Source organism: Acidimangrovimonas pyrenivorans (assembly GCF_042643245.1).
GTDB classification, from domain to species: Bacteria; Pseudomonadota; Alphaproteobacteria; order Rhodobacterales; family Rhodobacteraceae; genus Acidimangrovimonas; species Acidimangrovimonas pyrenivorans.
This window is the reverse complement of record NZ_JBHRSK010000018.1, coordinates 1-54,937: the sequence shown is the minus strand read 5'-3', so window position 1 is coordinate 54,937 and position 54,937 is coordinate 1. Positions and strand designations below refer to the sequence as shown.

The 54,937-nt window shown below is 68.8% G+C and carries 52 protein-coding genes, 2 tRNA genes, 1 pseudogene and 1 riboswitch (1 of these 56 cut by a window edge); of the genes and pseudogenes, 25 read left to right on the top strand and 30 right to left on the bottom strand.

Going from position 1 to position 54,937, the window contains the following annotated elements:
* The 9 genes from ACFOES_RS19595 to ACFOES_RS19555 all read right to left on the bottom strand — a co-directional run.
* A protein-coding gene (locus ACFOES_RS19595; RefSeq protein ID WP_377835144.1) for a 3-hydroxyacyl-CoA dehydrogenase NAD-binding domain-containing protein crosses the window boundary here: on the bottom strand, positions 1-692 show its start. The gene continues 1,507 nt to the left of window position 1, outside the view; only the first 692 of its 2,199 coding nucleotides appear in the window; it begins with the start codon at positions 690-692; its stop codon lies off the left edge, out of view.
* The gene (locus ACFOES_RS19590) at positions 689-1,162 is read right to left on the bottom strand and encodes a cupin domain-containing protein (protein ID WP_377835142.1); all 474 of its coding nucleotides are present in this window, start codon (positions 1,160-1,162) and stop codon (positions 689-691) included. Before ACFOES_RS19590 ends, ACFOES_RS19595 begins: the two co-directional genes overlap by 4 nt.
* The gene (locus ACFOES_RS19585; RefSeq protein WP_377835141.1) at positions 1,162-2,373 is read right to left on the bottom strand and encodes an acetyl-CoA C-acetyltransferase; all 1,212 of its coding nucleotides are present in this window, start codon (positions 2,371-2,373) and stop codon (positions 1,162-1,164) included. The genes ACFOES_RS19590 and ACFOES_RS19585 overlap by 1 nt, the downstream gene beginning before the upstream one ends.
* An 11-nt stretch (positions 2,374-2,384) precedes the next feature.
* A complete protein-coding gene (locus ACFOES_RS19580; protein ID WP_377835140.1) occupies positions 2,385-3,011 on the bottom strand; it encodes a glutathione S-transferase family protein in 627 nt (208 codons plus the stop codon).
* Positions 3,012-3,289: 278 nt separating this feature from the next.
* On the bottom strand, positions 3,290-4,429 hold the full coding sequence (locus ACFOES_RS19575; RefSeq protein WP_377835138.1) for an acyl-CoA dehydrogenase family protein: 1,140 nt from the start codon (positions 4,427-4,429) through the stop codon (positions 3,290-3,292).
* 23 nt (positions 4,430-4,452) lie between these two features.
* A complete protein-coding gene (locus ACFOES_RS19570) occupies positions 4,453-4,665 on the bottom strand; it encodes a hypothetical protein (protein WP_377835137.1) in 213 nt (70 codons plus the stop codon).
* A 49-nt stretch (positions 4,666-4,714) separates the two neighbouring features.
* The gene (locus tag ACFOES_RS19565; protein WP_377835135.1) at positions 4,715-6,490 is read right to left on the bottom strand and encodes an acyl-CoA dehydrogenase C-terminal domain-containing protein; all 1,776 of its coding nucleotides are present in this window, start codon (positions 6,488-6,490) and stop codon (positions 4,715-4,717) included.
* Positions 6,491-6,506: 16 nt separating this feature from the next.
* Positions 6,507-6,905, bottom strand: a complete 399-nt coding sequence (locus tag ACFOES_RS19560) for a MerR family transcriptional regulator (RefSeq protein WP_377835133.1) — start codon at positions 6,903-6,905, stop codon at positions 6,507-6,509.
* 472 nt (positions 6,906-7,377) lie between these two features.
* On the bottom strand, positions 7,378-7,749 hold the full coding sequence (locus tag ACFOES_RS19555) for a MerR family transcriptional regulator (RefSeq protein ID WP_377835131.1): 372 nt from the start codon (positions 7,747-7,749) through the stop codon (positions 7,378-7,380).
* A gap of 154 nt (positions 7,750-7,903) precedes the next feature.
* Between ACFOES_RS19555 and ACFOES_RS19550 the strand changes: the two genes are divergently transcribed.
* From ACFOES_RS19550 to ACFOES_RS19540, 3 genes are read left to right on the top strand one after another with little or no spacing between them, the layout of a single operon-like run.
* Positions 7,904-8,341 carry a PaaI family thioesterase gene (locus ACFOES_RS19550; protein WP_377835129.1) on the top strand — a complete coding sequence of 146 codons (438 nt, stop codon included), beginning with the start codon at positions 7,904-7,906 and terminating at the stop codon, positions 8,339-8,341.
* Positions 8,338-8,871 carry a PaaI family thioesterase gene (locus tag ACFOES_RS19545; RefSeq protein WP_377835127.1) on the top strand — a complete coding sequence of 178 codons (534 nt, stop codon included), beginning with the start codon at positions 8,338-8,340 and terminating at the stop codon, positions 8,869-8,871. Before ACFOES_RS19550 ends, ACFOES_RS19545 begins: the two co-directional genes overlap by 4 nt.
* Positions 8,864-10,168, top strand: a complete 1,305-nt coding sequence (locus ACFOES_RS19540) for an MATE family efflux transporter (RefSeq protein WP_377835125.1) — start codon at positions 8,864-8,866, stop codon at positions 10,166-10,168. The genes ACFOES_RS19545 and ACFOES_RS19540 overlap by 8 nt, the downstream gene beginning before the upstream one ends.
* Before the next feature lie 67 nt (positions 10,169-10,235).
* On the opposite strand, the gene arsC is transcribed toward ACFOES_RS19540, so the two are convergent.
* From arsC to ACFOES_RS19525, 3 genes are read right to left on the bottom strand one after another with little or no spacing between them, the layout of a single operon-like run.
* The gene (arsC, locus tag ACFOES_RS19535) at positions 10,236-10,580 is read right to left on the bottom strand and encodes an arsenate reductase (glutaredoxin) (RefSeq protein WP_377835123.1); all 345 of its coding nucleotides are present in this window, start codon (positions 10,578-10,580) and stop codon (positions 10,236-10,238) included.
* Positions 10,577-11,635, bottom strand: a complete 1,059-nt coding sequence (locus ACFOES_RS19530) for a quinone-dependent dihydroorotate dehydrogenase (protein ID WP_377835122.1) — start codon at positions 11,633-11,635, stop codon at positions 10,577-10,579. The genes arsC and ACFOES_RS19530 overlap by 4 nt, the downstream gene beginning before the upstream one ends.
* Positions 11,632-11,970, bottom strand: a complete 339-nt coding sequence (locus tag ACFOES_RS19525) for a DUF952 domain-containing protein (protein ID WP_377835120.1) — start codon at positions 11,968-11,970, stop codon at positions 11,632-11,634. Before ACFOES_RS19525 ends, ACFOES_RS19530 begins: the two co-directional genes overlap by 4 nt.
* 247 nt (positions 11,971-12,217) lie before the next feature.
* Between ACFOES_RS19525 and ACFOES_RS19520 the strand changes: the two genes are divergently transcribed.
* Positions 12,218-13,951, top strand: a complete 1,734-nt coding sequence (locus ACFOES_RS19520) for an AMP-binding protein (protein WP_377835119.1) — start codon at positions 12,218-12,220, stop codon at positions 13,949-13,951.
* A gap of 34 nt (positions 13,952-13,985) precedes the next feature.
* Here the strand turns inward: ACFOES_RS19520 and nusG are convergent, their stop codons facing one another.
* On the bottom strand, positions 13,986-14,507 hold the full coding sequence (gene nusG / locus ACFOES_RS19515; protein ID WP_377835117.1) for a transcription termination/antitermination protein NusG: 522 nt from the start codon (positions 14,505-14,507) through the stop codon (positions 13,986-13,988).
* A gap of 516 nt (positions 14,508-15,023) precedes the next feature.
* Here nusG and ACFOES_RS19510 point away from each other — a divergent pair.
* Both ACFOES_RS19510 and ACFOES_RS19505 read left to right on the top strand, forming a co-directional pair.
* Positions 15,024-16,037, top strand: a complete 1,014-nt coding sequence (locus tag ACFOES_RS19510; RefSeq protein WP_377835115.1) for an NAD-dependent epimerase/dehydratase family protein — start codon at positions 15,024-15,026, stop codon at positions 16,035-16,037.
* A gap of 268 nt (positions 16,038-16,305) precedes the next feature.
* A complete protein-coding gene (locus ACFOES_RS19505) occupies positions 16,306-17,322 on the top strand; it encodes a ribonuclease Z (protein ID WP_377835113.1) in 1,017 nt (338 codons plus the stop codon).
* A gap of 39 nt (positions 17,323-17,361) precedes the next feature.
* Here the strand turns inward: ACFOES_RS19505 and amrS are convergent, their stop codons facing one another.
* Positions 17,362-18,426 carry an AmmeMemoRadiSam system radical SAM enzyme gene (amrS, locus tag ACFOES_RS19500; protein WP_377835112.1) on the bottom strand — a complete coding sequence of 355 codons (1,065 nt, stop codon included), beginning with the start codon at positions 18,424-18,426 and terminating at the stop codon, positions 17,362-17,364.
* A gap of 77 nt (positions 18,427-18,503) precedes the next feature.
* On the opposite strand from amrS, the gene amrB reads away from it, so the two are divergent.
* A complete protein-coding gene (amrB, locus tag ACFOES_RS19495) occupies positions 18,504-19,871 on the top strand; it encodes an AmmeMemoRadiSam system protein B (RefSeq protein ID WP_377835110.1) in 1,368 nt (455 codons plus the stop codon).
* 21 nt (positions 19,872-19,892) lie between these two features.
* Here the strand turns inward: amrB and ACFOES_RS19490 are convergent, their stop codons facing one another.
* Both ACFOES_RS19490 and ACFOES_RS19485 read right to left on the bottom strand, forming a co-directional pair.
* A complete protein-coding gene (locus ACFOES_RS19490) occupies positions 19,893-20,963 on the bottom strand; it encodes a methylglyoxal synthase (RefSeq protein WP_377835108.1) in 1,071 nt (356 codons plus the stop codon).
* A 3-nt stretch (positions 20,964-20,966) separates the two neighbouring features.
* Positions 20,967-21,779, bottom strand: a complete 813-nt coding sequence (locus tag ACFOES_RS19485; RefSeq protein WP_377835298.1) for a PfkB family carbohydrate kinase — start codon at positions 21,777-21,779, stop codon at positions 20,967-20,969.
* Between the two features lie 614 nt (positions 21,780-22,393).
* Between ACFOES_RS19485 and ACFOES_RS19480 the strand changes: the two genes are divergently transcribed.
* Both ACFOES_RS19480 and ACFOES_RS19475 read left to right on the top strand, forming a co-directional pair.
* Positions 22,394-23,059: a TetR/AcrR family transcriptional regulator gene (locus ACFOES_RS19480; protein ID WP_377835107.1), complete on the top strand. Its 666-nt coding sequence runs from the start codon at positions 22,394-22,396 to the stop codon at positions 23,057-23,059.
* Between the two features lie 220 nt (positions 23,060-23,279).
* A tRNA-Gly gene (locus ACFOES_RS19475) sits at positions 23,280-23,353 on the top strand.
* Between the two features lie 352 nt (positions 23,354-23,705).
* Here the strand turns inward: ACFOES_RS19475 and ACFOES_RS19470 are convergent.
* Positions 23,706-24,776: a YeeE/YedE family protein gene (locus ACFOES_RS19470; RefSeq protein ID WP_377835105.1), complete on the bottom strand. Its 1,071-nt coding sequence runs from the start codon at positions 24,774-24,776 to the stop codon at positions 23,706-23,708.
* Positions 24,777-24,900: 124 nt separating this feature from the next.
* Here ACFOES_RS19470 and ACFOES_RS19465 point away from each other — a divergent pair, with 124 nt between their 5' ends.
* The 4 genes from ACFOES_RS19465 (at position 24,901) to ACFOES_RS19450 (ending at position 28,039) form a co-directional block, all read left to right on the top strand.
* Positions 24,901-26,145 (top strand): MFS transporter, encoded by a 1,245-nt coding sequence (locus ACFOES_RS19465; RefSeq protein ID WP_377835104.1) that lies wholly within the window; start codon positions 24,901-24,903, stop codon positions 26,143-26,145.
* A 2-nt stretch (positions 26,146-26,147) separates the two neighbouring features.
* Positions 26,148-26,702, top strand: coding sequence for an adenylate kinase (locus ACFOES_RS19460; RefSeq protein ID WP_377835102.1), 555 nt, complete (start codon positions 26,148-26,150; stop codon positions 26,700-26,702).
* A gap of 31 nt (positions 26,703-26,733) precedes the next feature.
* The gene (locus ACFOES_RS19455) at positions 26,734-27,609 is read left to right on the top strand and encodes a 50S ribosomal protein L11 methyltransferase (protein WP_377835100.1); all 876 of its coding nucleotides are present in this window, start codon (positions 26,734-26,736) and stop codon (positions 27,607-27,609) included.
* An 88-nt stretch (positions 27,610-27,697) separates the two neighbouring features.
* Positions 27,698-28,039, top strand: a complete 342-nt coding sequence (locus ACFOES_RS19450; RefSeq protein ID WP_377835099.1) for a hypothetical protein — start codon at positions 27,698-27,700, stop codon at positions 28,037-28,039.
* An 82-nt stretch (positions 28,040-28,121) separates the two neighbouring features.
* Here the strand turns inward: ACFOES_RS19450 and ACFOES_RS19445 are convergent, their stop codons facing one another.
* Positions 28,122-28,331 (bottom strand): DUF1127 domain-containing protein, encoded by a 210-nt coding sequence (locus ACFOES_RS19445; RefSeq protein ID WP_377835097.1) that lies wholly within the window; start codon positions 28,329-28,331, stop codon positions 28,122-28,124.
* Positions 28,332-28,650: 319 nt separating this feature from the next.
* Between ACFOES_RS19445 and ruvC the strand changes: the two genes are divergently transcribed.
* Positions 28,651-29,166: a crossover junction endodeoxyribonuclease RuvC gene (ruvC, locus tag ACFOES_RS19440; RefSeq protein ID WP_377835095.1), complete on the top strand. Its 516-nt coding sequence runs from the start codon at positions 28,651-28,653 to the stop codon at positions 29,164-29,166.
* 13 nt (positions 29,167-29,179) lie between these two features.
* Positions 29,180-29,869 (top strand): Holliday junction branch migration protein RuvA, encoded by a 690-nt coding sequence (ruvA, locus tag ACFOES_RS19435; RefSeq protein ID WP_377835093.1) that lies wholly within the window; start codon positions 29,180-29,182, stop codon positions 29,867-29,869.
* 218 nt (positions 29,870-30,087) lie between these two features.
* Here the strand turns inward: ruvA and eno are convergent, their stop codons facing one another.
* Entirely contained in the window at positions 30,088-31,365 is a 1,278-nt protein-coding gene (eno, locus tag ACFOES_RS19430; RefSeq protein ID WP_377835091.1) for a phosphopyruvate hydratase, read from the bottom strand.
* Positions 31,366-31,627: 262 nt separating this feature from the next.
* Between eno and ACFOES_RS19425 the strand changes: the two genes are divergently transcribed.
* Positions 31,628-32,524: a DMT family transporter gene (locus ACFOES_RS19425; RefSeq protein ID WP_377835089.1), complete on the top strand. Its 897-nt coding sequence runs from the start codon at positions 31,628-31,630 to the stop codon at positions 32,522-32,524.
* A 368-nt stretch (positions 32,525-32,892) separates the two neighbouring features.
* On the opposite strand, the gene ACFOES_RS19420 is transcribed toward ACFOES_RS19425, so the two are convergent.
* The 6 genes from ACFOES_RS19420 to ACFOES_RS19395 form a co-directional block, all read right to left on the bottom strand.
* Positions 32,893-33,627, bottom strand: coding sequence for an endonuclease/exonuclease/phosphatase family protein (locus ACFOES_RS19420; RefSeq protein ID WP_377835087.1), 735 nt, complete (start codon positions 33,625-33,627; stop codon positions 32,893-32,895).
* Positions 33,628-33,629: 2 nt separating this feature from the next.
* A complete protein-coding gene (locus ACFOES_RS19415) occupies positions 33,630-35,063 on the bottom strand; it encodes a protein adenylyltransferase SelO (RefSeq protein ID WP_377835086.1) in 1,434 nt (477 codons plus the stop codon).
* Positions 35,064-35,269: 206 nt separating this feature from the next.
* The gene (locus ACFOES_RS19410; RefSeq protein ID WP_377835084.1) at positions 35,270-36,211 is read right to left on the bottom strand and encodes a nucleoside hydrolase; all 942 of its coding nucleotides are present in this window, start codon (positions 36,209-36,211) and stop codon (positions 35,270-35,272) included.
* A gap of 58 nt (positions 36,212-36,269) precedes the next feature.
* A complete protein-coding gene (locus ACFOES_RS19405) occupies positions 36,270-36,896 on the bottom strand; it encodes a class I SAM-dependent methyltransferase (RefSeq protein WP_377835082.1) in 627 nt (208 codons plus the stop codon).
* A gap of 114 nt (positions 36,897-37,010) precedes the next feature.
* Positions 37,011-38,027, bottom strand: a complete 1,017-nt coding sequence (locus ACFOES_RS19400; RefSeq protein WP_377835080.1) for a Fe(3+) ABC transporter substrate-binding protein — start codon at positions 38,025-38,027, stop codon at positions 37,011-37,013.
* 230 nt (positions 38,028-38,257) lie between these two features.
* On the bottom strand, positions 38,258-39,703 hold the full coding sequence (locus tag ACFOES_RS19395) for a 2-isopropylmalate synthase (RefSeq protein ID WP_377835296.1): 1,446 nt from the start codon (positions 39,701-39,703) through the stop codon (positions 38,258-38,260).
* 292 nt (positions 39,704-39,995) lie between these two features.
* Here ACFOES_RS19395 and ACFOES_RS19390 point away from each other — a divergent pair, with 292 nt between their 5' ends.
* Both ACFOES_RS19390 and wrbA read left to right on the top strand, forming a co-directional pair.
* Positions 39,996-41,654 carry an NAD+ synthase gene (locus ACFOES_RS19390; RefSeq protein ID WP_377835078.1) on the top strand — a complete coding sequence of 553 codons (1,659 nt, stop codon included), beginning with the start codon at positions 39,996-39,998 and terminating at the stop codon, positions 41,652-41,654.
* Positions 41,655-41,792: 138 nt separating this feature from the next.
* Positions 41,793-42,413, top strand: a complete 621-nt coding sequence (gene wrbA, locus ACFOES_RS19385; RefSeq protein WP_377835076.1) for an NAD(P)H:quinone oxidoreductase — start codon at positions 41,793-41,795, stop codon at positions 42,411-42,413.
* A 144-nt stretch (positions 42,414-42,557) separates the two neighbouring features.
* Here wrbA and ACFOES_RS19380 read toward each other — a convergent pair whose 3' ends face one another.
* Complete coding sequence (locus tag ACFOES_RS19380; protein ID WP_377835074.1) at positions 42,558-43,502, bottom strand: MBL fold metallo-hydrolase; 945 nt, start codon at positions 43,500-43,502, stop codon at positions 42,558-42,560.
* Between the two features lie 258 nt (positions 43,503-43,760).
* Complete coding sequence (locus ACFOES_RS19375) at positions 43,761-44,228, bottom strand: metallopeptidase family protein (protein WP_377835073.1); 468 nt, start codon at positions 44,226-44,228, stop codon at positions 43,761-43,763.
* A gap of 75 nt (positions 44,229-44,303) precedes the next feature.
* Here ACFOES_RS19375 and gltX point away from each other — a divergent pair, with 75 nt between their 5' ends.
* Together gltX and ACFOES_RS19365 are read left to right on the top strand one after the other, a co-directional pair.
* Positions 44,304-45,626 (top strand): glutamate--tRNA ligase, encoded by a 1,323-nt coding sequence (gene gltX / locus ACFOES_RS19370; protein WP_377835071.1) that lies wholly within the window; start codon positions 44,304-44,306, stop codon positions 45,624-45,626.
* 96 nt (positions 45,627-45,722) lie between these two features.
* Entirely contained in the window at positions 45,723-47,063 is a 1,341-nt protein-coding gene (locus tag ACFOES_RS19365; protein ID WP_377835069.1) for an MATE family efflux transporter, read from the top strand.
* A 58-nt stretch (positions 47,064-47,121) separates the two neighbouring features.
* Here the strand turns inward: ACFOES_RS19365 and ACFOES_RS19360 are convergent, their stop codons facing one another.
* Entirely contained in the window at positions 47,122-47,691 is a 570-nt protein-coding gene (locus tag ACFOES_RS19360; protein WP_377835068.1) for a gamma-glutamylcyclotransferase family protein, read from the bottom strand.
* Positions 47,692-47,767: 76 nt separating this feature from the next.
* Positions 47,768-47,867, top strand: a riboswitch (glycine riboswitch).
* Between the two features lie 155 nt (positions 47,868-48,022).
* On the opposite strand from ACFOES_RS19360, the gene gcvT reads away from it, so the two are divergent.
* The 3 genes from gcvT to gcvP all read left to right on the top strand — a co-directional run bounded on the left by gcvT (position 48,023) and on the right by gcvP (position 52,472).
* Positions 48,023-49,153, top strand: a complete 1,131-nt coding sequence (gcvT, locus tag ACFOES_RS19355; protein WP_377835066.1) for a glycine cleavage system aminomethyltransferase GcvT — start codon at positions 48,023-48,025, stop codon at positions 49,151-49,153.
* A gap of 8 nt (positions 49,154-49,161) precedes the next feature.
* Positions 49,162-49,521 carry a glycine cleavage system protein GcvH gene (gene gcvH, locus ACFOES_RS19350; RefSeq protein ID WP_377835064.1) on the top strand — a complete coding sequence of 120 codons (360 nt, stop codon included), beginning with the start codon at positions 49,162-49,164 and terminating at the stop codon, positions 49,519-49,521.
* A gap of 110 nt (positions 49,522-49,631) precedes the next feature.
* Positions 49,632-52,472 carry an aminomethyl-transferring glycine dehydrogenase gene (gene gcvP / locus ACFOES_RS19345; protein ID WP_377835062.1) on the top strand — a complete coding sequence of 947 codons (2,841 nt, stop codon included), beginning with the start codon at positions 49,632-49,634 and terminating at the stop codon, positions 52,470-52,472.
* 67 nt (positions 52,473-52,539) lie between these two features.
* On the opposite strand, the gene ACFOES_RS19340 is transcribed toward gcvP, so the two are convergent.
* The gene (locus ACFOES_RS19340) at positions 52,540-52,722 is read right to left on the bottom strand and encodes a hypothetical protein (RefSeq protein ID WP_377835060.1); all 183 of its coding nucleotides are present in this window, start codon (positions 52,720-52,722) and stop codon (positions 52,540-52,542) included.
* A 108-nt stretch (positions 52,723-52,830) separates the two neighbouring features.
* Between ACFOES_RS19340 and trxC the strand changes: the two genes are divergently transcribed.
* Positions 52,831-53,277 (top strand): thioredoxin TrxC, encoded by a 447-nt coding sequence (trxC, locus tag ACFOES_RS19335; RefSeq protein ID WP_377835059.1) that lies wholly within the window; start codon positions 52,831-52,833, stop codon positions 53,275-53,277.
* A gap of 222 nt (positions 53,278-53,499) precedes the next feature.
* Positions 53,500-53,575, top strand: a tRNA-Ala gene (locus tag ACFOES_RS19330).
* Between the two features lie 559 nt (positions 53,576-54,134).
* Here ACFOES_RS19330 and ACFOES_RS19325 read toward each other — a convergent pair.
* Positions 54,135-54,857 (bottom strand): annotated as a pseudogene (locus tag ACFOES_RS19325) (recombinase family protein); the annotation flags it as partial.
* Positions 54,858-54,937: the final 80 nt, after the last annotated feature.

The following is a 54,937-nucleotide window of genomic DNA, read 5'->3' as shown; positions in this document are numbered from 1 at the left end:
GGCATCTTGTAGCCCTTCTGGTCCCACGGCTTGACCAGGTCGGCGTCCTTGGCGTTCAGCACCCAGTCCTTCGCGGCGGCGACCGGATCGTCGGCGACCTCGTCGATCAGGCCGGCGGCCTTGGCCTTGGCCGGCTCGACCAGCTTGCCTTCCAGCAGGTAGGGCGAGGCGCCCATCGCGCCCAGCTTGCGGACCAGGCGGGTGGTGCCGCCGCCGCCGGGGAAGATGCCGACCTTGATCTCGGGCAGGCCGATCCGGGCCTTGGGATTGTTGGCGGCGAAGATGCGGTGGCAGGCCAGCGGCAGCTCGAGCCCGATGCCGACGGCGGTGCCGGGCAGGGCGGCGGCGATCGGCTTGCCGCCCTTGAGCGTCTTCGGGTCCATGCCGGCGCGCTCGATCTTGCGCAGCACGCCGTGCATCATCATCACGCCGTCGAACAGGCCCCTGGCGGGCTCGTCGCCGGCATCGGCCTTCATCTTGGCCAGGACGTTGAGGTCCATGCCGCCGGCGAAATCCTTCTTGGCAGAGGTGATGATCACGCCCTTGACGGCGTCATCGGCCAAAGCGGTGTCGATATGGGTGTCGAGCTCGCGAAAGCCTTCCAGGCTCATCACGTTCATCGACTTGCCGGGCACGTCCCAGGTGATGATGGCGACGCCGTCGGCGTCCACGGCATAGGTAAAATCGGTCATTCGGTCTCTCCCGTGTAGGGGGTGCCGTCCTTGCGGGTGAAGGTGGCGTTCCCGTCCTTCACTTCCAGCTTCAGGTCGACATCGGAATAGGTGGCAATTTCATGTGGCGCGCGGCTGCCGACGACGAGGAAACGGGCCTCGCTGTCGGAGCGGTTGATGAACTGGTGGCCGTCGGGATCGCCGGCCGGGAAGGCGGCGCAGTCGCCCGGCTGCATCAGCGTCTCGCCGGCGTCCTGCACCAGCGTGCATTCGCCTTCCAGCACCATGACGAACTCGTCCTCCTTCAGGTGCCAGTGGCGCAGGCTGGACAGGGCGCCGGGTTCGAGGATGACGATGTTGACGCCGAACTGGGTCAGCCCGCCGGCCTGGCCCAGCCGCAGCGAGGACCGGCCCGCCATCATCCCGGCATAGGGCTCGGGATAGATCGAGCCGGTCTTCAGCGGCACATCGTTCAGGTCGATGACGCCCATCACAGCCTCTCGATGATGGTCGCCGCGCCCATGCCGGAGGCGATGCACAGCGTCGCCAGGCCGGTGCCCTTGCCGGTGCGCTCGAGCTCGTCGAGCAGGGTGCCGATGATGATCGCCCCGGTCGCGCCCAGCGGGTGACCCATGGCGATGGCGCCGCCGTTGACGTTGACCTTGTCGGCATCGACGTCGAAGGCCTGCATGAAGCGCAGCACCACCGCGGCGAAGGCCTCGTTGACCTCGAACAGGTCGATGTCGGAGATCGACATGCCCGCTTCCTTGAGGATCTTCTCGGTCACCGGCACCGGGCCGGTCAGCATGATCGTCGGATCGGTGCCGATCTTCGCGGTGGCGCGGATCCGGGCGCGCGGCTTGAGGCCGTATTGCTCGCCGAATTCCTTGTTGCCGATCAGCACCGCGGCCGAGCCGTCGACGATGCCCGAGGAGTTGCCGGCATGGTGGATATGCTCGATCCGCTCCAGCTCCGGGTAGCGCATCATCGCCACCTTGTCGAAGCCGGGCATCACCTCGCCCATCTCCTTGAAGGACGGCTTGAGCGCACCCAGCGCCTGCATGTCGGTGCCCGGGCGCATGTATTCGTCACGGTCGAGGATCGGCAGCCCGTTCTGGTCGCGCACGGTGATCACCGACTTGGCGAAGCGGTTCTCCTGCCACGCCTTGGCGGCGCGGTTCTGGCTTTCCACCGCCAGCGCGTCGGCATCGTCGCGGGAAAAGCCGTACTTGGTGGCGATGATGTCGGCCGAGATCCCCTGCGGCACGAAATAGGTCTTCATCGCCAGGCTGGGATCGACGGCGATCGCCGCCCCGTCCGAGCCCATGGCGACGCGGCCCATCATCTCGACCCCGCCGGCGATATAGGCCTGGCCGGCGCCGCCCTTGACCTGGTTGGCGGCCAGGTTCACCGCCTCCATGCCGGAAGCGCAGAAGCGGTTGATGGCGAGGCCGGGGATGCTCTCGTCGAGATCGGACAGCAGCACCGCCGAGCGGGCAAGGCAGCCGCCCTGCTCGCCGACCTGGGTGACGTTGCCCCAGATCACGTCCTCGACCGCGTGGCCATCGAGCCCGTTGCGCTCCTTGACCGCGTTGAGCACCTTGGCCGAGAGGCTCAGCGAGGTGACCTCGTGCAGGCTGCCGTCCTTGCGCCCCTTGCCGCGGGGGCTGCGCACGGCGTCGTAGATATAGGCTTCGGTCATCATCGTCCTCCTTATGCCCGGTCGGAGGGATTGCCGGGCATCAATTCATAGGGGTGTTTCCAGCCGGGCAGGGCCGCGATGCGGTCGAGCCAGGCGTCGATATGGGGCCAGGCCTTGCGGTCGAAACCGAAGGGCTCGGGATAGTAGAGGTAGCCGCAGCAGGCGGTGTCGGCGATGGTCGGGGCGTCGCCGGCCACCCAGTCGCGGCCCTCGAGGTGGGTGTCGAGCATCTTGATCGAGGACAGCACCCGGGCGCCGAGCCAGCCGATCGCCTGCTCGGGCCGCCTGTCCTCGGGCACGAAGTTCATCAGGAAGCGCAGCGCGCCCTGCTGGCCCGAGCCCTTCTGCGCGTCCCAGAACAGCCAGCGCAGGATCTCGTTGCGGTCGCCGTCGATCAGCTTGCCGGTCTTCTCGGCGATGTGGAGCTGGATCACGCAGGACTGGGTCAGCGTCAGGTCACCCTCGACGAAGACCGGCGCCTCGCCCATCTCGTTGAGGGCGCGGAACTCGGGGCTGCGGCTCTCGCCGTGGAAGAAATCGACATAGACCGGTTCCCAGTCGTAGCCGGTCAGGGCCATGGTCAGCGCCGCCTTGTAGGCATTGCCGCTTTCGCCGAAGCAGTAGAGTTTGGCTGTCATCAGTCTCTCCCTCCGATGTCGTGCCCGCGACCACGGGCGGATGTGAGTATTTGTTCAAAGAAGAAGCTGCAGGGTAGGGGCGGTAACCCTTCGTTAGCCTCCGGGCGGCAGACTGGGCGGCGCGGTACAGGCTGGAGAGCCGATGACCGCCAAAGGAGAAGTCGCCCCGTTCGGCCCACAGGCAGGGCATTCGTGCCGGGCGGGGCGCATCTGCATTTCTTCTTTGCCCAAATACTCCCGCCGGAGGCGTCCCGCGCTCTCGGCCCGTGCAGCGCCCGTCACAGCGCCCGCGCGATCAACTCCTTCATGATTTCGTTCGTCCCGCCATAGATGCGCTGCACCCTGGCATCCGTCCACATTTCCGCCACGGCATATTCCTGCATGAAGCCGTAGCCGCCATGCATCTGCAGGCACGCGTCCAGCACCTCGCCCTGGGTGTCGGTCAGCCAGTATTTCGCCATCGCCGCCTTGGGCACGGTCAGCTCGCCCTTCAGGTGCTCGGCGATGCAGTCGTCGAGGAAGGCGCGGGCGACCACGGTCTTGGTCTGGCACTCGGCCAGGGTGAAGCGGGTGTTCTGGAACTGCAGCAGGTTGCCGCCGAAGGCCTCGCGTTCCTTGGCATAGGCGATGGTGCGCTCGACCGCCCCCTCCATCGCGCCGACCGCGCCGCAGCCGATGATCAGCCGCTCCTGCGCCAGCTGGCTCATCATCTGGTAGAAGCCCTGGCCCTCTTCGCCGCCGAGCAGGTTCTCGGGCGGGATCTCGACATTGTCGAAGAACAGCTCGGAGGTGTCGGCGGCCTTGAGCCCGATCTTGTCGAGGTTGCGGCCGCGGGTGAAGCCCTGCGCGCCGTCGGTCTCGACCACCATCAGCGAGATGCCCTTGGCCTTCTCGCCCGGGTCGGTCTTGGCGGCGACGACGATTAGGTTGGCGTGCTGGCCGTTGGTGATGAAGGTCTTCTGGCCCGACAGCCGGTAGGCATTGCCGTCGCGGATCGCCCGGGTCTTGATCGCCTGCACGTCCGAGCCGCCCGAGGGTTCGGTCATCGCCAGCGCGCCGACCAGTTCGCCGCTAACCATCTTCGGCAGCCAGCGTTGCTTCTGCTCCTCGGTGCCGTAGGCGAGGATGTAATGGGCGACGATGCCGGAATGGATGCCCTGACCCCAGCTGGCGAGGTTGGCGCGCGAGCCTTCCATCAGGATCACCGCCTCGTGGCCGAAATCGCCGCCGGCGCCGCCATATTCCTCGGGGATCGAGGGGCAGAGCAGGCCCAGTTCGCCGGCCTGGGTCCAGGTCTCGCGATCCATCTCGCCCTGCTTGCGCCAACGTTCGAAATGGGGCGCCCATTCCTCGGTGATGAATTTGCGCGTCATCTCGGCGAGCATCTCGTGCTCGTCCGTCATCCAGCTGGAAGCCATCCTCTCCTCCCTTGTCTCCTGCCTCAACGCTTGCGGGCGTCCAGTTCCGAATTGAAGACCCGCAGGCGGTGGGCGAGGTTGTCCTCGTCCGTCACGCTGTCGAAATGTTCGAACAGGAACGACAGCGCCTCGCCCTCGTCGAGCCCGGCCTCGCGCGCGAACCGCCTGAGGCGGCGATAGCCGTCCTCGGTCATCGCGACCGGGAAGCGGCGGGTCAGGCGAAAGCGTTTGGGCATCGTCCCCTCCTTGGTGGCTGGCCCCGGAAACGCCCAGGGCCGGGCCAGCCTAGAACGCCTCGGCGTCCAGCGCCATCACCGGGTCGGCGCCGGATTCGATCCGGGCCAGGTGCATCGCGCAGGCCGGCAGCTGCCGTGCCATGTAGTAGCGCCCGGTGGCGATCTTGGTCTCGTAGAACGCTGCGTCACCGGTGCCGGCATCGAGCGCGGCATAGGCCGCCTTGGCCATCCGCGCCCACATCAGCCCGAGGCAGACATGGCCCATCAGGTGCATGAAGTCGTAGGAGCCCGACAGCGCCGCGTTGGGGTTCTTCATGCCGTTCTGCATGAAGAACATGCCCGCCGCCTGAAGCTGCTTCGAGGCCGCCTTGAGAGGTTCCACGAAGCCCTTCATCCGTTCGTCGCCGTCATGCGCCTTGCACTCGGCCTTGACCATCTCGAAGAAGGCCATGACGTGCTTGCCGCCGTCCTGGGCCAGCTTGCGGCCGACGAGGTCGAGCGCCTGGATGCCGTTGGCGCCCTCGTAGATCATCGCGATCCGGGCGTCGCGGGCGAATTGCGACATGCCCTGTTCCTCGATGTAACCGTGGCCGCCATAGACCTGCTGGGCCTGCACCGCCATCTCGAAACCCTTGTCGGTCTGGAAGCCCTTGATCACCGGGGTCAGCAGCGAGATCAGGCCCTCGGCATCCTTGTCGTCCGAGCGGTGGGCCTTGTCGATCAGGTGGGCGCCCCAGAAGGTGAAGGCGCGGGCGCCCTCGACGAAGGCCTTCTGGTCCATCAGCATGCGGCGGACATCGGGGTGGACGATGATCGGATCGGCGGCGCCGTCGGGGTTCTTGGTGCCGGTGACGTCGCGGCCCTGCAGCCGGTCGCGGGCATAGGCGACGGCGTTCTGGTAGGCGGCTTCGGCCTGGGCATAGCCCTGCAGACCGACGCCGAGACGGGCCTCGTTCATCATCGTGAACATCGCCCGCATGCCCTTGTGCAGCTCGCCGATCAGGTAGCCGGTGGCACCGTCGTAGTTCATCACGCAGGTGGCGTTGCCGTGGATGCCCATCTTCTCTTCGATCTTGCCGACCGAGACGCCGTTGCGCTCGCCCAGCGAGCCGTCCTCGTTGACGAGGAACTTGGGCACGATGAACAGGCTGATGCCCTTGGTGCCTTCGCCGCCGCCCGGTGCCTTGGCCAGCACCAGGTGGATGACGTTCTCGCTCATGTCGTGGTCGCCGGCCGAGATGAAGATCTTCTGGCCGGTGATCTTGTAGCTGCCGTCATCCTGCGGCTCGGCCTTGCTGCGCAGCAGGCCGAGGTCGGTGCCGCAATGCGGCTCGGTCAGGTTCATGGTGCCGGTCCAGTCCATCGACACCATCTTGGGCAGGTATTTCGCCTTCTGCGCCTCCGAGCCATGGGCGAGGATCGCCGAGATCGCGCCGTGGGTCAGGCCCTGGTACATGTTGAAGGCCATGTTGGCCGAGACGAACATCTCGCCGACCGCGGTGCCCATGACGTAGGGCAGGCCCTGGCCGCCGAATTCCTCGGGCAGGTCGAGCCCGTTCCAGCCGCCTTCCTTGACCGCCTCGAAGGCGTCCTTGAAGCCCGTCGGCGTGTAGACGACGCCGTTCTCCAGCCGGCAGCCCTCCTGGTCGCCGACCGCGTTGAGCGGGGCGAGCACTTCGCCGGCCAGCTTGCCGGCCTCGTCGAGCACGGCGGCGGTGAAGTCGCGCTCGAGCTCGTCATAGCCGGGGATGCCGGTCTCGCCGACCTTGAGCATCTCGTGCAGGACGAATTGCATGTCCTTGGTGGGGGCCGTGTAGACGGGCATTCGGGTCTCCCTTAGGTTACTTGGTTCCGTTGGCCTTGCGGCGGTCGGCGATGGTGTCGCCCAGCCAGGCCATCTGTTCCTTCAGATCGGCGATCGCCTCGTTCAGCTCGTCGCGCTGCTGCTCCATCTGGGCAAGCCGCTGCTGCGCCGCGTCGTAGGTGCGGCTCATCTGTTCGAGATGGGCCTCGTCGCGGTTGTAGAGATCGAGCAGCTGGCGGATTTCCTCGAGGCTGAAGCCGAAGCGCTTGCCGCGCAGGATCAGCTTGAGCCGCGCCCGGTCGCGCTTGGTGAACAGCCGTTTCTGGCCGTCGCGGATCGGGAAGATGAGCTCCTTCGCTTCGTAGAACCGCAGGGTGCGCGGCGTCACGTCGAAGGCGTCGCACATCTCGCGGATGGTCATGGTTCTTTCAGTCATCGCATCGTCAGTTCTGGTGGCGCCATGGCAATGAGATGCATTCTTGCGGAGCATCCTACAAGGTGAGTTGACGTTTGCGTAAACGTAACGTGACGTCATTTTTCCGATGACGTGGTGTCAGCCGGCGGGAGGGGGAATGCGGGGTTGGTTTCTGTGCCGGCAAGCTCTCCGCGCAGCCATTGCTGCAGACGCGCCGGTCAGGAGACCGCACCGTTGTGCGGCTGAATTGTTCTCCGGGGCTTCGGCCCCGGATCGCGCCCGCCCCACCCCCAGGGCAGGCGCGATCCGATGCAACCGTGGCAATCAATCCGACACTCGGCGCTTTGGCGTCAGGACACTACGAACGGTGCCGCGCCCACCCACGGGGGCGGGCGCGATCCTACGCGCTTTGTGCCGGCGGTCCCACGGGCGGGGACGACAGGAAAGGAAGTGGGAAAGGGCAGGCGCCGAGTCTCTCCGTCGCGCCGCCCCGCTACCCGTCCAGCGAGTCGGCGACCTCGTCGCGCAGGGCGCGCAGGTCGGTGATGGCGGCGTCGAGTTCCGCGCGCTGGCGGGCCAGTTCGCCAAGCTGGCGGTCGGCCATCTCGATCCAGGCCTCCATCTGCGAGCGCGTCCCCTCCCGCCCGTAAAGCTCGAGCCATTGCCGGATCTCCTCGAGCGAGAAGCCGAAGCGGCGGCCGCGCAGGATCAGGGTCATCCGCGCCACCTCGCGCGGGCCGTAGAAGCGGCTGCGGCCCTGCTTCTGCGGCTGCAGCAGCTCGATATACTCGTAGTAGCGCAGCGTCCGCGGGGTGACCTCGAACTGGGCGCACATCTCCTTGAAGCTGATCAGGTCGTCGCTCATCGCTCTCTCGGCCGGGGTGTCGGGCGGTCCGCTCAAGGTAAGCGGTTCGGCCGGGGGGTGCAATCGCGGCCGTGCGCCCCGGCCGGGGATTTGGCCTTGCAGGGCCGGGCACGAGCACGAATAACTGAAGGCAGGTAGCGACAGGGGACGAGGGATGACCGACAGCAAGGCGAAATTGGCCCGCCAGTTCATCGAGGCGATCCCCCATGCCAAGGCGCTGGGGATGCATCTGGACGAGCTCGGCGACGGCGTCGCCGCGATCTCGATGGCCTATGATTCCCGCTTCGTCGGCGATCCGGCGACCGGCGTCATCCATGGCGGCGCGGTCTCGGCGCTGATGGACACGGCCAGCGGCGCGGCGGTGATGAGCCATCCGGGCGCCCCCGCCGGCACCGCCACCATCGACCTGCGCATCGACTATATGCGGGCGGCGACGCCGGGCCAGCGCATCACCGCCCGGGCCGAGTGCTACCACATCACCCGCTCCGTCGCCTTCGTCCGCGCCACCGCGACGGACGAGGACGAGAGCCGCCCGGTCGCCACCGCCTCGGGCGCCTTCACCGTCGAACGTCCGAAGGGAGGCAAGGCATGAGCCGGTCGCGTCCCGAACCCGTCCAGGTGATCAAGCAGCGCCGCGACGCCGCCCTCAAGGCACTGGCCGGCGGCGTGCCCTACATCCAGTTCCTCGGCATCGAGTTCGACCGCCGCGGCGACGAGGTGACGGCGATCCTGCCCTTCGACGACAGCCTGATCGGCAACCCCTTCCTGCCGGCGATCCATGGCGGCGTCACCGCCGCCTTCCTCGAGACCACGGCGATCATCGAACTGAGCTGGTCGATCCTCTGGGAGGAGATGGAGACCGGCAAGCTCGACCCGACGACGCTGCACCCGACCCACCTGCCGCGGCTGCCCAAGACCATCGACTTCACCGTCGACTACCTGCGTTCGGGCCTGCCGCGCGACGCCTATGCCCGCGCCCGCGTCAACCGCTCGGGCCGGCGCTACGCCTCGGTCCATGTCGAGGCCTGGCAGGACAACCGCGCCCGGCTCTTTGCCCAGGCGACGGGACATTTCCTGATGCCCGACCGGAACGGCGATGCCGCTGCGGGGGGAAATGGCTGAGATCACCCACGCGCGGGTCCTGAAGATCGCGCTGCCCATCGTGCTGTCGAACGCCACGGTGCCGATCCTGGGTGCCGTCGATACCGGCGTCGTCGGCCAGCTGGGCCTTGCCGCCCCGATCGGCGCCGTCGGCGTCGGCGCGGTGATCCTGTCGGCGATCTACTGGGTCTTCGGCTTCCTGCGCATGGGCACCTCGGGCATGGTCGCCCAGGCCCACGGCGCCGGCGACGCCTCCGAGACCGGCGCCATCCTGATGCGCGCGCTGCTGATCGGCGCGGCGGCGGGCCTTGCCTTCATCCTGCTGCAGGCACCGCTGTTCTGGGCCGCCTTCAGGCTCGCCCCGGCCTCGGCCGAGGTCGAGGGGCTGGCCCGCGCCTACCTCTCGATCCGGATATGGGGCGCGCCGGCGACGATCTCGATCTACGCCGTCACCGGCTGGCTGATCGCGACCGAGCGGACCCGCGGCGTGCTGGCGCTGCAACTGTGGATGAACGGGCTCAATGTCGGGCTCGACCTGTGGTTCGTACTCGGCCTCGGCTGGGGTGTGCAGGGGGTGGCGGCGGCGACGCTGATCTCGGAGTGGAGCGGACTGGCGCTGGGGCTCTACCTGTGCCGGCCGGCCTTCGGCGGCGACCAGTGGCGCGACTGGGCCCGGGTCTTCAACCGCGAACGGCTGAAGCGGATGATGCAGGTGAACACCGACATCATGCTGCGTTCGGTGCTGCTGCAGGGCTCTTTCACCTCCTTCGTCTTCCTCGGGGCGCTGTTCGGCGACGTGACGCTGGCGGCCAACCAGGTGCTGATGCAGTTCCTCGAGATCACTGCCTACGCACTCGACGGCTTCGCCTTCTCGGCCGAGTCGCTGGTCGGCCAGGCGGTCGGTGCCCGCTCGGTGCCGCGGCTGCGGCGGTCCGCGCTCCTGTCGAGCCAGTGGAGCCTTGGGGCCAGCCTCGCGCTCGGGCTGGCGTTCTGGTTCGGCGGCCCGGCGCTGATCGACCTGATGGCCAAGGCGCCCGAGGTGCAGGCGGCGGCGCGGCTCTACCTGCCCTGGATCGCGGTCGCCCCGGTGGTCAGCGTCGCCAGCTACATGCTCGACGGCATCTTCATCGGCGCCACCATGACCAGGGCGATGCGCAACGCGATGGTGCTGTCGGTGGCAGTCTATGCCGCGGCGATCGCGCTGCTGATGCCGCCTTTGAGCAATCACGGGCTCTGGGCCGCGCTGATGGTGCTCAACGCGGTGCGGGGGCTGACGCTGGCGCTGCGCTACAAGGCGGTCGAGCGGCTGGCGGCCTAGGTTCCGGCGGCAAGGCCGGGGGCGCTGCCCCCGGACCCCCGGGATATTTGTCAGCAGAAAGTGTGGATCAGAGGATCGAGAGCACGGCTTCGGGCGGGCGGCCGAGGGCGGCGCGGGCGCCGTGGAGCACCAGCGGGCGCTCGATCAGCACCGGGTTGGCGGCGAGGGCGGCGATCAGGGTGTCCTCGTCGATGTCGCGGCTGAGGCCGAGTTCCCTGAACCGGGCCTCCTTGGTCCGGGTCAGGGCGAGGGCCGGCTGGCCGAGGCGGGCGAGCGCGTCGCGCAGTTCGGCCTCGCTGGGCGGATCGTCGAGGTAGCGCCGGACCTGCGGGGCGAGGCCGCGCTCCTGCAGCAGCGCTAGGGTCTGGCGCGATTTCGAGCAGCGCGGGTTGTGCCAGATGATGACGCTCACAGCCAGTCCTTCCGTCCGGTGCCGACCGCCTCGGCGACGCTGGCGAAGCCGTCGCGGGCGAGCAAACTGTCGAGCCCGCGGGCGATGCGGGCGGCAAGGCCGATGCCTTCATAGACCATCGCGGTGTAGAGCTGCACCGCCGCGGCGCCGGCGCGGATCTTGGCATAGGCCTGTTCGGGCGTTCCGACGCCGCCGACGCCGATCAAAGGCAGGGCGCCGTCGGTCAGCTGCGATAGCCGGGCCAGGATGCGAGTGGATTTTTCGAACAATGGCGCGCCGGATAGCCCGCCTTTCTCGCCCGCATATGCACTTTTCAGACCTTCGCGCGCCAAGGTGGTATTGGTGGCGATGACGGCGTCGATGCCGGAGCCTTGCGCGACCTCGGCGATCTCTTCCAGCTCGCGGTCGTCCAGATCCGGGGCGATCTTGAGGAAGACCGGGATCGGCCGGGCGAGCCCGTCGCGCACCTCCAGCACCCCCGCCAGCAGCGCCGAGAGCGCCGCCTTGCCCTGCAGCTCGCGCAGCCGCTCGGTATTGGGCGAGGAGACGTTGACGGTGGCGAAATCGAGATGCGGGCCGCAGGTCGCCAGCACGGTGGCGAAATCGGCGGCGCGGTCGGCGCTGTCCTTGTTGGCGCCGAGGTTGAGGCCGATGACGGCATCGCGCGGGCGCCGGGCCAGCCGGGCGGCGATGGCCTCGGCGCCGTCATTGTTGAAGCCGAAGCGGTTGATCGCGGCGCGGTCCTCGGTCAGCCGGAACAGGCGCGGTTGCGGATTGCCCGGTTGCGGCCGCGGCGTGGCGGCGCCGACCTCGATGAAGCCGAAGCCGGCCCGAGCCAGCGGCGCCAGCGCCACCGCGTTCTTGTCGAAGCCGGCGGCGAGCCCGATCGGGTTGGGCAGGTCGAGCCCCGCCAGCCGGGTGGCCAGCCGGGGCGAGGTGACCCGACCCGGCAGCGGCAGCAGCCCGCTGCGCAGGGCGCAGAGTGACAGGCCGTGGGCGCGTTCGGGATCGAAGCGGTGGAGCAGGGGTAGGCCGAGGCGCTCGAGCGGGGTCACATCACCCCCTCGGGGAAGATGTGGCCGGTGGCGCCGAGCGGCAGCGACTTGTCCCAGACCACCTCGTCGAGGCGCAATTCGCGGTAGAGATGGGGAAACAGCGCCCCGCCGCGCGACGGCTCCCATTTCAGTTCGGGGCCGAGCCGGTCGGGATCGACCGCAACCAGCACCAGGTCGCTTTCGGCGGCAAAATGCTTGGCGGCGGTCTCGGCCACCTGGGGGGCGGTCGAGAAATGTATGAAGCCGTCCTCCAGGTCGACCGGCGCGCCGAGGGTCTCGCCGGCGGCGCGGAAGGCGTCCCATTCGGGGCGGCGGAATATCTTGAAGATCAGCATGGCAAGGTCATGCCGTGCCGGGCGCGCGCGGTCAATGGGGCGCGTGCAGTTGTGCAGGCCCGGCGAGAGCGCGGCGAGAGCGCGGCGGGGGGGGCGGCTGCGGGGATCACGGCTGCGATAGCGGGTGTCGTGGGGCTTGCCAGCGGACGGCCGGCCTGCAAGAATTGAACCATCGTTCATTTAATGCGGCAGCCCCTGGAGGAGGTCCGGCGGAGGGGCCGGCGACGGGGCGGCAAGGGAGGATGAGATGACCACCGAGATGACCAGGGACAAGCGGCTCGACATCGCCCCGACGCGGGGGCTGGCCCATGTGGCCGGGGCGACGGACGTGCCGCTGATCGAGGATAGCATTCCGGCGCTTCTGGCCCGCACCGCCGAGACCTGGCCCGAGCGCGAGGCCGCGGTCTTCACCGGCGAGGGCATCCGCTGGACCTGGCGCGAATTCGCCGCCCGCGTCGACCGGCTGGCCGCCGGCCTGCTGCGGCTCGGGCTCGGCCATGGCGACCGGATCGGCATCTGGGCGCCGAATCGCTCGGAATGGCTGCTGACGCAATTCGCCACCGCCCGGATCGGGGTGATCCTGGTCAACGTCAATCCCGCCTACCGCCTGCACGAGCTGGAATTCGCGCTGAAGAAGACCGGCTGCCGGGCGCTGGTACTGGCCGAGCGGTTCAAGAGCTCGGACTATGTCGGCATGATTAACCGGCTGGTGCCGGAACTGGCGCGGGCGCAGCCGGGGCAGCTCGAATGCCGCAAGCTGCCCGACCTGCGCGACGTCGTCACCCTGGGCGAGACCTCTTATCCCGGCTGCCACCGGTTCATGGATGTCGAGGCGATGGGGGAAGCGGTCGCGGCGAGCGAGCTGGACGCGCTCACCGCCGCGCTCGACGCCAACGAGCCGATCAACATCCAGTTCACCTCGGGCACCACCGGCGCGCCCAAGGGGGCGACGCTGACCCACCGCAACATCGTCAACAACGCCCATTTCGTGACCGGGGCGATGAAGGCGACCGAGGCCGACCGCGTCTGCATCCCGGTCCCCTTCTACCATTGCTTCGGCATGGTGATGGGCACGCTGGGCTGCGTCACCAAGGGGGCAACCATCGTCGTCCCGGGCGAGGGCTTCGACCCGGCGGCGACCCTGTCCTGCGTCGCGGCCGAACGCTGCACCGCGCTTTACGGCGTGCCGACGATGTTCGTTGCCATGCTCGAACATCCCGATTTCGCCCAGCATGACCTGTCGAGCCTGCGCACCGGCATCATGGCCGGCGCGCCGTGCCCGATCGAGGTGATGAAGCAGGTCCAGTCGAAGATGCACATGTCCGAGGTCACGATCGCCTACGGCATGACCGAGACCAGCCCGGTCTCGTTCCAGTCGGGCACCGACACGCCGCTGGAAAAGCGGGTCTCCTCGGTCGGGCAGATCCAGCCGCATCTCGAGGTCAAGATCGTGCGCGAGGACGGCTCGATCGCCAATGTCGGCGAGCAGGGGCAGCTGCTGACCCGGGGCTATTCGGTGATGTGCGGCTACTGGGGCGAGCCCGAGCGCACCGCCGAGGCGGTCGACGCGGAAGGCTGGATGCGGACCGGCGACCTGGCCCGGATCGACGCCGAGGGCTATTGCAACATCACCGGCCGGGTGAAGGACATGATCCTGCGCGGCGGCGAGAACATCTACCCGCGCGAGATCGAGGAGTTCCTCTACACCCACCCCGATGTCAGCCAGGTCCAGGTCTTCGGCATTCCCGACCACAAATATGGCGAGATCGTCGCCGCCTGGATCGTGCCGCGCCCGGGCACGACGCCGACCGAGGCCGGGATCAAGGAGTTCTGCCGCGACCAGATCGCCCATTTCAAGATCCCGGCCGTGATCCGGTTCAAGGACGAACTGCCGATGACCGTCACCGGTAAGCCGCAGAAATTCGTCATGCGCGACGCGATGATCGAGGAGCTGGAGCTCGAGGTCGAACAGACGGCGTGAGCCGGCGACGATCGGCGGCGTCTGCGGGCGCCGCCTAGTCCTGCCTGACGGGGCGGAGCGTGGCGGGTTGAACCGCGACCCGCAGCTCTCGTCCCAGCAGGTCGAGCAGCACCCAGACCCGTTGATCGGGCGCCAGTTGCTCGACCGTCGCGACGAACTCGGTGAACGGGCCGGAGGACAGCCGGACCGCATCGCCCGGCCGGATATCGGGGGATGGCAGCAGCTTGCCCTCGGCGTCGCAGCGCCGCATCAGCTGCGCAATCATCTCCGCGGGCACGCGCGCCGGTTCCTTGCCGAAGCTCACCAGCCGGGTGACGCCGTGGGTCGAGTTGATCGCCTGCCAGCCACCCCGCGCCGGGTCGAAGGCGACGAAGGCATAGCCCGGGAACAGCGGCCGCGACGCCGTCACGAAGGCCCCGCGTGCGCGGCGGGTGCCCTCCTGCATCGGGACGAAGACCTGGAAACCCTGCCTGCGCAGGTTCCGTTCGGCGATGCACAGGGAATTCGGCTTGAGCTGCGCCAGATACCAGGATGTTTCCGCCGCGTCGCCGACCATGGCCTCTCTCGCACTCCACCTTCCGGTCCTTGTCGCTCAAATCGGACCGCGTGCCAATCAGGAACGCGGAGGCGCACCGCTTGCCCGGACAGGGCGTGGCGCGCGCCGGGACGCCGAAGCGGGCGCCGAACCGGAGCGTCGCCGCCCGCAAAGCCCGGTCCAAGGCGGCATGGGGAATTCGGGGCCCCCCGCAGCGGCGGCCGGGACAGGTTGCGCGGCATTCGCATGCTACGCTTGAGTCGGGGTTGTGCGCAACCTTGGGTGGCAATGGCGATCAGGCAAAAGGCCTTGGTTGCTTGCCGTCAAAACCCGTTTCCGATCTTGTCCAAGGCGTGTCGCGGCAGTCCTCGTGCGGCAGCCTGCGCGGCTCCGTCCGACGGGCGGCCGCTTCTTCTCCAGGCATCGCGGCCAGATTCGAGGCTGCCCGCTGTGGCCGGCCCAACGCGACGGTGGTATCGGGATGCACCCGACAGCGATACGATCTGAAACAGACACTTCTCGAGGATGAGCGAGCATATGCGACGCGTTCTGGTCACCGGCTCGGCCGGTTTCATCGGCTTCCACCTGGCCAAACTGCTTCTGGCCGAGGGCTTCCGGGTCCACGGCTATGACGGCATGTCGGACTACTACGACGTCAATCTCAAGCGGAAGCGGCACGCGATGCTGCTGCAGAACCCGAATTTCTCGGCCGACGAGGCGCTGCTCGAGGACAACGAGACGCTCGACCGGGTCTTCGACAGCTTCGCGCCGGAGGTCATCGTCCATCTCGCGGGGCAGGCGGGGGTGCGCTATTCGCTCGAGAACCCGCGCGCCTATATCGACGCCAATATCGTCGGCACCTTCAACGTCATGGAGGCGGCGCGCCGGTTGCAGGTGCAACACCTGATGATGGCCTCGACCTCCTCGGTCTACGGCGCCAACACCGAGATGCCGTATCGCGAGACCGACAAGGCCGACACCCAGATGACGATCTACGCCGCGACCAAGAAGGCGAACGAGGCGATGGGTCATTCCTATGCCCATCTCTGGGGACTGCCGACCACGATGTTCCGCTTCTTCACCGTCTACGGGCCCTGGGGCCGGCCGGACATGGCGCTGTTCAAGTTCGTCGACGCGATCCTCGAGGGCCGGCCGATCGACATCTACAACAACGGCGAGATGTATCGCGACTTCACCTATGTCGGGGACCTGGTGCGCGGCATCCGGCTGCTGATCGACGCGGTGCCGGAACGCCCCGAAAGCGCCGAGGAGATCGCGCCGGGCGACAGCCTGTCGCCGGTGGCGCCGTTCCGGATCGTCAATATCGGCAATTCCGACAAGGTGCGGCTGCTCGATTTCGTCGACGCGATCGAAGAGTGCCTCGGCCGGCCGGCGATCCGCAACTACATGCCGATGCAGAAGGGCGACGTGCCGGCGACCTGGGCGGATGCCGCGCTGCTGCACCGCCTGACCGGCTATCGGCCGCAGACCGATGTCCGCGAAGGCATCGCCCGCTTCGTCGACTGGTTCCGGGAGTATTACGAGAAATGAACCAAAGCGCCGCGCCGCCGCTGGGCGACGGCCCGATCGCGGTCCTGGGGCTGGACCATGCCGGGCTGGCGCTGGCGGTGGAGGGCGGCAAGAGCCGCAAGGGCGCCGGCTTCGATGTCGCGCCCGGGCGGATCGCCGGACTGGGCTGCGGACGCGACCACAGCCGCGAGGGCGACGCCGAAGACCTGGCCGCGGCCGGCGGCGGGCCGGCATCCGGGACCGGCCACAGGGGGCTGGCGGCGGGCACCCGCCGCAGTATCATGCCGCGATGCGCCCGAGCTTCTATCCCGCCTTGGTCAACGACCGTTCCGGCGATCCCGCCGTCTATGTCGACTTCCTGCGGGAGCGGCGGGCGATCTTGTTCGACCTCGGCGAGATCAACGCCCTGCCTCCGCGCAAGATCCTGCGGCTGAGCGACGTATTCGTCTCGCACACCCATGTCGATCACTTCATCGGCTTCGACCGGCTGCTGCGGCTGCTGCTCGGGCGGCCGAAAACGCTGCGCCTCTACGGTCCCGACGGGTTCGTCGACCGGGTGGCGGCCAAGCTGAACGCCTATACCTGGAACCTGGTCGACCGCTTCGCCGACGATCTGATCTTCGAGGTCACGGAACTGGCGGGCGCGGGGCAGGGGCGGCGGGCGCGGTTCCGCCTCAAGGCCCGCTTCGCGCGCGAGGGGGAAGAGCAGATCGCCGTTGACGACGGGGTGATCCTGTCCGAGCCCGGCCTGACGGTCCGCTTCGCCGAACTGACGCATCGCACGCCCTGCCTTGCCTACGCGCTGCAGGAGACCGCCCATGTCAATATCTGGCGCAATCGGGTTGCCGAGCTCGGCCTTGCCCTCGGGCCGTGGCTGCGGCGGCTGAAACAGGCGATCCAGGCCGGTCTGCCCGATGCGACACCGATCGCGGTCGAGACCATCGCGGGGGCACGGCGCGATCTGCCGCTCGGCCAGTTGCGCGACAGGGTCGCCTCGGTGACGGCCGGCCAGAAGATCGCCTATGTCACCGACGCGGGCTTCACCCCCGCCAACGCGGCGGCGATCGTCGAACTGGCGCGCGGCGCCGACACGTTGTTCATCGAGGCCGCCTTTGCCGGGGCCGATGCCGCGCTGGCCCGGGACCGGGCCCACCTGACCGCTGCCGAGGCGGGCGAGCTGGCCCGCCAGGCCGGGGTGGCGCGGGTCGAGCCGTTCCACTTCTCGCCGCGCTACAGCGGCATGGAAGACCGGCTTCTCGCCGAGGCGATCCGGGCCTTTCGCGGCGGGATGCGGGACCTGTCCTAGAGACGCGCGCCGGGCGGTGAGGCGCGCCAGGCGCGTCGCTCAGCCGATGCGCAGCGGCTGCCGCCTCGGCCCCCAGTCGCCGGGCGGACCGTCGATGACGCCGGGAAAGGCGGTGCCGCAGCTGCGGCAATGGCCGTCCTCGGTCAGGTTCCAGTCCGACAGCCGGTACCAGTCGCGGCCGATCAGCAAGTCGCCGCAGCTGCTGCAATAGCTCGACTGGCCGTCCTTGTGATGGGTGTTGCCGACATAGACATGGTTGAGGCCGGCGGCCCTGGCGATCTGACGCGCCCGCAGCAGCGTCGCCTGCGGCGTGGCCGGCACCTCGGGCATGCGGTGGTCGGGGTGGAAGGCCGAGAAATGCAGCGGCACGTCCGGCCCCAGCCGGTCGACGATCCAGTCCGCCATCTCGGTCAGCTCGCGGTCGCTGTCGTTGTGGCCCGGGATCAGCAGCGTCGTCAGCTCGACCCAGCAGTCGGTCTCGTTGGCCACGTAGTCGATCGTCTCCAGCACCGGCGCCAGATGCGCGGCGGCGAGCTGATGATAGAACGCCTCGCTGAAGCCTTTGAGGTCGATATTCGCCGCGTCCATATGGGCGAAGAATTCCGCCCGCGGCTCGGGCGTGATGTAGCCCGCCGTCACCGCCACGCTGCGGATGCCGCGGTCGTGGCAGGCGCGGGCGATGTCGACGGCATATTCGTAGAAGATCACCGGGTCGTTGTAGGTGAAGGCGACCGAGGCCGCCCCGGCCCGTTCCGCCGCCTCGGCGATCATCTCGGGCGTCGCCCGGTCGGTCAGGCTGTCGACCTGGCGGCTGGTCGAAATCTCGTGGTTCTGGCAGAACTTGCAGGCCAGGTTGCAGCCCGCGGTGCCGAAGCTGAGCACCGGGGTGCCGGGCAGGAAATGGTTCAGCGGCTTCTTCTCGATCGGGTCGATGCAGAAGCCCGAGGAGCGGTTGTAGGTGTCGAGGACGATGCGCTGGCCCTCGGCCTTGCGCACGAAGCACAGGCCGCGCTGGCCCGGTTTCGGGGCGCAGTAGCGCGGGCAGAGTTCGCAGACCAGCCGCCCATCCTCGGGGCGGGCGGACCAGAAACGCGCGGTATCCAAGACGACCCCTCCAAAATTTGTGATCACACCCCATATAGGGCGCAATCGCCCCTGCGGAAGGGGCAAGGAGGAAAGCGATGTCCGACCGCCACTGCCGGTTCGCCGGCCTGTTCTTTCCCGCCGACAGCGCGGAGCTCGCCGGCGAGGTCCGGGCCTTCCTGGAGGCTGCCGACAGTGCCACATCATCCGCGACCGCCGCGCCGCGCGCCATCGTCTCGGCCCATGCCGGCTATCCCTATTCCGGCCGCTTCGCCGGGCAGTCCTTCGCCGCGGTGAACTGGACGCCCGCCCGCGTCGTCGTCATCTCGCCCTCGCACCGCCATCCGTTCCGCGGCCTCGCCTATCCCTCGCAGCAGGTCTTCGCCACCCCGCTCGGCCCGCTGCGGATCGACCGGGCCGCCTGCGCCGCGCTCGCCGCTGCCGGGCTGGCGCATGAGGAGGATGCCGCCCATGACGACGAGCACGGCATCGAGACCCAGCTGCCGTTCATCCGCATGCTCTGGCCCGAGGCGCAGCTCGTGCCGCTGGTCTGCGGCGCGGTGCCGGCGGCGCAGGTCGCGGCGGCGATCGACGCGCTGGCCGGGCCCGAGACGCTGGTGGTGCTGTCCTCCGACCTGAGCCATTTCCTGCCCCGGTCCGCCGCCGGCGGGAAGGATGCCGAAACCGCCCATCTGCTCGAGACCGGCGAGGCCGAAGCCCTGACCCCGGGCCATGCCTGCGGCGCCACGGGCCTGCAGGGCTGGCTGATGTCGCGGGCCGGGCAGGGCAGCAAGGCGCTGCGGCTGGGCATGGGCGACAGCGGCGATGTGACCGGCGACCGCGCGCGGGTCGTCGGCTACGGCGCCTGGGCCTTCTATCCCATCGACAGTGCGATGCTGGGGCCGGAGGCGCAATCCGAGCTGCTCGGCCTGGCCCGCGAGGCGATCGCGGGCCGTCTGGCCGAACGTCCGGCACCGGCGCCCGATCCCGGCCGCGCCGCCACGCCGCTGCAGACCCGTGCGGCCAGCTTCGTCACCCTGACGCAGGACGGCACGCTGCGCGGCTGCATCGGCTCGATCGCGGCCCGTCGCGCGCTGGCCACGGACGTGGCCGAGAACGCCATCGCCGCGGCGTTCCGCGATCCGCGCTTTCCGCCGGTGACGGCCGGGCAATTGCCGCAGCTGCGGATCAAGCTGGCGGTGCTGAGCCGGGCGCAGGAGATGCGGATCGGGGGCGAGGACGAGGCGCTGGCGCGGATCGCGCCGGGGCTGGACGGGCTGATCCTGACCTCGGCCGGGCGCCGCGGCACCTTCCTGCCGGCGGTCTGGGACAGCCTGCCCGAGCCGCGCGCCTTCCTTTCCGCGCTCAAGCAGAAGGCCGGTCTGCCCCGGGATCACTGGGCCGAGGACCTGAGGTTGCACCGGTTCCGGGTGGAAAGCTTTGCCGAGGCCGAAACGGCGGCCTGAGCTGCGGCCGGGCCACTCTCGCTAGCCCCGCGCGAACAGCGCGCCGGCGACCATGTCGGCGGCGGCGGGGCCAAGCGCCAGCGGCGTGTCGTGCAGGACCGACAGCCGGGTGAGTGCCTGAAGGTCGGCGTCGCCGCCATGCGGCAGGGTCGGGTCGGCGAAGAAGATCACCGCGTCGAGGTCCCCCGTGGCGATCAGGGCGCCGAGCTGCTGGTCGCCGCCGCGCGCGCCGCGTTGCAGCCGCTGGACCGACAGGGCCGGCGCGGCCTCGGCGATCATCCTGCCGGTGCCGCCGGTGCAGATCAGGCGATGGCCGCGCAGGCTGCGCTCGTGCCGCAGCACCCAGGCCCGAAGCTGCGCCTTGCGCGTGTCATGGGCCGCCAGCGCCAGCCGCCGCGGCGCGGTCGACTGCGCCCGGGCCCGGTCGGTGAAGTCGAGGATGGCCCGGACCTGGGCGGCAAAGCCCTCGGCCTCGGCCGGGAAGGCCCCGGCCAGCGCCGCGGTGCCGACGGTGAAGCCCGCCGCGCCGGCGCGGGCGGCCGCGGCGATCCGCTCCGGGCTGTCGATGCTGCCGGCCATGATCACCGGCTTGTCCACCGCCGCGCAGACCCTGGTCATCAGGTCCGGCACGTCGCCGGCGAAGCGATAGGCCAGCAGGTCGAGCCCGTGGACGTGCTCCAGATCCGCCAGCTTCCGCGCCGATGAGACGATCGCCTCCGCCGGGCCTTCCAGCACGCTGGGATGGTCGATGATCCGGCCCGGAAACGGGTAGTAGCGCAGCGGGTGGTGGCGGGTCAGCGCGGTCACCTCCTCGGCCCGGGTGCCGCCCAGCAGGCAGTCGACATCGAGGTCCACCGCCGCCCGGGCCGAGGCCAGCTCGCTCTCCGCGTCCAGGCTGACGACCTCGAGATAGGAGCGCCCGCCCGCCGCGCGGATCGCGTCGGCAAGGCCCTTCAGCTCGGCGAAGGGCAGGCCGACATCCTTGAAGCCGATATGGCGCACGCCACCTTCCAGCGCCTCGTCCAGCCGGGCGCGGGCGTCGGGAATGGTGCGGTCGTTCGAGGTGAGCATCAGGATGAAATCGAAAGCCACGGGTCAGGTCTCCTCGGTGTCACGGCGCGGGCGGGGGCAGAGCGGGGCGGCCGCGGTCCAGCGTGGGGCGGCCTCGGCGATGCGCAGATGCGGCGCATCCAGGCTGGCCGCGATCAGGGCGTCCAGGTGGCCGAGGGCGGCGCCGGTGGACAGGCCGGCGGCGATCAGGGCGGAAAACACGTCGCCGACGCCATGCGGCACGCCGGCGCGGCGCGGGGCCGCCCAGAGCCGGGGGGCGTCGTGATCCAGCTCGAGGACGCCGATGCCGTCCGGCGCCACCGGCGCCGAGGTCATCAGCACCCGGCAGCGGCCGGACAGCCGGCGGCCCGCCTCGGCAGCATCGTCGAGCGTGTCGGTCGGCGCGGCGCTGAGCCAGCCCAGTTCGAAGGCGTTCGGGGTCAGGATGTCGGCCTCGGGCACCAGCCGGTCGCGCAGCGCCGTCGCCACCGCCCGGGGAACGTAGAGGCCCTTTGGGTTGTCGCCGAGCACGGGATCGACGACGACCCGCGGCGGCGTCTCCAGCGCGCGCAGCCGCCGGACCAGATCCACCGCGAACTCGACATGCGCGGCCGTCGGCAGGTAGCCGGTCAGCACCGCGTCCTGCGCGGCAAGCCAGCCGTTGACCGCCAGCGCCTCCAGCATCGCGGCCAGCTGCGCGACCGGGACGGGACTGCCCGAGACATGCGGCCAGCCCGGATGATTGGACAGCAGGATGGTCGGCAGCTGCGTGACCTGGTGGCCCAGAAGCTGCAGGGCCGGCGCGGCGGCGGACAGGCCGACATGACCGTGCGCAACCCAGCTCGACAGGATCAGCACGCGGCTCAAGGCAGGCCCCGCACCGCGCCCGGGGGCAGGCGCTCCTGTATCCGCCGAGATCGCTTCCTGAGTTCGACTGCCAACATGCCGCTTGATCCGCCCGGGCCCGCGAAGATGCCTGCGGCCGGGCCCCGTGCGCGCAGCCTAGGGGAAAAGCCCCGGCCTTCCAAGTTCCAAACCGTGGCTGCCGCGGGGCGTTCCGAGCTGCGCAGCGGTCTGTCGCTGCCGCGACCTCGCCACGCTGCCGGAGCACGTGTGCCGCGTCATCGGGCTCAAGCACAGGCATATCCGGTGCGCGATGGCCCCGCCGTCGTCCTGTATCCGGACAGCCTTGCCGGCCGAGCGGGCCCGAACCCGCCGGCCCGGGCGGGGCGGCGATGTCGAGGCCGGCACGCGCGCCTTGCTGTCGGAGCGTGGCCGCGCCCCGGGGCGGCCGTTGAAATCATGACTGAACCATCATCATGTTTGACGATCAATCCCGAAAGAACTATACGCGACAGGGGCAGGGTTGGCCGCGCTCTGTCTGGCTAAGGCATTGAATATCAAGCCGAGTGTTCCCGGGGCAAGCCGGTCGCGGCCGGGGCCGGATCGAGGCGGCAGAAGGAGATCGCACCGTGGCAGACGACAGAGGCGCCGGCAGGGCCGGCCCGCCCCCCGAGGGCCGCGTCGCCCGGCGCCAGCGCCGCAACCGCGAGGCGCTGATCCGCGCCGCCCGGCTGGAGATGATGGAAAAGGGGCTCGACGCCGCCACCATGCTCGAGATCGCCGAGCGGGCCGATGTCGGCGCCGGCACGGTCTACAACTACTTCAAGTCGAAGGAAGAGCTGGCGCTGGCGGCAATGGAGGACGTCATGCGCGACCTCTCGCTCCGGATCAAGACGGTGACCGACAGCTTCGACGATCCCGCCCGGGTCTATGCTTTCGGTCTCCGCAATCTCCTGGAAACGGCAAGCGGCGACAGCCGCTGGCGGCAATTGCTCAGCCGGACCGAGGTGATCGCCGATGCGATCTATCGCCAGACGGGACCCTACGCGATCGCGGATCTCGAGGCAGCGAAGGCGGCGGGATGTTTCGACTTTGCCGATGCGGCCCTGCTGTGGCGGTTGTCCACCCACGCGATCGTCGGCGTCAGCCTCGCGATCACGCACGGCGACCTGGCCCGGTCGGTGGTGGATGAGACCGTCATCCGGTTGCTCTGCATGGCCGGTGTCGACGTGCCGACCGCGACCGAGCTGGCCCGGCGTCCCTGTCCGCCGCTCCCGCCGGAAGAGGTCGGCTAGGCCCGGCATCGCCGGCCGCAATCCCCCTGACCGCCCGAGGTAAGATCGCCCGGGGCGTCGGGGAGGGGGCTGTGCAGCCGTGCCACGGGTCCGGTAGCGGGACGCCGTCTGTTGAGGGGCGCTTACGCCTTCGCGTCCGAGGGGCGTCGGGGAGGGGGCCGCCCAGCAGCGGGACCACTTGACCCAGCCGCACCTATCCAATACTTCGAAACCTGACCGGGCGGGTATGGTGTAATGGTAGCGCATTGGCCTTCCAAGCCGATGGTGCGGGTTCGATTCCCGCTACCCGCTCCAGCAAGTCATTTCCGACACATCGTCGACAAGCGCCGCCGGTCGCGGCGCTCAACCTGCTGATCCAGACGGGTTTATTGGCTCCGGGGCCGGGGCTTTCCGGGCTGGGCGCGCGCGGCGGCGCCCCGGGGGCGTCCTTGAATGCAGGGGCCGGCCTCGCCGCGCGTTCCGTCGCGGCTCCGGATGCTTGTTACGCGGCCGGAAGCCCGGGCGTTGCGGCGGGTCCGGGTCGGGTCGTGTCGCGGCAGGCGGGGGCTGTCTGCGCCCGTCGCCATTGTCGCTCGGACCAGTGGCGCCCCCAATGCCCCCCGCGAGGATGTTTTCGAGCAGAAAATGTGGCAGGCAGTGAGTTGGGTCAGGCGTTGGCCGTCGCGCGGCGCAGGGCCGGCTGGTCGACGATGAAGTCGGTCAGCATGGCGCCGATCCACATGCAGAACAGCGCCACCCAGGAGGTGCCGGTGAAGATCGAGGTGCCGGTAACGCCGTTGCCGATGGCGCAACCGCCGGCCAGCATGCCGCCGAAGCCCATCAGCACCGCGCCGAACATCGACCGGCGCATGTTGCTCTCGCCGTCGAAGCCCTGGAATTTCAGCTCGCCCACCAGCGCCGCCGAGAGGAAGGCGCCGATGAACACGCCCGGCACCAGGCCGACGTCGAATTCCAGCACCGCCTGGCGGTCGAGGAAGAACATCAGCGTGTTGGCCGAGGGGCCGGTGAAAGTGGCCGAGGTGACCGTCACCGGCTCGAAGCTGACCAGCGACAGCGAATAGGTCAGCACCCAGCCGACCGCGACGGCGAAGCCGACGCCCGAGGCGAAGATCAGCGTCCGCGCCCCGATCCGGTTGCGCAGCGAGATGTAGAGCGCGAAACCGGCGACGGCGAGGCCGAAGACCAGCCCGCTCTGTGCCGGCAGGTTGAGCGTTTCGAGCAGGTTGACGTTGCGCCCGCCCTCGGTGACCCAGAGCCGGGCGAGCCAGTCGCGCAGGGGCGCCATCCAGCCATGCAGGCTCATCTGCGCGACCACGGCGAAGATCAGCCCCGAGACCACCGAGCGCAGGTTGCCCGTCGCCGCCAGCACCAGCAGCCGGCCCGAACAGCCGCGCGCCAGCACCATGCCGACGCCAAAAAGCAGGCCGCCGATGATCGCACCCGACCAGGTGCCGGGCACCGCCATGATCCGCGCCTCGCTCGAATCCATCAGCCCCAGCAGCTGGGCGCCCTGGACCCAGACCGCCGCGGTCGAGAAGGTCAGCAGCCAGACCGAGACCCGCGCGCCCATCCGGCCGCGGGCGAACTCGACCGTGGCGGCGCGCAGGCAGAAGGCCGAACGCTGGGCCGCGACGCCGAAGATGATCCCGGTCAGCAGGCCGAACAGCGCCGAGGTCGGGTGTTCGCCGATGCGGTCGACGAGAGGTACGATATCCATTGGCGTTTTTCCCCCATGGAAAGTCATCGTCGCAGATGCCACGGGACGGTCGCTATTGCATTGATCCAGATCAGTCGATGCGTTTGCCTCTCGCCAAGTCGCGCGAAAGGCCGTATCGCAAGGCATGAGCACCCGCATCCGCTCCCTCTCGCTGGACGACGCCCGCCAGCTGCCGCGCTGGCGCCGGCCCGAGACGCTGCTTTTCGTCATGGCGGCGGCGATGCCGCTGGCCTTCTCGACCTGGCAGGCGCTGCTGAACAACTTCGTCATCGACGCCGCCGGCTTCACCGGGGTCCAGATCGGCTGGCTGCAATCGGTGCGCGAGGTGCCCGGCTTCCTGGCGATCGGGGTGATCTTCCTGCTGCTGTTCCTGCGCGAGCAGCTGCTGGCGCTGATCTCGCTCATCCTGCTGGGCGTCGCCGTCGGCATCACCGCGCTGTTTCCCAGCTTCGGCGGGCTGCTCTTCGTCACCCTGCTTTCGTCGGTTGGCTTCCATTACTACGAGACGGTGAACCAGTCGCTGCAGCTGCAGTGGATCGACAGGGCCAAGGCGCCGCAGACGCTGGGGCGGATCGTGGCCGTCGGCTCGGCGGCGTCGCTGACCGCCTATGTCACGCTGGTGCTGACCTGGAAGACCTTCGACCTGTCTTTCGAATTCGTCTATGCCATCGCCGGCGCGCTGACCGCGGCCATCGCGCTGGCCTGCCTGCTGCTTTACCCGCAATTCGAGAGCCCGAACCCGCAGCGCAAGCAGATGGTGCTGCGGCGGCGCTACTGGCTCTATTACCTGATGCAGTTCATGGCCGGCGCCCGGCGCCAGATCTTCGTCGTCTTCGCCGCCTTCATGATGGTCGAGCGTTTCGGTTTCCGCGTCGACGAGATCACCGCGCTGTTCATCCTCAATTTCCTCGCCAACATGGCGCTGGCCCCGGTGATGGGCAAGGCGCTGTTCCGCTTCGGCGAGCGGCGGCTGCTGTTGTTCGAATATGCCGGGCTGGTGGTCGTGTTCCTGTCCTATGGCGGCATCTACTATTTCGGCTGGGGCGTGGCCATCGCCGCCGGGCTCTACGTCATCGACCACCTGTTCTTCGCCCTGGCCTTCGCGCTCAAGACCTATTTCCAGAAGATCGCCGACCCGGCCGATATCGCCCCCACCGCCGCCGTTTCCTTCACCATCAACCACATCGCGGCAGTCTTCCTGCCGGCGCTGCTGGGCTATGTCTGGATCCACTCGCCCGGCGCGGTCTTCGGGCTGGCGGCCGGGATCGCCGGCACCTCCTTCGCGCTGGCGCTGCTGGTGCCGCGCCATCCCGAGCCGGGGAACGAGACCATCTTCTCGCGTCTCCTCGCCCCAACGGCCGCCGAGTAGCGATGGTCCGGCTTCTGGTCATAGGCGCCAGCGGAGCCGGCACCTCGACCCTGGGGCGCGCCGTCGCCAATGCCCGCGCGACCCAGCATTTCGACGTCGACGACTTCTTCTGGATGCCGACCGACCCGCCCTTCACCCGGCGCCGGCGCGCGGCCGACCGGGTGGCGCTGATGCAGGCGCTGTTCCTGCCGCGCCCCGACTGGGTGCTGTCGGGCTCGCCGATCGGCTGGGGCGACGCGGTGATCCCGCGCCTGACCCATGTCGTCTTCCTGACGCTGGAGCCGGGCGCGCGGCTCGACCGGCTGGCCCGGCGCGAGGCACGGCGCTGGGGCGCGCGGATCGTCGGCGAGGGCGACCTGGCGCGCCATCACTCCGGCTTCATGGACTGGGCCGCGGGCTATGACGACCCCGCCTTCATCGGCCGCTCGCGCGCCGCGCATGAGGATTGGCTCGACCGGCTGAGCTGCCCGGTGCTGCGGCTCGACGGCGATGCCGCGCCCGCCGGGCTGAGCGCCACGGTCTGCGACTGGCTTGACCGGACCGCCGGGGGGCACTAGGGCAGGGCGATCCCTGCACGAGAGGCCAGCCATGCCGACCTATTCCGCCCTGACCACCCTTCCCGGCGAAGCGCCCGCCACCGCGCTGGCCGAGGCGATGGAGCGGATGGAGCCCGCCCCCACCGGCGTCGGCGTCTTCGAGATCGAGGACGGCTCGGGCCTGTGGGAAGTGGGCGGCTATTTCGATGCCGCGCCGGACGAGGCGGCGCTGGCCGTGCTGGTGGCCGCCTATGGCGCCAAGCCCTTCACCGTCTCGGAACTGCCCGAGATCGACTGGGTCGCCAAGGTGAAACGCGAACTCGCTCCGGTAGAAGCCGGGCGCTTCTTCGTCTATGGCAGCCATGACGCCGACAAGGTGCCAGACGGCGCCATCGCGCTGATGATCGAGGCCTCGATGGCCTTCGGCACCGGCCATCACGGCACCACGCTGGGCTGCCTGAGGGCCCTCGACCGGCTCGACCGGGCCGGGGTCGTGGGACGAAATGTGGCGGATATTGGATGCGGCACCGCAGTATTGGCCATGGCCGCTGCCAGAATATGGCCGAATCCGGTGCTGGCCTCGGATATCGACGCGGTGGCGGTCGAGGTCGCCGAAGCCAATGTCGCCGTCAACGATCTGAGCGGCCGGGTGATCTGTGTCGAGGCCGCCGGCTTCGACAACCCCAAGCTGCACGCCGCCGCGCCGTTCGACGTCATCTTCGCCAATATTCTAAAGGGGCCGCTGATCGAGCTCGCCCCGTCGCTGTCCGCCCATCTGGCGCCCGGCGGGCGGGCGATCCTGTCGGGGCTGCTCAACACCCAGGCCGAGGCGGTGATCGCGGCTTACGCTGCGGAAGGTCTCGAGGTCGAAACCCGCGAGGAGATCGGCGACTGGACCACGCTGACCCTGATCAAGCCGGCCGGCTGACCGTCCTTCCGGGCCGGATTCCATAATTTTGCCACATTTTGACCGCAAATAGGGCAATGCTTGGGGGCCGTGTTTTGGAGGCAATTACATGGCCGATCCGAATCTCGCCGATTTTCATGGCCGTTTGCGCCGCATTGACAAGATCCGCCGCAAGGGGGGCGGTTTCGAGGCCGAGGGCACGCTCGGCCGATCCCATTTCGCGCAGTCCTCGCGGCGGCGCTTTCCCATTCTCGGCCCGATCTTGGTTGTGGCGCTGGCGGTCACCGGTCTGAAGGCGGTGATTCACGCCCGGATCGGATCGGATCTCTACGCCGCACGCGTTACCGAGCTGCAAGCCGGCGCGGGGATCGACAAGGCCGGCGCGTTCATCATGCATCCCGATCCGATCACGCTCTACCTGTCACGCAAGCTGCGCCGGGCCCTGCGCTGACGCGGAATACCCGACGGTCGAGCACGAAAAAGGCCGCACTGGAATTCCAGTGCGGCCTTCTTGCGAGTGGTGGCGGGTCGTCTCAGCGCTGGCGCGCGACCTTCTCGATATCGCCGCGGCAGAGGCCGATATCGTTGAGTTCGCGATCCGACAGGGCGGAGAGCGATTTGCGGGTCACGCGGGTGTCGTTCCAGTCGGCAACGGCCTCGGCGAAATTGCTGAAGAATTGCACGACGCGGAAGGTCGAGATGGCGCCGAAGGGCGCCGGGCGGGTCGTCTCGTAAGCGGCCATGGCGGTCATCCTTTTCATAAACTGCCCGAACTTTGGGCGGCGTGGTTTCTGAGGCGCATCTAGGCTGGTCGGAATTGCAACACAAGCTGGTGAATTCGCATGGCACGCATGCGAAATTCGCATGCCTCCTCGCGTTTGGTTTCCGCGCCTGCAAAATGGGGTGAGGAGCCTTGTGAAACAGTCGTTTTCAGGCATCAGTAAGGCGCTTTTCGGCAGAAATATGCTGCGATGCGGCATTGCGCCCGGGCGCGAGATGTCTGGCGAATGTTCGCGCTTCGTGCTACTGCGTCAAAAAAGCAACGACAAATGAGGGGGCAGCATGCGCGTTTTGGGGATCGACCCCGGTCTGCGCAACCTCGGCTGGGGGGTGATCGACGTCTCCGGGACGCGCCTGACCCATGTCGCGAACGGGATCTGCCATTCCGATTCGGGCGATCTGGCGCCGCGGCTGCTGTCGCTGCACCGCCAACTGAGCGCGGTGCTGGAGCGGCACGCCCCCGACCATGCCGCCGTCGAGCATACTTTCGTCAACAAGGACGGCGTCGCGACGCTGAAGCTGGGCCAGGCCCGCGGCATCGCGCTGCTGGTGCCGGCGCAGTTCGGGCTGACGGTCGGCGAATATGCCCCCAACGCGATCAAGAAGACGGTCGTCGGCGTCGGCCATGCCGCCAAGGCGCAGATCGACCACATGGTGCGGCTGCACCTGCCGGGGGTGAAGATCGAGGGTCCGGACGCCGCCGACGCCCTGGCCATCGCCATCTGCCACGCCCATCACCTGCAATCGGCCGGCAAGTTCGAGGCGGCGCTGGCGCGCGCCGGGGCAGGGCGCAAATGAGGGAGGAGCGGGCATGATCGGGCGCGTTGCCGGACGGATCGAGTATCGCGGCAGCGATCACGTGCTGATCGACGTCCGCGGCGTCGGTTACGTCGTCTATGTCTCAGAGCGCACGCTGGCCGGGCTGCCGGGCGTGGGCGAGGCCTGCGCGCTCTATACCGACCTGCTGGTGCGCGAGGACCTGCTGCAGCTCTTCGGCTTCCCGACGCTGATCGAGAAGGAATGGCACCGGTTGCTGATGAGCGTGCAGGGCATCGGCGCCAAGGCCTCGATGGCGATCCTCGGCGCGCTGGGGGCCGAGGGCGTGTCGCAGGCGATCGCGCTGGGCGACAGCAAGGCGATCACCGCCGCGCCCGGCGTCGGGCCCAAGATCGCCCAGCGGGTGGTGATGGAGCTGAAGGCCAAGGCGCCGGCGGTGATGGCGCAGGCCGGGGCGCTGTCGGCCACCACGGCGCCCGATGAGGACGTGATCGAGCCGGCGGACACGCCCGCCGCGCCGGCCAGGCGCAAGCCGGCGGCCAAGCCCGCCGCGGCCCAGAGCCGGGCGGTGAACACGGCCGATGCCTTGTCGGCGCTGATCAACCTCGGCTACGGCCAGGCCGATGCCGCCCAGGCGGTGGCGGCGACGGCGGCCGAAGAGCCGGAGGCCGATACCTCGGCCCTGATCCGCGCCGCGCTGAAGCGGCTGGCGCCGAGTTCGTAGCGGCGGCTTCCGAGACCTCTTCCCGTTTAGGCGCCGATCCCCCCACCTGTTTCGCCCGGCGTTTGCGCCGGGCGGCGCCCGACCCGCCCCCCCAGGGACGGGCGCTGCCCTGGGGGCCTCGTCCGAGTGCAGGGGGCTGCGCCGGCCAGCCAAGGAAAAGGCCCGCCGGGTTCCCCCGACGGGCCGCTTGATCTCGATTCAGGCCCTGGGCCCCTCGCTCAGCCCTTCAGGATCGAGCGGCCGGCATATTCGGCGATGTCGCCGAGCGCCTCTTCGATCCGGATCAGCTGGTTGTATTTCGCCAGCCGGTCCGAGCGCGCCAGGCTGCCGGTCTTGATCTGGCCGCAGTTGGTGGCGACGGCGAGGTCGGCGATGGTGCTGTCCTCGGTCTCGCCCGAGCGGTGGCTCATCACGCTGGTGAACCGCGCCCGGTCGGCCATCCGCACCGCGTCCAGCGTCTCGCTCAAGGTGCCGATCTGGTTGACCTTGACCAGCAGCGAGTTGGCGCAGCCCTCGGCGATGCCGCGGGCCAGCCGTTCGGGATTGGTGACGAAGAGGTCGTCGCCGACCAGCTGGACGCGCTTGCCCAGCACCTCGGTCTGCGTCCGCCAGCCGTCCCAGTCATCCTCGGCGCAGCCGTCCTCGATCGAGATGATCGGGTAATCGCTCACCAGCGCCTCGAGATAGGCGGTGTGTTCGTCCGAGGTCAGGGTCTTGCCCTCGCCGGCGAGGACGTATTTGCCGTCCTTGTAATACTCGGTCGAGGCGCAATCGAGGGCGAGGTAGATGTCCTCGCCGGGCTTGTAGCCGGCCTTCTCGATCGACTTGAGGATGAAGTCGAGCGCGTCGCGGGTGCTCGACAGGTTCGGCGCGAAGCCGCCCTCGTCGCCGATCCCGGTGTTGTAGCCCGCCGCCGACAGCTCCTTCTTCAGCGTGTGGAACACTTCCGAGCCCCAGCGCACCGCCTCGCGGATATTCGGCGCGGCGACCGGCATGATCATGAATTCCTGGATGTCGATCGGGTTGTCGGCATGCTCGCCGCCATTGATGATGTTCATCATCGGCACCGGCAGCACCCGCGCGCCGACGCCGCCGACATAGCGGTAGAGCTGCTGGTCATAGAGCTGCGCGCCGGCCTTGGCGACGGCGAGGCTGACGCCGAGGATGGCGTTGGCGCCCAGCCGGCCCTTGTTCGGCGTGCCGTCGAGCTCGCACATCAGCCGGTCGATCAGCACCTGCTCGTCGGCGTCGTAGCCGACGATCTCCTCGGCGATCTCGCCATTGACCGCGGCGACGGCCTCGAGCACGCCCTTGCCGTTGTAGCGATCCTTGTCGCCGTCGCGCTTCTCGACCGCCTCGTGGGCGCCGGTCGAGGCCCCCGACGGCACCGCGGCGCGGCCCATCTCGCCATCTTCGAGATAGACGTCGACCTCGACGGTCGGATTGCCCCGGCTGTCGAGGATCTCGCGGGCGGTGATGTCGATAATCGTGCTCATGTTCAGTCCTTCTTGGTCAATGGACGCCGAAAAGTTCAGATCGCCGGGCGATGGATCGGGGGGCGGCGCGGGACGATGGAGGCCGCGGGCGCGCTCGGGCTGTCGGACGCGATGATGCTGACGGGCATGGGCTTTCCCCGATGGTTCAAGGCGGCTTTTAGGCGTTTTGGCCCGGCGGGGGAAGGCCCGATCACGGCCCTGTGGGGCTTGACGCCGGGCCGGGGCCGGGCAAGACGGGGGCAGGGCAGCAGGAGGGGCGGGGATGGCACGCAAGGACAGGCTGGACGCGATCGGCGTCGTCGCGCTGACAGCGTCCTCGCTGCTGCTCGGGCTCAACCAGGTCGTGGTCAAGGTGGTGAACGGCGGGCTGCAGCCGGTCTTCTTCGCCGGGCTGCGCTCGGTCGGGGCGTTGCTGCTCATCTGGGCCTGGATGTATTGGCGCGGCCGGCCGGTGCGAATCCGGCCCGGCACCGTCGGCGCCGGCATCGCCATCGGCCTGTGTTTCGCGGTCGAGTTCCTGTGCCTGTTCCTCGCGCTCGACCACACCACCGTGGTGCGCAGCTCGATCATCTTCTACTCGATGCCGGTCTGGTTCGCGATCCTGGGGCATTTCTTCCTGCCCGGTGAGCGGATTTCCCCGCGCAAGGCGCTGGGGCTGGCGATCGCCTTTGCCGGCGTCGCCTGGGCCATCGCCCATCGCGGCGGCGCCGCCGGCGAGACCAGCCTGCTGGGCGACCTGCTGTCGCTGGGCGCCGCTTTCGGCTGGACCGGCATCGCCTTCCTGTCGCGCGCCACCAGCCTGCGCGAGATCCGGCCCGAGATGCAGCTGTTCTGGATGGTGGCGGTGTCGGGCCCGGTGCTGCTGGTCGCCTCGCTGTTCTTCGGCCCCTTCATCCGCGATCTGCAGCCGATCCACCTGTGGGGGCTGGGCTTCCAGATCGTCGTCATCGCCTCCTTCGGCTTCATCTTCTGGCTCTGGCTGCTGGCGGAATACCCCGCCTCGACGGTGGCGAGCTTCTCCTTCCTGACGCCGCTTCTGGGCATCGGTTTCGGCTGGCTACTGCTGGGCGAGCCGGTGGGGCCGCAGATCCTCGCCTCCGGCGCGCTGGTGGCCCTCGGGATCGTGCTGATCAACAGCGCGGGCAGGGCGCGGGGGTAGGGGGCCGGTCGGGCGGGGCCTCGCGGTCAATAGCTGATCGGGCTGCCCAGCCCACGACCTGCATAGAGCCTCCGGATCAACAGCCCTGTTCGCGGCGGGGCGAAGCTACCTTCGTGCTGTGCCCCTTTTCCGCCCGGAGCGCACCGAGTGCAGGGCGAGTGCCTGCCCGTCCCGGCGGGGAGGCGCTATGGCCACCCGCGCGTTGAGTTCAGAGTTGGGAGGGGTGTTGCCACCATAAATTGCGCCGTTCGGCTGTTGCGAGCGCCACCCCACGGGCAGGCGCGCGCCCTGCGTTCGGTGCGCTCCGGAGCTGGCTGCACCCGCTGGGCCGGGCGCTGCCCTCAATTCCTGTGGGCGACCGTTTCAGATCACCCCGGCAGCCTGAACTCGCCCCAGATCGGCAGGTGGTCCGAGGCCCGCAGCGCCTCGCCCTCGTCCAGCATGCCGGTCCGGGCCGGCTCCCACAGGTCGCAATGGGCGATGCGGTCGAGCGGGGCGAGCCGCAGGCGGGCGTGGAAGCTGGGCCCCGGCGCCAAGACGTTGAAATCGGGTTTCAGCGGGGCGAGCGGGGCCGTGGCCGACCACTCGTTGAAATCGCCCAGGATGAGGGTCGGCAGCCGGGTCTGCGTCGCCAGCCAGTCCGAGATCGCGCCGAGCTGGCGCAGGCGGTCCGGCGTCCGCAGCCCGAGATGGACGCCGACGACGCGCAAGAGCTGCCCGTCGCGGCGCAGATCCGCCGCTACCGCGCCGCGTGGCTCGAAGGAGGGCAGGTCGAGATGGTGCAGATCCTCGAGCTCGATCCACGGCCGCACCAGGATGGCGTTGCCGTGCCAGCCGAGACTGACATGGTTCTTCGCGATCGGCAGCGGGGTGTAATCCGAAGCCTGCGCGATCACCTCGGGCGTCAGCGCCGCCGGCCGGTCGCCCAGCCGCCGGTCGGCCTCCTGCAGCACCGCGATCTCGGCCGCCGTCCGCTTGATCACCCGCATCGTCCGCTCGGGATTGCGGCGCCGGTCGGTGCCGAGGCATTTGCGGATATTGTAGCTGGCGATGCGCAGGCGCTCGCCGGGCGCGTCGGGCAGGGTGTCGGGCAGGGCGTCCATGCTCAGGTCCCGCAGAAGGTGCGCCGCACCGCCTCTTCCGGCGCCGGCGCGGCGCGCAGCGGGTCGTCCGGCGCGGCATCGAAGGGCCGGGCCAGCGCCGCGTTGAGGGCGTGGAACGGGGCGAGGTCGCCGGCGACACCGGCCTGGATCGCTTGCTCGATGCGGTGGTTGCGCGGGATCACCGCCGGGTTGACCCGGGCCATCGCCACCCGCGCCTGCTCGGGCGACCGGCCCTCGCGCGCCAGCCGGGCCTGCCAGTCGGCCTGCCAGCGGTCATAGGCCTCGGGCTCGGCGAATTCCGTCCGCGCGGTGCCCTCGGCCAGACCGCGGAAGACCCGGGTGTAATCGGCCTTCAGCACCGCCATCCGCCCCAGCAGGGTCTCGATCAGCTCGGCGTCGCCGTCCTCGGCCGTCTCCAGCCCCAGCTTGGCGCGGAACCGGGCCAGCCATTCCGAGCGGTAGAGATCGGGGAAGCGATAGACCGCCTCGGTCGCCTTCTCGATGGCGGCGTTGCGGTCCTCGCCCATCAGGGGCAGCAGGGCGGAGGCGAATTGGGCGAGGTTCCAGATCGCCACCTGCGGCTGGTTGGAATAAGCGTAGCGGCCGAACTGGTCGATCGACGAGAACACGCGGTCGGGGTGGTAGTCGTCGATGAAGGCGCAGGGGCCGTAATCGATGGTCTCGCCGCCGACATGGGCGTTGTCGGTGTTCATGACGCCGTGGATGAAGCCGAGCGCCATCCATTGTGCCACCAGCCGGGCCTGCGCCGCGACGGCGGCGGTGAGCAGCCCCATCGGCCCCTCGGCCTGCGGGTAGTGGCGGGCGAGGGCGTGGTCGGTCAGGATCTGCAGCGCCTCGCTGTCCTGGCGGGCGGCGAAATACTGGAAGGTGCCGACGCGGATATGGGACGAGGCGACGCGGGTGAGGACGGCGCCGGGATAGGGCGCCTCGCGCAGCACCTGCTCGCCGGTGGTGACCGCGGCCAGCGCCCGCGTCGTCGGCACGCCGAGCGCATGCATCGCCTCGCTGACGATGTATTCGCGCAGCACCGGGCCGAGCCAGGCCCGGCCGTCGCCGCGGCGCGAGAACGGGGTCGGGCCCGAGCCCTTGAGCTGGAGGTCGCGCCGGGTGCCCTGCCGGTCGACGACCTCGCCCAGCAGGATCGCCCGTCCGTCGCCCAGCTGCGGCGACCAGCCGCCGAACTGGTGCCCGGCATAGGCCTGGGCAATCGGCTCGGCGCCCTCGGGGATCGCGTTGCCGGCCAGCATCGCCAGCCCCTCCGGCGCGGTCAGCGCCTGGGGGTCGATGCCCAGCTCCTCGGCCAGCGCCGCGTTGACCGCGATCAGCCCCGGCGCGGCGACCGGGGTCGGGCCGAGGCGGGCATAGAAGCGGTCGGGCAGGCGGGCGTAGCTATTGTCGAACGGGATATGCAGCATGGCGAACCTTTCGCCGTTCAACATAGGGGGCCTGGTGCGACGGGGAAAGGGGAGCGGGCGGCGGACCTGAATTGGTGGTTCCGAGGGCGCGTGGCCGCCCGGGTGGGCGCGGAACGCGCCCGCCATGGGGCGGGCGGACGCGTGCCCGGCGTAAACGCCGGGCGGCAGATTGGATTGGCGAGTTGGTGCCGAGCAGGCGCCCCGTTTCAGAGCCGCCCGATCCGCTCGGTCAGCAGGGTGAAGAACCCGTCGGCGTCGATGTCGCCGATGAACAGCGCGTTGGGTTCGCGGCCCGAGACCCGCCACCAGTCGGCGACCGTCATTCCCAGCGTCAGCTTGCCGGTGGTCTCGATCTCGACATTGATCCGGCGGCCGGTGAACAGCTCGGGCCGGATCAGGTAGGCCACCACGCAGGGATCGTGCAGCGGCGCGCCGGCGCTGCCGTATTTCTCCATGTCGAAGCGTTCGAAGAAATCGGTCCACTCGGCCACCATCCGTCCCGGCTCGGTGCCCAGGCTGCGGAACGCCTCGATCCGCGGCCGCGTCGTCAGCGCCTTGTGGGTGACGTCGAGCGGCATCACCACCAGCGGCACGCCCGACTTGAACACCACATCGGCCGCCTCCGGGTCGACATAGATGTTGAACTCGGCCGTGGGCGTGACGTTGCCGACCTCGAAATAGGCGCCGCCCATCAGCACGATCTCCTGTACCCGGCCAACGATGTCGGGGGCGCGCAGGAAGGCCTGGGCGATGTTGGTCAGCGGCCCGATCGGGCACAGGGTGACGGAGCCCGCCGGCTCGCGCCGCAGTGTCTCGATCAGGAAATCGACCGCGTGGTGCTCCTGCAGCGGCATCGTCGGCTCGGGCAGGACGGGGCCGTCGAGCCCGGTCTTGCCGTGGACGTATTCCGCCGTCACCAGCTTGCGCTGCAGCGGCGCGTCGCAGCCGGCGAAGACGGGGATGTCGGGCCGGCCGGCCAGTTCGCAGACGATGCGGGCGTTCTTCGAGGTCAGCGGCAGCGGCACGTTGCCGGCGACCGCGGTGATGCCCATAATCTCGATCTCGGGGCTGGCCAGGGCCAGCAGGATGGCGACGGCGTCGTCCTGGCCGGGATCGGTGTCGATGATGATGCGGCGTGTGGCGGGCATGGCGGTTCTCCTGTTCCCGCCGGACCAAACCGCAAGCCGCCGCCGATGTCCATGGCCGTCAGCCCGCCTTGCGAAAGCTGCTCTGCTGGAACTTCTGTTCGACGCCCCGGGGCGTGACATGGGTGAAGCGGACCGCGCCAGTCAGGGTGAAGACGCCCGGCGCCAGCCGCTCGAGTTCGGCCGCCAGCTGCTCCGGCGCGTAGCGTCGCACCGGCAGGCCGGAACAGCGCTCGGGCCCGTCGGCGGCGAAGGTGGCAATGATCGCGGTGCCGCCCGGCTCCAGCGCCGCGTCCAGCGTGCGGACATAGGCGGCGCGGTCCTTTGCGTCGGTCAGGAAGTGGAACACCGCCCGGTCATGCCAGACGGCATAGCGCCGATCCGGTTGCCAGGCGGTGATGTCGGCGGCGATCCAGATGACTTCCGCCGCGCGCTCCCCGAGCCGGTCCTGCGCCCGGCGCAGCGCCTCCCGCGACAGGTCGAGCACCGTCACCGGCCCGCGCCCGGCCTCGAGCAATGCCTCGGCCAACCGCGCGGTGCCGCCGCCGATGTCGACCACGGCGGCGCCCGGCGGCAGCTTCTGCAGGATGGCGTCGAGCGAATGGCGCGGCTCCGCCTCGAACCAGCTCAAGTCGGCGTCCTCGGCCCCGCCATAGGCGTGGTCCCAATGCTCGCGGCGTGTCGTCATGCTCCTCCCGTCCCGCATTCACGGGTTGGAATATGAGTGTGATGCCCGAAAGGTCGGGATGCAAGCGGTTCGGGCGCCGCGCCGGGCGCCCGAGAGCTGGCGTCCGCGTCGCGCTCAGCCGTCGAAATCGACCTCCTCGGTGATCTTGAGCGCCTCGGGCCGGTTCTTGGCGATCGCCATCAGGTCGATGGAATCCGGCGCGAACTTCGGCCATTCCTTCATGAATGCCGGCCATTCGACGCCCTTGACCAGCGGGAACTCGTTGTTGATCTCGGCATAGATCTTCTGGCCCTGCGGCGAGACCAGGAACTCCATCAGCTTGAGCGCGGCGTCGCGATGCGGCGCGGCCTTGGTCATGGCGATGCCCGAGACGTTCACATGCGTGCCGCCGCCCTCGAAATGGGGAAAGTCGAGCCGCACCGCCTCGGCATATTGCTTCTCGTCGGGGTTCGAGAGCATCTGGCCGATGTAATAGGTGTTGCCGAGCGCGATGTCGCATTCCCCGGCCCAGATCGCCTTGGCCTGGGCCCGGTCGTTGCCCTGCGGCCGGCGGGCGAGGTTGGCCTTCAGGCCCTTGAGCCAGCCCTTGGTGTATTCCGCGCCGTGATGCGCGATCATCGCGGCGGTCAGGGCGAGGTTGTAGTCGCTCAGCCCCGAGCGCGAGCAGATCCGGCCCTTCCATTTCGGGTCGGCGAGGTCTTCGTAGGTGGTCACCTCGCCCGGCTTCACCGCCTCCTTGGCGGCATAGACGACGCGGGCGCGGGTGGTGACGCCGTACCACAGCCCGTCCGGGTCGCGGAAGGCGGCGGGGATCGCGGCGGTGAGCCTGGCGTCCTCGACCGGTTGCAACACCCCGGCGGCGGCGACCTGGGCCAGCCGGGCGATGTCGACCGTCATCACGATATCGGCCGGCGAGCGCGCGCCCTCGGCCTTGAGCCGCTCGATCAGCCCCTTCTCGACATAGGCGACGTTGACGTCGATGCCGGTCTCCTTGGTGAAGGCGTCGAACAGCGGCTGCATCCGTTCGGACTGGTTGTAGGAATAGATATTCACCTCGGCCGCCAGCGCGGGCGCGGCGGCGAGAAGGGCAATGGTGGTGGCCGCGGCGGCGGCGGTAATGCGCAAAGACATCGGCATCTCCCTGTGTCCTGTAAGCGCCCCCGTTTAAACCTGACTATTTTTGTCAGGTCAATGGGGCTGGTGGCAGGGAGAGACGTGAGCGGAAGAAGAATGTGGGCGGCTGTGCAGCGGAGCCTGCGTGAACGACCTGTTTCGCCCGGCGTTGCCGCCGGGGCGGCGCCGGCTCCGGGGCGGGCGCCGGCCTGGCCACGAAATTCAGCCCGCGAGAGGCGATTTCGGTCTCAGTTGCCCGCAGTGCCGCCGGTCGTGCCGCCAGTCGTGTCGCCACTCGCCGCGCCGTCGGCCGGCGGCGTCGCGGTGTCGCCGTTGCTCTGGTCGCCGCCATCCTGCCCCGCCAGCGCGCCGTTCTGCCAGGTGCCGCTGGCCTCCTGGCCCGAGGCGTAGTGCATCGTGCCCTCGCCCTGGCGCCGGCCGTTCTTGAACATGCCGGTATAGACATCGCCATTGGCATAGGTCGCGGTGCCCTTGCCGTCGATCTGGCCGTCCTTCCAGTTGCCGGAATACTTGAACCCGTCCGGCATCACGATCTCGCCCAGCCCGTCGCGCTTGCCGGCCGAGAAACGGCCCTTGTAGACGGTGCCGTCGGCATAGGTCGCCGTGCCCTGGCCGTCGCGCTGGCCGTCCTTCCATCCGCCCTCGTAGCGGTAGCCGTCCGGGTAGGTCATCGTGCCCTGGCCGTCGTTGCGCCCGTCCTTGAACTCGCCGCTGTAGACCAGCCCGTTGGCATAGCGCGCCTCGCCCTTGCCCGAGATCACGCCGCCCTTCCACTCGCCCTCGTAGGTCGAGCCGTCGGGATAGGTGATCTTGCCGGAGCCGTCGGCGAGGCCGTTGCGGAAGCTGCCGCTATAGACCGAGCCGTCAGGGTAGGTCGCCGTGCCCTGGCCCTCGATCCGGCCCTGGAACCAGTCGCCGTCATAGACATAGCCGTCGGCGCCCTTGAAGGTGCCCTTGCCCTGGCGCTTGTCCTTGACGAAGCCGCCCTCGTAGACATCGCCATTAGCATAGGTGACCTTGCCCTGGCCCTGGCGTTCGCCATCGACCAGCGTGCCGACATAGACGTCGCCGTTGGCCTGGGTCAGCGTGCCCTTGCCGTTGATCTGGCCGTTCTTCCACTGGCCGTCATAGACCAGCCCGTCGGGCATGGTCAGCTTGCCCTGGCCGTCGCGCTGGCCGCGGACAAGGTCGCCCTCGTAGACGGTGCCGTCGGGATAGGTGATCTTGCCCTTGCCCTCCTTGACGCCGTTGACCCAGGGGCCCTCGTAGACATAGCCGCCGGGGCTGGTCATCTTGCCCATGCCGTTATGGACGCCGTCGAGGAAGCCGCCGCTATAGGTGACGCCGTTGGCGTAATGGGCGGTGCCCTGGCCGGTCATCTTGCCGTCGGCCCAGTCGCCCTCGTAGGTGCCGCCATCGGCGAAGGTGATCTTGCCCTTGCCGTCGGGCTTGCCATGGGCGAAATGCCCGACATAGACCGAGCCGTTGGGGAAGCGCGCGGTGCCCTGGCCCTTGATCTCGCCATCGACCCAGTTGCCGCTGTATTCATAGCCGTTGGGCAGCCGGTAGGTGCCCTGGCCGTTCTGCTTGCCGTCCTTGAAGCTGCCCTCGTAGACGCCGCCATTGTCGTATTGCTTGGTGACGACCTTGCCGCCATCCTGCGCGGTGGCCATCGAGCCGGCCACCGCCAGCGCCGCCACCGAGACCGCGATGATCCGGGCCCGGACGGGCCGCCTGTCTGACCTGTATTTCACCCCGAAAGCTCCCCGTGATCCGCTTCGCCGCCTGTATCCTGCGCTGCCGGGCCGCCGCCCGCGGCGTTCCCCGCGGTGCCGGCGCGACCGGCGGCCAAAGCCTAGTGGACCGCCGGGAAGCTGACAAGCGCCGGGGGCGGGCGCCGGGCATCTATCGGCTTTCCCTCGCCGGCGGTTCTGTTAGAAGATCCGCCGACCCCGGGGGACCGACATGACCGAGAAATTCCGCATCACGCTGGCCCAGCTCAACCCGACCGTCGGCGCTCTCAAGGCCAATGCCGCCAAGGCGAAAGCGGCCTGGGAGCAGGGCCGCGCCGCCGGCGCCGATTTCGTCGGCCTGCCCGAGATGTTCGTCGCCGGCTACCAGCTGCAGGACCTCGCCCGCCGACCGGCCTTCTACCGCGACGCGATGCGCGCGGTCGAGGAACTGGCGGCGGAATGCGCCGAGGGCCCGGCGCTGGGCGTCGGCGCGCCGTGGAAGGACGAGACCGGGCTCTACAATGCCTATTTCATCCTCCAGGGCGGCAGGATCGCCGCCAGGATGCTGAAATACGAGCTGCCCAACGAGGACGTCTTCGACGAGAAGCGGATCTATACCCAGGGCCCGATCTCCGGCCCCTGCCGGATCGGCCCGCTGCGCCTCGGCGTGCCGGTCTGCGAGGATGCCTGGCACGAGACCGTGGCCGAGACGCTGGAAGAGACCGGGGCCGAGATCCTGTTCATCCCCAACGGCTCGCCCTATCGCCGGGCCAAGCGCGACCTGCGGATGAACCTGATGGTCTCGCGCGTGGTCGAGACCGGGCTGCCGCTGATCTACCTCAACACCGTCGGCGCCCAGGACGACCAGGTCTTCGACGGTGCCAGCTTCGCCCTCAACCCCGGCGGTGCGCTGATGATGCAGCTCCCGCCCTTCGAGGAGGCGATCACCCATCTGGATCTGGAAGAGACGGACGAGGGCTGGCGCATCCTGCCAGGCGAGGAGGTCGCGCTGCCCGACGACTGGGAGCAGGACTATCACGCCATGGTGCTGAGCTTGCGCGACTATCTCGGCAAGTCGGGCTTCTCCAAGGTGCTGCTCGGCCTCTCCGGCGGTATCGATTCGGCGCTGGTCGCCACCATTGCCGCCGATGCCATCGGGCCGCAGAACGTCCGCTGCGTGATGCTGCCCTCGGAATACACCTCGCAGGCCTCGCTCGACGATGCCGCCGCGGTGGCGACCGCGCTGGGCTGCAAGCTCGACTCGGTCTCGATCGAGGGCGCGCGGGAGGCGGTCGGCGGCGCGCTGGCGCATCTCTTCGCAGGCACCAAGCCGGACGTCACCGAGGAGAACATCCAGTCGCGGCTGCGCGGGCTGATGCTGATGGCACTGTCGAACAAGTTCGGCGAGATGCTGCTGACCACCGGCAACAAGTCCGAGGTCGCGGTGGGCTATGCCACGATCTACGGCGACATGGCCGGCGGCTACAACCCGATCAAGGATCTCTACAAGACCCGGGTGTTTCAGACCTGTCGCTGGCGCAATGCCAATCACCGGCCGTGGATGATGGGGCCGGCGGGCGAGGTGATCGCGCCGGGCATCATCGACAAGCCGCCAAGCGCCGAGCTGCGCGCCGACCAGAAGGACGAGGACAGCCTGCCGCCCTACGAGGTGCTGGACGCGATTCTCGAACGGCTGATCGAGGGCGAGCAGTCGGTGGCCGAGATCGTCGCCGCCGGCTACGACCGGGCGACGGTGAAGAAGGTCGAGCAGCTGATCTTCGTCAACGAGTGGAAACGCTTCCAGTCGGCGCCGGGCACGCGGCTGACGACGATGGCCTTCTGGCTCGACCGCCGCTACCCGATCGTCAACCGCTGGCGCGACGAAAGCTAAGCCCTGCCGATCTGCGGTGTCGGGGCGAGGTTCTTCCCGGAACTCTGCATCTGCGCACAGGCGCCATGCGGCAGTGCGGAATTTATCGGGCCGGGCAGGGGGACTAGGTCTTCGGGGACAGACCACAGGAGACCCCCGATGACCACCCAAGTGAAACTCGCGATCGTCTACTACTCGACCTACGGCACCAACCACCAGATGGCCGAGATCGCCGCCGAGGCCGCCCGCGCCGCCGGCGCCGAGGTGCGGCTGCTGAAAGTGGCCGAGACCGCCCCGGCCGAGGTCGTTGCCGGCCAGGACGCCTGGGCCGCGCAGGCCGAGAAGACCGCCCATGTCCCGACTGTCGGCCATGACGACATGGAATGGGCCGACGCCTATCTCTTCACCGCGCCGACCCGCTACGGTTCGGCCCCGTCGCAGCTGCGCGCCTTCATCGACACGCTCGGCCCGCTGTGGCAGCAGGGCAAGCTGGCGAACAAGGCGGTCAGCGCCATGACCAGCGCCTCGACCGCCCATGGCGGCCAGGAGGCGACGCTGCTGGGGCTCTATACCAGCTTCATGCACTGGGGTGCGGTGATCGTCGCGCCGGGCTATACCGACGCCGAGATCTTCAAGACCGGCAACCCCTACGGCTACAGCCATACCCAGGGTCAGCCCTTCGACGACGGCGCCAAGCAGGTGATCGGCCACCAGGCCAGGCGCCTGGTCGAGGTCGCCGCCAAACTGGCCGTGGGCGAGGCCGCCGCGCAGGCGGCCTGAGGCTCAGTCTGACAAGAAAGGCCGGGGGGCCAGCCCCCCGGACCCCCCGGGATATTTCCGCTGAGAGGAAAGCCAGACGGCCTCTTCCTCTCGGTCCAAGTATCCCGGGGGAGCCGCCAGCGGCGGCGGGGGCAGCGCCCCCTCTTACCCGTTCAGCATCAGCTGGTAGCTGGCCGGGACGTAGTGAAAGCCTTCGCCGCGCGCCTCGACAAAGCCGAGCGCCGGGAACGGCATGTGGTAGCCGATGAAGGGCATCCGTTCCGAGGCTAGCATGCCCAGCACCTTGTGGCGGCTCTGCGCTGCCATCGCCTTGTCCATGTCGAACTTCACCTCCCAGTCGGGATGGGCGAGCGACCAGACATAGTGATTGGCGGTGTCGGCGATCAGCACCAGGCTCTGGCCGTCGCTTTCCAGCACGTAGGCCATGTGGCCCGGCGTGTGGCCCGCCGCCAGCAGCGCGGTGATGCCGGGCGCGACCGTGGCGCCGTCGTCGATGAAGCTCATCTTCTCGTTCAAGGGCCGGACGTTGCTGTCGAAGGTCTTGTTGTTGGCCCCGGCCCAGAAATTGTGCTCGGCCGCGCCGGTGACGTAGCGGGCATTGGCGAAGGTCGGCTGCCCGTCGGTCATCAGCCCGCCGATATGGTCGCCATGCATGTGGGTGATGACGACGGTATCGACCTGGTCGGCGCTGTAGCCGGCGGCTTGCAGCGCCGCGGTGATGCCGGCGCCGTTGAGGCCGGTGTCGAACAGCACCAGTTCGGTGCCGGTATTGACCAGCGTCGGGGTGAAGAAGAACTGGGCGACTTCGGTGGGCAGGAAGGCCGCCTGCGAGACCTGCGCGAAGTCCTCGTCGGGTGTGCTCAGCCCGAAGATCGCATGCGGGTTCTCGACCGGACGGGTGCCGGCCAGCAGGGTGCTGACCTCGAAGCCGCCGAGCTTGAAGCGGTTGAATTTCGGTGCGTAAGTGCCCTGTTGCGGCGCGGCGGCCTGCACCGGGCGGGGGATGGTGGCCAGGGTGGCACCCGCAAATGGCAGGGCGGCCCCCGCCAGAAGCGCCTGACGGCGCGAGATCGTCGTCTTCGGTGTCATCGGTCTTGAACTCCCTCGGGGCGGAACTGCCCTATGCGAAAGGATAGCACGCGTTCGTGATCCGGCCAGATGGCGGCGGGACGCGGGCGGGGTTTTCGCTGATCGGAAAGCGAAGGCAGGAGCGCGCGGGCGACACGCTTCGCGGCGGCAGTCCGGCGGGAGGTAGCCGCTCGCCCTGCTCGGGTCATGCCAGCGGTGACCGATGCGCCTCAGGGCTTGCAACCGTCAAAAGGGCTTGCAGCCAGTCAAACTGGCGCTTCACTCCCACCAGCGGTCGATGGCGGCGATCTGGGTGTCGGTCCAGCCGAAGTGATGCGCCAGCTCGTGCACCATGACATTGGCGACCAGATCACCCAGGGCGACGTCGCCGCGTGCCGCCCATTCGTCGAGGATCGCGCGGCGGAACAGCCAGATCGCGTCGGGCTGCTGCGGCTGGGCCGCGACCGAGCGTTCGGTCAGCGGGATGCCGCTATAGAGCCCGCTCAGGTCGTAGGCGTCCTCGATCCCCAGCTCGTCGAGCAGGTCGTCGGGGGCGAAATCGACCACCCGCAGCGCCAGCTCGGCCGCCGCCGCCTGGTAGGGCGCGGGCAGGGTCGCCAGCGTGGCGCGGGCCAGCTGCGTGATCACCTCGGCGTCGGGGGCGGCCACCTCGGCCCAGCCGGTCGGGTCGGCCACCGCATCGGCTTCCGCATCATCGGTCTGACCGGCTGTCGGATCTGCATCCATCGCATGGCTCCTTTCCCGACCTCATATGGACAAAGAGGCGCGGTTGTGAAAGAGCACGGCCAACAGGAGATCGAGATGACCGTTACCCGTTTCGCCCCGTCGCCCACCGGCTACATCCATGTCGGCAACCTGCGCACCGCGCTGATGAACTTCCTGATCGCCCGCAAGGCCGGCGGCACCTTCATCCTGCGCCTCGACGATACCGACCGCGAGCGGTCGAAGCAGGAATATGTCGACGGCATCAAGGAAGATCTCGAATGGCTCGGCCTGACCTGGGACCGGGTCGAACGCCAGTCGGACCGGCTCGACCGCTATGCCGAGGCCGCCGACCAGCTGCGCCAAGCGGGCCGGATGTACGAGGTGTTCGAGACGCCGACGGAACTCGACCTCAAGCGCAAGAAGCAGCTCAACATGGGCAAGCCGCCGGTCTATGACCGCGCCGGCCTGCACCTGAGCGACGCCGAGAAGGACAAGCTGCGGGCCGAGCGTCCCGGCTACTGGCGCTTCCTGCTCGAGCTCGAGCGGATCGAGTGGACCGACGGCATCCTCGGCGATATCTCGATCGACGCCGCCAGCGTCTCGGACCCGGTGCTGATCAAGGCCGACGGGCAGGTGCTCTACACCTTCGCCTCCTCGGTCGACGACAGCGACATGGGCGTGACCAACATCGTCCGTGGCGCCGACCACGTCACCAACACCGCGACCCAGATCCAGATCATCAAGGCGTTGGGCGGCACGCCGCCGGCCTTTGCCCATCACAGCCTGCTGACCGGCCCGCAGGGCGAGGCGCTGTCGAAGCGGCTGGGCACGCTGTCGATCCGCGACCTGCGCGCCCGCGGCGTCCAGCCGATGGCGCTTCTGTCGCTGATGGCGCGGCTGGGGTCGTCGAAGCCGGTCGAGCTGGCCGGCTCGATCGAGGAGCTGGTCGAGGGCTTCGACATCTCGAGCTTCGGCGCCGCGCCGACCAAGTTCGATGCCGAGGACCTGTTCCCGCTCACCCGCGCCTGCGTCCAGGCGATGCCGTTCGCGCAGGTCAGGGAGCGGATCGCGGCGCTGGGCGTGCCGGACGATCTGGCCGAGACCTTCTGGCGCGTCGCCAGCCAGAACGTCACCGTGCTGGACGACCTGGCCGACTGGTGGACCCTGTTCCGCGACGGCGCCGAGCCGATGATCGACCCGGAAGACGCCGAGTTCGTCGCCGAGGCGCTGAAACTGCTGCCCGAACCGCCCTATAGCCATGAAACCTGGGGCGAATGGACCGCCAAGGTGAAGGCGGCGAGCGGGCGCAAGGGCAAGGGGCTGTTCATGCCGCTGCGCAAGGCATTGACCGGCCAGGCGCATGGTCCCGACATGGCCGACGTGATGCCGCTTTTGCAGACGGTCCGGGCGCGGGGCTGAGCGCGGAGGGGGCCGTCTGCCCCCGCCTTCGGCTCCCCCGAGGATATTTGGGTTCAGGTGAAAACAGGGGCCGGTCGGCGCCTGCGGGGAGGGTGTATGGCGGCTCCGAGAGCGAGGTTCCTCGAAGGCAACCTGTTCCGGCATATCTCGGTGATGGCGCTGACCGCCTCGACCGGGCTGATTGCCGTCTTCGCCGTCGATTTCGTCGATATCCTGTTCATCTCGATGCTGGGCCGGGCCGAGCTGACCGCCGCGCTGGGCTATGCCGCGGCGATCCTGTTCTTCACCACCTCCTTCGGCATCGGCATGGCGATCGCCGCCTCGGCGCTGGTCGCCCGGGCGCTGGGCGCGGGCGAGCACGAGCTGGCCCGGCAAAGGGCGTCGAGCGTGCTGATCCACGGCGCCGTCTTCGGCTCGGTCTTCGCCGCGCTGGTCTGGGCGAACCTGAGCACGCTGATGGGCTGGCTCGGCGCCTCCGGCGCGACCCATGACAAGGCAGTCGAATACCTGTCGATCATCGTGCCTTCGCTGCCCTTCCTGCTGACCGGGATGGCCGGCGGCGCGGTGCTGCGCTCGCATGGCGACCCGCGCCGGGCGATGTTCGCGCAGGTCAGCGGCGCGGTGGTCAATGCCGCCCTGGACCCGATCTTCATCTTCGGTCTCGGCATGGACGTGCGCGGCGCGGCGCTGTCGAGCTTCGTCGCCCGGGTGGTGATGGCCGGGGTCGCGATCTGGAATATCCGCCGCCACCATGACGGGCTGGCGCGGCCGGCTCCGGCGCTGGTGGTGCAGGACCTCAAGCCGGTGCTGGCGATCGCCGCGCCGGCAATCCTGACCCAACTGGCGACGCCGGTCGGCCAGGCCTATGTGACGCGGGCGATGGCGGCCTATGGCGCCGAGGCGGTGGCCGGCATGGCCATCGTCATGCGCACCGCCCCGATGGCCTTCGCGGTGCTGTTCGCGCTTTCCGGCGCCATCGGGCCGATCATCGGCCAGAACTACGGCGCCCGGATCGGCCACCGGGTGGCGCGGGCCTTCCGCGACGGGCTGCTGTTCGCGGCGCTCTACACCGTCTTCGTCTCGGCGCTCCTGTTCCTGATAAGGGCGCCGCTGGCCGACCTGTTCCAGGCCGAGGGGCTGAGCCGGACCATCGTCTACCTGTTCTGCGGCCCGCTCTCGCTGGCCTTCTATTTCAACGGCATGATCTTCGTCTCGAACGCGGCCTGCAACAACCTCGGCCGGCCGCTGCTGGCGACGGCGATCAACTGGGGCCGCAACACGCTGGGCGTGGTGCTGCCGGTGCTGCTCTTCGCGCCCTGGCTGGGCGCGATCGGGGTGCTGATCGGACAGGCGGCCGGGGGCCTGGTCTTCGGTCTGATCGGGGTTCTGGTCGCACGCCGGGTCATCGCGCGGCAGACGGCGCATTTCGCCGGCTAGGGGCGGGCGCCGCCCGGCGTGCCGCCGGCCGAAACGGCCTCAAGATGAAGACGCTTTCTCAGTCCACCAGGATCTTGGCGCCGAGCGCCGAGAGGTGGTGGTCGACCAGGTCCAGTTCCTCGGCGCTGAGCTTGAGGTGGCGCGGATAGCGCGGCGCGGCGCGGTCGTTGAGGATCGGCGCATCCCAGCCCGTCGTGGTGGCGAAGAAATCGGCCAGCCCGTCCTCGCCGAATTCCTTCAGGAAGCCCTGCGAGACGACGTCGAGATAGCTCAACAGGATCGGGTGGCGGATCGAGGGCGCGGCCGAGGAGGCCTCGGGCACGGCGTAGATCTGGACGTCGATGGCGCGCCCGACCGGGTGGCGCACCCGCCGCGGCTCGAGTGTGTGGCGGTCATAGGCGGCCTCGCGCTTGTCCAGCGCCGCCCAGTCGGCGCCGGGGACGGCGGCGACCAGCCCGTCGATCTGGGTGTCCGGATCGGGTTCGGCGGTCAGGTAGGCGACGGGGCGCAGGCTGGTGTGGCGCCAGGCCCGGCGCCAGCCGCTGACGCGGGCGGGATGGGCCTCGGGATAGTCATGCGTGGCCCGGTTCACCAGCGATCCGTAGCCGAAGAAGAAGTCGGTGCTCATGTCGCACAGTCCTGACCGATGGTCGCTTCCGGTGCAACCCCCTTGCATGCCCCCCGCCCGCCGCGCTAGAGCGGAAGGCGTCGGACACGGGAGAATCCGGCAGGTCGAGATCCTGCCGGTGCCGAAGGAGCAACCGCCCCGGTAAACTCTCAGGCGCAAGGGACCGGTCCGGCACTGGAACTCTGGAGAGAGGCGCGCGGGACGCGTCCGCCGAAGGGATAACGATCTCAGGCGAAAGGACAGAGGGGGCATCGACAAAGGGCGGGCGCGGTCCGTCTCAACGATGCCGGCCCCGGAAAACCCAGGCACCGGCGAGCAAGGGGAGGGCGGCATGGCCGACCTGAAACGCACGGTTCTTTACGACCTCCACGTCAAGCTTGGCGCCAAGATGGTGCCCTTCGCCGGCTACGAGATGCCGGTGCAATACCCGCTCGGCGTGCTGCGCGAGCACCTGCATACCCGTGCCAAGGCCGGGCTGTTCGACGTCAGCCACATGGGCCAGGTGATCCTGCGCCCGGTCTCGGGCCAGTTCGAGGATGCGGCGCTGGCCTTCGAGGCGCTGATGCCGGTCGACGTGCTGGGGCTGAGGCCGGGGCGCCAGCGCTACGGCCTGTTCACCGCCCCCGATGGCGGCATCCTCGACGACCTGATGTTCGCCAATCGCGGCGATCACGTCTTCGTCGTCGTCAACGCCGCCTGCAAGCAAGACGACATCGCCCATATGCGCAGCCAGCTTGCCGGCACCTGCGAGGTGGAGGAGATCGCCGACCGCGCGCTGCTGGCGCTGCAGGGCCCGGCGGCCGAGGCGGCGCTGGAGAGCCTTGCCCCCGGTGCGGCGGCGATGCGCTTCATGGATGTCGCGACGCTGGACTGGGCCGGAACCGAGCTCTGGGTGTCGCGCTCGGGCTATACCGGCGAGGACGGGTTCGAGATCTCGGTGCCGAACGACAAGGCGGTCGAGCTGGCCGAGACGCTGCTGGCGCTGGACCCGGTCGAGGCGATCGGGCTGGGCGCCCGCGACAGCCTGCGGCTCGAGGCCGGGCTGTGCCTCTACGGCCATGACATCGACACCACCACGAGCCCGATCGAGGGCGGCCTGGGCTGGGCGATCCAGAAGGCGCGCCGGACCGGCGGGGACCGCGAAGGCGGCTTCCCCGGCGCCGAGCGCATCCTGTCCGAAATCGCCTCGGGCCCGCACCGGCTGCGCGTCGGCCTGCGCCCCGAGGGCCGGGCGCCGATGCGCGAGGGCACGCCGCTCTATGCCGAAGCCGAGGGCGGCGCCCCCGTCGGCCGCGTCACCTCGGGCGGCTTCGGCCCCTCGGTCGAGGCGCCGATCTCGATGGGCTACCTGCCGCGCGCGCTGAGCGCGACCGATACCGTCGTCTACGGCGAGGTGCGCGGCAAACGCCTGCCCGCCAAGGTCGCCGATCTTCCTTTCCGTCCCTCCACCTACAAACGCTGAGGACCCAGATGAAATATACCGAAGAGCACGAATGGCTGCGCGTCGATGGCGACCTTGTCGTCGTCGGCATCACCGAACACGCCGCGACCCAGCTGGGCGACGTGGTGTTCGTCGAACTGCCTGAGGTCGAGACCCAGGTCGCCAAGGGCGACGAGATCGTGGTGATCGAGAGCGTCAAGGCGGCCTCGGACATCCTCGCTCCGGTCGATGGCGAGATCGTCGAGATCAACGAGGCGCTGGTCGACAACCCGGGTCTGGTCAACGAGGACCCGACCGGCGAGGCCTGGTTCTTCAAGATGAAGCTCGACGACCTGTCTGTGCTCGACGGCTTCATGACCGAGGACGAATACAAAGAGCTGATCGGCTGATCGCCCGGCGGACCGGAGCCCGGTCCGCCACTCCAGCCTCGCCGGCGCGTCGTTCGTTCACCCGGACGGGGCGGCGGCTCCCATCCTCTGCCACGCCCGAGGGAAGCAAGATGCCCTATACCCCCACCACTTACGATCCCTACGATTTCGCCAACCGCCGCCATATCGGCCCCTCGCCGGACGAGATGGCGGAGATGCTCAAGGCGGTCGGGGTGGACAGCCTCGACCAGCTTGTCGACCAGACCGTGCCGCCGGCGATCCGGCAGCAAAACCCGCTGGGCTGGGTGCCGCTGGCCGAGCATGAGCTGCTGGCGAAGATGCGCGAGGTGGCGGAGAAGAACACCGTCATGACCAGCCTGATCGGGCAGGGCTATTACGGCACCGTCACCCCGCCGGCGATCCAGCGCAACATCCTGGAGAACCCGGCCTGGTACACCGCCTACACCCCCTACCAGCCCGAGATCGCCCAGGGCCGGCTCGAGGCGCTGTTGAACTTCCAGACCATGGTGTCGGACCTCACCGGCCTGCCGGTCGCCAACGCCTCGCTGCTGGACGAGGCGACGGCGGCGGCCGAGGCGATGGCGATGGCGCAGCGGGTGGCGAAGTCGAAGGCGGGGGCCTTCTTCGTCGACCGCAACTGCCACCCGCAGACCATCGCCGTGGTCCAGACCCGGGCCCGGCCGCTGGGGATCGAGGTCCAGGTCGGCGATCCGGCCAAGCTCGACCCGGCGTCGGTGTTCGGCGCCCTGTTCCAGTATCCCGGCACCTACGGTCACGTCACCGATTTCACCGACGTCATCGCCGGGCTGCACGAGGCCAAGGCCGTCGCCATCGTCGCCACCGACCTGCTGGCGCTCTGCCTGCTCAAGGAGCCGGGCGCGATGGGGGCCGATATCGCCATCGGCTCGGCGCAGCGGTTCGGCGTGCCGCTCGGCTATGGCGGGCCGCATGCCGCCTTCATGTCCTGCCGCGACGCCATGAAACGGGCGATGCCCGGCCGCATCGTCGGCGTCTCGGTCGACGTCAACGGCAACAAGGCCTACCGCCTCGCCCTGCAGACCCGCGAGCAGCATATCCGGCGCGAGAAGGCCACGTCCAACGTCTGCACCGCCCAGGCGCTGCTGGCGGTCATGGCCTCGTTCTACGCCGTCTTCCACGGCCCGGTCGGCCTGCGCGCCATCGCCGAGCGGGTGCACTTCCTGACCAACCGCCTCGCCCGCGCGCTCAAGGCGGCCGGGGCGAAGGTGTCGCCCGCGACCTTCTTCGACACCATCACGGTCGAGGTCGGGGTGGGGCAGGCCGGCATCCTTGCTGCCGCCCGCCACGAGGGGCTGAACTTCCGCAAGATCGGCACCGACCGCGTCGGCATCAGCCTCGACGAGACCTCGGACGAGAAGGTGCTGGTCCGCGTGTTGCGCGCCTTCGGCATCGACGGCGTGCCGCCGCACCGGGCCCAGCTCGGCTTCCCCGAGGAGATGCTGCGCGACAGCGATTACCTCGCCCACCCGGTCTTCCACATGAACCGGGCCGAGTCGGAAATGATGCGCTACATGCGCCGGCTGTCGGACCGCGACCTGGCGCTCGACCGGGCGATGATCCCGCTCGGCTCCTGCACCATGAAGCTCAACGCCGCGGCCGAGATGATGCCGATCACCTGGCCCGAGTTCTCGTCGCTCCATCCCTTTGCCCCGGCCGAGCAGGCGGCGGGCTATGCCGAGGTGATCGCCGATCTCGAGGCCAAGCTGTGCGAGATCACCGGCTACGACGCCTTCTCGATGCAGCCCAATTCGGGCGCCCAGGGCGAATATGCCGGCCTGCTGACCATCGAGGCCTATCACCGCGCCCGCGGCGAGGGCCATCGCAACATCTGCCTGATCCCGATGTCGGCCCATGGCACCAACCCGGCCTCGGCCCATATGGCCGGGATGACCGTGGTGGTGGTGAACACCGCCCCCAACGGCGATATCGACCTCGAGGATTTCCGCGCCAAGGCCAGCGAGGCCGGCGACAACCTCGCCGCCTGCATGATCACCTATCCCTCGACCCACGGCGTCTTCGAGGAGACGGTGCGTGAGGTCTGCAAGATTACCCATGATTTCGGCGGCCAGGTCTATATCGACGGCGCCAACATGAACGCGCTGGTCGGGCTGGTTCGCCCCGGCGAGATCGGCGGCGATGTCAGTCACCTCAACCTGCACAAGACCTTCGCCATCCCGCATGGCGGCGGCGGCCCGGGCATGGGGCCGATCGGCGTGCGCGCGCACCTCGCGCCCTACCTGCCGGGCCATCCGGAAACCGGCGGCGAGGAGGGCCCGGTCAGCGCCGCGCCCTACGGCTCGGCCTCGATCCTGCTGATTTCCTGGGCCTATTGCCTGATGATGGGCGGGCCCGGCCTGACCCAGGCGACCCGGGTGGCGATCCTCAGCGCCAATTACATCGCGGCCCGGCTGGCCGGCGGCTACAAGGTGCTGTTCATGGGCAATCGCGGCCGCGTCGCCCATGAATGCATCCTTGACACGCGGCCCTTCGCCGACTTCGGCATCACCGTCGACGACATCGCCAAGCGACTGATGGACAACGGCTTCCACGCCCCGACGATGAGCTGGCCGGTGGCCGGCACGCTGATGGTCGAGCCGACCGAGAGCGAGACCAAGGCCGAGCTCGACCGCTTCGTCACCGCGATGCTGGCGATCCGCGACGAGATCCGGGCCGTCGAGGCGGGCGAGATGGACCGCGAGAACAACCCGCTGAAGCGGGCGCCGCACACGGTCGAGGACCTGGTCGCCGAATGGGACCGGCCCTACCCGCGCGAGCAGGGCTGCTTCCCGCCGGCCTCGTTCCGGGTCGACAAGTACTGGCCGCCGGTCGGCCGGGTCGACAACGTCTACGGCGACCGTCACCTGGTCTGCACCTGCCCGCCGCTGGAAAGCTACGCCGACGCGGCCGAGTAGGGCGCGCGGGCAGCGTTCGCCTCCGGCGGCTCTTCGCGACGAGGAGCCCCGGAGGGGACGACAGGCCTCATCGCTTGCGCCGCGGCAGGTCCTCTTCGCTGAAGCTGATCCCCTGCGGCGCCAGCCAGGCGGCGAAGCGGGCGACCTTCTCGCTCAGCTCGCAGGTCCGCGCCTGCTTCGCCATCTCCTCGGCCCAGGCCTCGCGCAGGGCCAGCTGGCGGTCTGGGGGCAGCTCTCGCCAGGGTGTCATCGCGGCCTCCTTCGGGCGGGCTGACGCGCCGATTTGCCCCCGGACTTGCGCGGGCCGTGCGCGCCTCCCATATATTCTGCGACACGAATGTAACCGGGAGCAAGCCTCATGAGCGAGGGTGTGAAACTGGTCTGCGCCGATTGCGGGCAGGCCAACCGGGTGCCGGCGGCGAAACTCGCCTCGGGTCCGAAATGCGGCGTCTGCGGCGCCAGGCTGATCGACGGCTCGGTCAAGGCGCTCGACGCCAAGACGCTGTCCAAGCTGACCAAGACCGACGACCTGCCGCTGCTGGTGGATTTCTGGGCGCCGTGGTGCGGCCCCTGCCGGATGATGGCGCCGGAATTCGCCAAGGCCGCCAAGGCTCTGGCCCCGCATGCAAGGCTGGCCAAGATCGACACCCAGGAGAACCCCGAGGCGGCGCAACGCTACGGCATCCGCGGCATCCCGGCGCTGATCCTGTTCCACAAGGGGCGCGAGGTCGCTCGCCTCGCCGGCGCCCGCCCGGCCGCCGATATCGAGGCCTTCGTCCGCTCGAAAGTGAAAGTGCCGGCCTGAGCCGGTGGCGCCCGCGCGGCGGGCGCGCGGCCCCCGGCGGGGGATATTGGGCTGAGAGGAAATCGAGCGCGTTTGTCCCCATTCTTCCGGGCCTAGATGTCCCGAGGGCCGGGGTGGCGCCCCGGTCCCTTGGCCAGGAAGGGCGGTGGCCGTCGCGCGATGCGAAATCTTCACCGCCGCCGCTTGACAAGGTCCGGCACATGCGCCAAATAGCGCGCCGATGGGGCCTTAGCTCAGCTGGGAGAGCGCGTCGTTCGCAATGACGAGGTCAGGGGTTCGATCCCCCTAGGCTCCACCATCCCGCACTTTTGTGTTGAAAAATCCGCTAACACCTTGAACGGAAAGGTGATTTTAGCGGTTCGATAACCTCCATCACGGCTGTACCGCAGAGGCTCTGCGAAAGCCAATTTCAGCACAGTTCTCTTGATAGAGAACCCGCCTTTTTCGTAGAGAATCCAAGGGCTTCCAAGAAACGTCAGGGCGTGTTCGATAAATTCGTCCAGGCGTCCTTTCGGCGGCACGATCTGAGCAGCCTGTTCGGAAAGCCTGATCTTCTGGCGTTCCAGCTTTTCGATACGCGCCTCATACGCCTGTATAACGGAAGGGCTCGTCGCTTCGACGATCCTATCCATGAGCGCCTCAGTCTGGCCCTCGATTTCCTTGATTTGGGTCTCCAGCGTCGTCTTGGCGCTCCGCGCCTCAGAGAGACGCATTTCCCAAACGTCGATGAACATCGCCCTGACCAACTCGTAGAGCTGCTTGGCGGGTTGCAGGGAACGAAGAATCGCTTCCGCCCCGTCTTCGATTTTGGCACGCGGGATCGATTTGCGCTTGGATACGCAATCGCGTGTATCGCAGAGATAGTAGGCGTAGGGCTTATTGCGCCCCTTCGACCAGCAGGACGTCATGGGTTCGCCGCAATCGTCACACAGCACAAAGCCGCGCAGCGGGAAGTCCTTGTTGATATCCTTGCGCGCAGGAGCGTTGGCGTTGCCTTTGAGGCGCTCCTGGATGCGCTCATGCGTGGCGAAGCTAATGAGGGGTTCATGATGCCCTTTGCGCAGGCTGACGCCCCAATTGGGAGCCTCGACATATCCCGCATAGGTCGGACGTTCGAGAATTTCTCTCACCTTGGTGATACGAACGCTGCCATCTTTGGATGACTTCGGAAAATCGGGCTTGGATTCGAAGAAGCGCATCACTTCGCTCTGGGATGCAAACCGCCCGTCTGCATACCCTTGCAGTGCCTCGGCGATGATCGAAGCAACAGGCTCGTCACGGACGAGTAACTTGCCGTGGACGCGATCCTTCGCGTAGCGATAGCCGACGGGCGGATGAAAGACGGAATAGCCTTTCTCGACCCGTGCTTTCATCTTCTGGACCACTTGCCGTCTGTTCTGCTCGCGTTCCAGCTCGCCTTGGGCCGCGAAGATCGTCTCCACGAATTTGCCCTCGGGCGTATCGTCGAGCTTGAAGTTCAAGCATTCGATCCGCGCGCCGCGATGCTGGAATTCGCGCCGCAGCTTGATGTGAAACTCGGTATCGCGGGCAAAGCGCTTGAGGTCGTCGAAGATGACCACGTAATCCTTGTCAGGCTGCGCATCGAGATAGCTGAGAAGCGCTGACCTGCCACGGGTCTTTCATCCAGCCGTGACCGGAG

Bases quoted from the DNA above. Each gene is read 5' to 3' on its own strand.
- ACFOES_RS19590 (WP_377835142.1), bottom strand. From the start codon at position 1,162: ATGGGCGTCATCGACCTGAACGATGTGCCGCTGAAGACCGGCTCGATC.
- ACFOES_RS19585 (WP_377835141.1), bottom strand. From the start codon at position 2,373: ATGACCGAAGCCTATATCTACGACGCCGTGCGCAGCCCCCGCGGCAAG.
- ACFOES_RS19580 (WP_377835140.1), bottom strand. From the start codon at position 3,011: ATGACAGCCAAACTCTACTGCTTCGGCGAAAGCGGCAATGCCTACAAG.
- ACFOES_RS19575 (WP_377835138.1), bottom strand. From the start codon at position 4,429: ATGGCTTCCAGCTGGATGACGGACGAGCACGAGATGCTCGCCGAGATG.
- ACFOES_RS19570 (WP_377835137.1), bottom strand. From the start codon at position 4,665: ATGCCCAAACGCTTTCGCCTGACCCGCCGCTTCCCGGTCGCGATGACC.
- ACFOES_RS19565 (WP_377835135.1), bottom strand. From the start codon at position 6,490: ATGCCCGTCTACACGGCCCCCACCAAGGACATGCAATTCGTCCTGCAC.
- ACFOES_RS19560 (WP_377835133.1), bottom strand. From the start codon at position 6,905: ATGACTGAAAGAACCATGACCATCCGCGAGATGTGCGACGCCTTCGAC.
- ACFOES_RS19555 (WP_377835131.1), bottom strand. From the start codon at position 7,749: ATGAGCGACGACCTGATCAGCTTCAAGGAGATGTGCGCCCAGTTCGAG.
- ACFOES_RS19550 (WP_377835129.1), top strand. From the start codon at position 7,904: ATGACCGACAGCAAGGCGAAATTGGCCCGCCAGTTCATCGAGGCGATC.
- ACFOES_RS19545 (WP_377835127.1), top strand. From the start codon at position 8,338: ATGAGCCGGTCGCGTCCCGAACCCGTCCAGGTGATCAAGCAGCGCCGC.
- ACFOES_RS19540 (WP_377835125.1), top strand. From the start codon at position 8,864: ATGGCTGAGATCACCCACGCGCGGGTCCTGAAGATCGCGCTGCCCATC.
- ACFOES_RS19525 (WP_377835120.1), bottom strand. From the start codon at position 11,970: ATGCTGATCTTCAAGATATTCCGCCGCCCCGAATGGGACGCCTTCCGC.
- ACFOES_RS19520 (WP_377835119.1), top strand. From the start codon at position 12,218: ATGACCACCGAGATGACCAGGGACAAGCGGCTCGACATCGCCCCGACG.
- nusG (WP_377835117.1), bottom strand. From the start codon at position 14,507: ATGGTCGGCGACGCGGCGGAAACATCCTGGTATCTGGCGCAGCTCAAG.
- ACFOES_RS19510 (WP_377835115.1), top strand. From the start codon at position 15,024: ATGCGACGCGTTCTGGTCACCGGCTCGGCCGGTTTCATCGGCTTCCAC.
- ACFOES_RS19505 (WP_377835113.1), top strand. From the start codon at position 16,306: ATGCGCCCGAGCTTCTATCCCGCCTTGGTCAACGACCGTTCCGGCGAT.
- amrB (WP_377835110.1), top strand. From the start codon at position 18,504: ATGTCCGACCGCCACTGCCGGTTCGCCGGCCTGTTCTTTCCCGCCGAC.
- ACFOES_RS19470 (WP_377835105.1), bottom strand. From the start codon at position 24,776: ATGGATATCGTACCTCTCGTCGACCGCATCGGCGAACACCCGACCTCG.
- ACFOES_RS19465 (WP_377835104.1), top strand. From the start codon at position 24,901: ATGAGCACCCGCATCCGCTCCCTCTCGCTGGACGACGCCCGCCAGCTG.
- ACFOES_RS19460 (WP_377835102.1), top strand. From the start codon at position 26,148: ATGGTCCGGCTTCTGGTCATAGGCGCCAGCGGAGCCGGCACCTCGACC.
- ACFOES_RS19455 (WP_377835100.1), top strand. From the start codon at position 26,734: ATGCCGACCTATTCCGCCCTGACCACCCTTCCCGGCGAAGCGCCCGCC.
- ACFOES_RS19450 (WP_377835099.1), top strand. From the start codon at position 27,698: ATGGCCGATCCGAATCTCGCCGATTTTCATGGCCGTTTGCGCCGCATT.
- ACFOES_RS19445 (WP_377835097.1), bottom strand. From the start codon at position 28,331: ATGGCCGCTTACGAGACGACCCGCCCGGCGCCCTTCGGCGCCATCTCG.
- ruvC (WP_377835095.1), top strand. From the start codon at position 28,651: ATGCGCGTTTTGGGGATCGACCCCGGTCTGCGCAACCTCGGCTGGGGG.
- ruvA (WP_377835093.1), top strand. From the start codon at position 29,180: ATGATCGGGCGCGTTGCCGGACGGATCGAGTATCGCGGCAGCGATCAC.
- eno (WP_377835091.1), bottom strand. From the start codon at position 31,365: ATGAGCACGATTATCGACATCACCGCCCGCGAGATCCTCGACAGCCGG.
- ACFOES_RS19425 (WP_377835089.1), top strand. From the start codon at position 31,628: ATGGCACGCAAGGACAGGCTGGACGCGATCGGCGTCGTCGCGCTGACA.
- ACFOES_RS19420 (WP_377835087.1), bottom strand. From the start codon at position 33,627: ATGGACGCCCTGCCCGACACCCTGCCCGACGCGCCCGGCGAGCGCCTG.
- ACFOES_RS19415 (WP_377835086.1), bottom strand. From the start codon at position 35,063: ATGCTGCATATCCCGTTCGACAATAGCTACGCCCGCCTGCCCGACCGC.
- ACFOES_RS19410 (WP_377835084.1), bottom strand. From the start codon at position 36,211: ATGCCCGCCACACGCCGCATCATCATCGACACCGATCCCGGCCAGGAC.
- ACFOES_RS19405 (WP_377835082.1), bottom strand. From the start codon at position 36,896: ATGACGACACGCCGCGAGCATTGGGACCACGCCTATGGCGGGGCCGAG.
- ACFOES_RS19400 (WP_377835080.1), bottom strand. From the start codon at position 38,027: ATGTCTTTGCGCATTACCGCCGCCGCCGCGGCCACCACCATTGCCCTT.
- ACFOES_RS19395 (WP_377835296.1), bottom strand. From the start codon at position 39,703: ATGGCCACCGCGCAGGATGGCGGCAAGGTCGTCACCAAGCAATACGAC.
- ACFOES_RS19390 (WP_377835078.1), top strand. From the start codon at position 39,996: ATGACCGAGAAATTCCGCATCACGCTGGCCCAGCTCAACCCGACCGTC.
- wrbA (WP_377835076.1), top strand. From the start codon at position 41,793: ATGACCACCCAAGTGAAACTCGCGATCGTCTACTACTCGACCTACGGC.
- ACFOES_RS19380 (WP_377835074.1), bottom strand. From the start codon at position 43,502: ATGACACCGAAGACGACGATCTCGCGCCGTCAGGCGCTTCTGGCGGGG.
- ACFOES_RS19375 (WP_377835073.1), bottom strand. From the start codon at position 44,228: ATGGATGCAGATCCGACAGCCGGTCAGACCGATGATGCGGAAGCCGAT.
- gltX (WP_377835071.1), top strand. From the start codon at position 44,304: ATGACCGTTACCCGTTTCGCCCCGTCGCCCACCGGCTACATCCATGTC.
- ACFOES_RS19365 (WP_377835069.1), top strand. From the start codon at position 45,723: ATGGCGGCTCCGAGAGCGAGGTTCCTCGAAGGCAACCTGTTCCGGCAT.
- ACFOES_RS19360 (WP_377835068.1), bottom strand. From the start codon at position 47,691: ATGAGCACCGACTTCTTCTTCGGCTACGGATCGCTGGTGAACCGGGCC.
- gcvT (WP_377835066.1), top strand. From the start codon at position 48,023: ATGGCCGACCTGAAACGCACGGTTCTTTACGACCTCCACGTCAAGCTT.
- gcvH (WP_377835064.1), top strand. From the start codon at position 49,162: ATGAAATATACCGAAGAGCACGAATGGCTGCGCGTCGATGGCGACCTT.
- gcvP (WP_377835062.1), top strand. From the start codon at position 49,632: ATGCCCTATACCCCCACCACTTACGATCCCTACGATTTCGCCAACCGC.
- ACFOES_RS19340 (WP_377835060.1), bottom strand. From the start codon at position 52,722: ATGACACCCTGGCGAGAGCTGCCCCCAGACCGCCAGCTGGCCCTGCGC.
- trxC (WP_377835059.1), top strand. From the start codon at position 52,831: ATGAGCGAGGGTGTGAAACTGGTCTGCGCCGATTGCGGGCAGGCCAAC.